We start from the raw sequence: 57201 nt of genomic DNA on the forward strand, positions 1-57201 counted from the left end.
CATCGCCCAACGCCTACTCGCCATGACCGCCGCGATCTGGCACAACCACAAAACCGGCCAACCGGTCACCCGCAGCCTGATCGCCTACGACCACTGACCCAGCTCAACCCAGTCATCACTCGTCTAGGCTCCGATCCATGGGCGACGTGGGAGTGTTGCTGCGGTCCTGGCGGACGCAGCGGCGGATGAGCCAGCTCGAGCTGTCGTCGCGGGCCGGGGTGTCGGCGCGGCACCTGTCGTTCGTGGAGACCGGTCGCGCGCGGCCGACCCGCGACATGATCCTGCGCCTCGCCTCGCGGCTGGACGTGCCGCTGCGAAAGCAGAACGAGCTGCTGCTGGCCGGCGGATTCGCGCCGGCCTGGGCGGAGTCCGCACTGGGCGGCGCGGCCCTCGCCGACGTGCTGTCCTCGCTGCGCGACGTCCTGCGGGGTCACTCGCCCTATCCGGCGGTGCTGATCGACCGGCACTGGACGATGATCGACGCCAACGACGCGGTGGCGGCGCTGGTCGAGGGGTGCGCCCCCGAGCTGCTCGAGCCGCCGGTCAACGTGCTGCGGCTCTCGCTGCACCCGGACGGGATGGCGCCACGCATCCGCAACCTCGCCGAGTGGCGCACGCACGTGCTGCACCGGCTCGACGAGCAGGCCGCGCACACGGCCGATCCGGTGCTGCGCGAGCTGCACGCGGAGCTGGCGGCGTATCCCGGCGGGCTCGCGGCCGAGCGGCCGGACGGGCTGGTGGTGCCGCTGCGCTTCGACGACCTCGCGTTCTTCAGCATCACGTCGATGCTGGGCACGCCGCTCGACGTCACCCTGGCCGAGCTCGCCATCGAGTCGTTCCTGCCCGCCGATGCCGCCACCGCGGCGGCCCTGCGCCGCCGCTGAGCGAGCCGTCGCGGCGGGCCCTCCGCCGCCGCTGAGCGAGCCGTCGCCGAATGGCAGGATCGAGCGCATGGATCTCGGACTCGACGGTCGCGTCTACATCATCACCGGGGGCTCGCGCGGGCTGGGCTACGCCACCGCGCGCTCGCTCGTCGCGGACGGGGCGCGCGTGGTGCTCTCCTCCCGCGACCCGGGCCAGGTCGGGGCCGCCGCCGAATCGCTCGGTCGCGCGGCGGCCGGGGTGGCCGCCGACCTGACCGACGCCGATACGCCGGCGTTGCTGGTGGACGCGGCCAGGGCGCGGTTCGGGCGGCTCGACGGCGCGCTGGTCTCGGTCGGCGGCCCGGCGCACGGAACCGCTGCCGCGATGACCGACGAGCAGTGGCGGTCGGCGTTCGAGACCGTCTTCCTCGGTTCGGTGCGGGCGATGCGGGTCTTCGCCGGAGCGCTCCCCGCGGGCGGTGCGATCGGCGTCGTGCTGTCCACGACGGTGAAGACCCCCAGCCCCGGTCTGGGCCTGTCGAACGGCCTGCGGCCGGGCCTGGCGATGGCCGCGAAGGACATGGCCGACGAGTACGGCCCGCGCGGCGTCCGGATCGTCGGCCTGCTGCCGGGCCGGGTCATGACCGACCGCAACAAGGAGTTGATGGCGGCCACCGGCGACCCCGAGGCGGCCTCGGCCAGGGCGGCCGAGTCGATCCCGCTGCGCCGCCTCGCCGAGCCGGACGAGTTCGGCAAGGTCGCGGCGTTCGTGCTCTCCCCCGCCGCGAGCTACCTGACCGGGCTCGTGCTCCCCGTGGACGGCGGGGCGCTGCGTGCCCTCTGACGACTCCCCGCGGCCGGCCGGCACCTCCCCGCCGCCCACCAGCGCCTCCCCGCGACCCGCTGGCGGCTTCGCGCGGGCCGCCGGCGGCTTCGCGCGGCCCACCGCGGCCGAGGTGGCCGCCGCGGGCGGCAAGACGATTCCCGACCTGGTCGGGCCCGGCCTGCGGGTGCTCTTCTCCGGGATCAACCCGAGCCTGTACTCGGCCGCGACCGGCCACCACTTCGCGCGGCCCGGCAACCGCTTCTGGCCGGCGCTGCACCGCTCCGGCTTCACGCCGCGGCTGCTGCACCCGTCCGAGCAGTTCGAGCTGCCCGCGATGGGCCTGGGCATCACCAATGTCGTCGCCCGGGCGACCGCGCGGGCCGACGAGCTCGCCCCGGCCGAGCTGGTGGCGGGCGGCGCGATCCTGGCCGCGCTGGCGGCCCGGTGGCGCCCGCGATACCTGGCCGTCCTCGGCGTGACCGCGTACCGCACCGCCTTCGCCCGCCGCACCGCCGCGATCGGCCCACAGGGCGAGAGGATCGGCGGCGTGCCGGTGTGGGTGCTGCCCAACCCGAGCGGCCTCAACGCGCACTTCCAGCTGGACGACCTGGCCGCCGAGTTCGCCCGCCTGCTGGCCGCCGTCGATGGCGCCGACCCGGCTCCGCTACCGTGACGGGTCATGACGACCAGGATCAGCGAGCTGTTGGCAGCCGCCGCCGAGCGGACCGTCCCGGTGGTTCAGGGCATCGACGACAAGCAACTCGGCAACCCCACCCCCTGCACCGAGTACCAGGTGCGTGACCTGCTCAACCACCTCTTCCAGGGCGTGGTGAACTTCCAGGCGCTGGCCGCCAAGCAGCCCGTCGACTGGGCCGCCACCCCCGACTTCCTCGACGGCGACTGGCGCTCCCGGTTCGCCGAGGAGACCGGCAAGATGGTCGAGGCGTGGTCCGACCCGGCCGCGATCGAGGGGGACAACCCCGCCATGGGCATGCCGCAGGAGCTCGTGGCCAATCTGGCCCTGGTCGACCTGACCGTGCACGGCTGGGACCTTTCCGAGGGCACCGGCCGGCCCTACACGCCGTCCCCCGAGGTGGTGGCCGCCATCGGCCCGTTCACCGAGCAGATGGCGCCGATGGGCCGCGAGATGGGCGCCTTCGCCGAGATGACCGACTTCCCGCCGGACGCCGACGACTTCGTCCGCCTGCTCGCCCACACCGGCCGCAAGGCCGCCTGACGCCGCCCGCACCCGTCTCTGCGCCGCCCGCATCCGCTCCCGCGCCGCGGGCGCTCGGCGGGCCCGACGCGTCGCTCAGCGCGCGACACCGGTCAGGGTTCGACCGAGCCGGCCGGGACGGTGACGATCTCGACGTCGCCCTCCTCGAACGGCGGGACCTCGGGTGAGGCCGCGACCGCGAACTGCGTGCGATACAGCTCGGCGTACAGCCCGCCCGCGGCGACCAGCTCCTCATGCCGGCCGCGCTCGACGATCCGGCCCTGGTCGAGCACCAGGATCTGGTCGGCGTCGCGCACCGTGGAGAGACGGTGGGCGATCACCAGCGCGGTCCGGCCCTGCAGGGCCGCCGCGAGCGCCCGCTGCACGGCCGCCTCCGACTCGCTGTCGAGGTGGGCGGTGGCCTCGTCCATGATCACGATCGACGGGTGCTTGAGCAGCAACCGGGCGATCGCTATCCGCTGCTTCTCGCCGCCGGAGAAGCGATACCCCCGCTCCCCCACGATCGTCTCGAGGCCGTCGGGCAGGGCGCGCACCAGGTCGGCGACCTGCGCCCCGGCCAGCGCCGCCCACATCTCGTCCTCGGTGGCGTCGGGCTTGGCGTACCGCAGGTTTTCCGCGATGGTCTCGTGAAACAGGTGCGAGTCCTGGGTTACCACGCCGATCGTGTCGCGCAGCGAGCTCAGCGTCGCGTCGCGCACGTCGACCCCGCCGACGAGCACCGCGCCCTCGGTCACGTCGTACACCCGCGACACCAGCATCGACGTCGTCGACTTGCCGGCGCCGGACGGCCCGACCAGCGCGACCATCTGCCCGGGCTCGACGGTGAAGTCGACGCCCTTGAGCACCGGCTCGCTCTCGGTGCGGTCGAGGGTGGCCACGTCCTCCAGGGTCGCCAGCGACACCTCGCTCGCGCTCGGATAGCGGAAACGCACGTCGCGGAACTCGACCCGGCCCGCGCCCGCCGGGATGTCGACCGCCTCCGGCTTCTCGGCGATGCCGGGCTCGAGGTCGAGCACCTCGAAGACCCGGTCGAACGAGACCAGCGCGCTCATCACGTCGACCCGCACGTTGCTCAGCGCGGTCAGCGGCCCGTACAAGCGGGTCAGCAGCAGCGCGAGCGTGACGACCGTGCCGGCGGTGACGCTGCCGGTGACCGCGAGCCAGCCGCCCAGCCCGTACGTCAGGGCCTGGGCCAGCGACGCGACCAGCAGCATCGCCACGAAGAACGTGCGGGAGAACATCGCCTGCTGCACGCCGATGTCGCGTACTCGCTCGGCCCGCGCGGCGAAGCGCCCGGCCTCCTCGTCGGGGCGGCCGAACAGCTTGACCAGCAGCGCGCCCGAGACGTTGAACCGCTCGGTCATCGTCGCGTTCATCTTGGCGTCGAGGTTGTACGACTCGCGGGTGATCTCGGCGAGCCGCTTGCCGACCCGGCGGGCCGGGATGATGAAGACCGGCAGCAGCGCGAGTGACAGCGCGGTGATCTGCCAGGACAGGCTGAACATGACCGCGGCGGTGAGCAGGAGCTGGATGACGTTGCTGACCACGCCGGAGAGCGTCGAGGTGAACGCGCGCTGGGCCCCGATCACGTCGTTGTTGAGCCGGCTGACCAGGGCGCCCGTCTGGGTGCGGGTGAAGAACTGCAGCGGCATGCGCTGGACGTGGTCGTACACCCGGGTGCGCAGGTCGACGATGATACCCTCGCCGATCCGGGCCGAATACCACCGCTGGGCGAGCGAGAGCAGCGCGTCGACGACCGCGAGCACCGCGATGGCCAGGGCGAGGCGGACGACCACGCCGGCCGCGCCGTCGCCGCCGCCGGTGATCGCGTTGACCACGTGGCCGGCGAGCAGCGGGGTGGCCACCCCGATGAGCGCGTCGAAGACGACGGTGATCAAGAAGACCGTGATGTCGCGGCGATAGGGACGGGCGAAGCGCAGAATCCGGCGGGTCGTGCCGCGGCTCAGGTTGTGCTGGGTGACCCGATCGGAATTCTGGATCGAGCGCAGCATGCTCCAGCTGGACATTGCTGGTGAAGGGCCCATCGGTTCACCTCCCGGGCTGTCGTTACGGCGGGCAGGTGACACTATGCCCGGCGGGTACGACAACCCGGGACTACCTTGATTTACTCCCCGGCGCCGAGGAGGTCGCGAATGCGGCGGGTCTGCGCCTCCCGTTCGGCTCGGTCCTGATCCGCATAAGATCGTTGGCCGATCCCGCTGAACAGGCCCTTTATCTCGGGAACCGCGCCGTCGGGGGCGTTCAGAATGGCCGCCGAGAGATCGGCGACGGCGGCGTCCAGCTCGGCCGCGGGCACCACCGCGGTGGCCAGGCCGATCCGGTCGGCCTCGTCGGCCGGAATGCGACGGCCCGTGACGCAGATCTCCAGCGCCCGGGACGGGCCGACCAGCTCGGCCAGCCGTTTGGTGCCGCCCAGATCGGGCACCAGGCCGAGCGTCACCTCCGCCATCGAGAACCGCGCGTCGTCGGCGAGAACGCGCATGTCACAGTTCAGAGCGAGCTGAAATCCGGCGCCGATGGCATGTCCGTGCACCGCGGCGATCGTCACGATCGACGGGTTACGCAACCAGGTGAACGCGGACTGGAAGCCGGCAATGCGATCCGCGCACTCGGCCGGCGACAACTGTGCGAGAGTGGTCAGAGAAGAATCGCCGGCGCCGCGTGCGACCGACAGATCCAGGCCCGCGGAAAACGCGCGTCCCGCACCGCGCACAATGACGACTCGCACGTCGCCTGGTAATTTCCGGGAAATGTTCGCGAGCTCGGCCCACATCGCGGGAGTCTGCGCATTGAGCACCTCGGGCCGGCACAACGTCACCGTTGCGACCGGCCCGTCCAGGTCGTAGCGAACTCCCGCCTCGTCGGCAGGAACGGCACTACCGGGCTCGACGTTGTCCGGCGTCACGCCTTCTTGCGCCGGCGAGCGCCGCCGCGCTGGCGAAGCTGCACGCCCGACTCGGTGAGCACGCGGTGCACGAATCCGTAGGAACGCCCGGTCGAGGCCGCGAGCGCGCGAATGCTCTCGCCGGAGGTGTAACGCTTGACCAGATCCTTGGCCAGTGACTGACGCTCGCTGCCGACGATTCGGCGACCCTTCTCAGTGCTGGTGGCTGTGCCCGTGGCTGCCATGTTGAATCCTCACGTCCCAGACTGTGCGGTTCGATACGGTCCCACCTATTAGACCGCCTCCAACGATCATGCGCTAGGTATCCTGGCTTAGCCAACGTGCCCATTTAGCACTGTCAGGAACTTGACGCTGACCACCGGCATCAATGTCAGACACTTAACAGACGTTAGGGCTGGCGATTTTCCGACCACTCGGTAGGTAGCCGGGCGCCTCGCCCCAAGACCATCGATCACCTGCGGAAACATGTGATCGAGGACCCACGGTGACGAGACATGACGCACCGTCGATGTGACGAACACGCACCGCCGTGATCACAAGTGTGCCAACTTTGCCCCGCCCCGACCGATGTCCGGGGTGCCCGCAAACGCCCGAACGTCGCACTGTCTGTGTGGGCACCAGTTGACAAGAGACGATCGATCGGGCAGGGCCCGCCGACTCGACCCGGCGACCGGGCTCAGGCCAGCTCGACGAGCTCCAGCAGGTCGTCGCTCCACGCGTCCTCGTCGCCGTCGGGAAGCAGGATCGCACGGTCCGGCTTAAGTGCCTGCACCGCCCCCGCGTCGTGGGTGACCAGCACAATCGCGCCCGGGTAGTTGGCGATCGCGTCCAGCACCTGCTCGCGGCTGACCGGGTCGAGGTTGTTGGTGGGCTCGTCGAGCAGCAACACGTTGGCGCCCGAGCAGACCAGCGTGGCCAGCGCCAAGCGGGTCTTCTCGCCGCCGGAGAGGACGCCGGCCGGCTTGTCGACGTCGTCGCCGGAGAAGAGGAACGCGCCGAGGATCTTGCGCAGATCGGTGTCGGTCTGGTCGGCGGCGGCGCTGCGCATGTGCTCGAGCACGGTGCGGTCCACGTCCAGCGTCTCGTGCTCCTGGGCGTAATAGCCCAGCCGCAGCCCGTGGCCCGGCCGCACCTCGCCGGTGTCCGGGTCGAGCAGCCCGCCGAGGATGCGCAGCAGCGTGGTCTTGCCGGCGCCGTTGAGGCCGAGGATCGCGACGCGGGAGCCACGGTCGACCGCGACGTCGACGTCGGTGAAGATCTCCAGGCTGCCGTACGACTTCGACAGCCCCGACGCGGTGAGCGGCGTCTTGCCGCACGCCGCCGGCTTGGGGAAGCGCACCTTGGCCACCTTGTCGGAGACCCGGACCTCCTCCAGCCCGCCGAGCAGCTTCTCGGCGCGGCGCGCCATGTTCTGCGCCGCGACCGTCTTGGTGGCCTTGGCCCGCATCTTGTCGGCCTGGGCCATCAGGGCACCGGCCTTCTTCTCGGCGTTGGCCCGCTCGCGGCGGCGCCGGCGCTCGTCGGTCTCGCGCTGCTCGAGGTACTTCTTCCAGCCGACGTTGTAGATGTCGACCACCGAGCGGTTGGCGTCGAGGTACCAGACCTTGTTGACCGCGGCCTCGAGCAGTTCGACGTCGTGGCTGATCACCACGAGGCCGCCTTTGTGCTGCGCCATGTAGCCGCGCAGCCAGGCGATCGAGTCCTGGTCGAGGTGGTTGGTGGGCTCGTCGAGCAGCAGGATGCCCTTGCCGTTCTGCCCCGAGTCGGCGAACAGGATGCGGGCGAGCTCGATCCGGCGGCGCTGACCGCCGGAAAGGGTGCCGATGGTCTGGGCCAGGGCCCGGTCGGGCAGGCCCAGGTTGGCGCAGATGCGGGCGGCCTCGGCCTCGGCGGCGTAGCCACCCAGGGCGGCGAACCGGTCCTCCAGGTTGCCGTACCGGCGGACCAGCTTGTCGTCGGCGCTCTCCTCGAGCTCGATCTCGAGCTTCTGCATCTCGGCGAGGATGGTGTCGAGCCCGCGGGCGGAGAGCACCCGGTCGCGGCCGGTGACGTTCAGGTCACCCGTACGCGGATCCTGCGGAAGGTAACCCACCTCGCTGGTGCGATCCACGGCCCCGGCGTAGGGGATGCCCTCCCCGGCCAGCACCTTGAGGGTGGTGGTCTTGCCGGCGCCGTTGCGGCCGACCAGGCCGATCCGGTCGCCGGGCTGCACCCGCAGGGTGACCGGGGACAGCAGGATCCGGGCGCCGGCACGCAGTTCGAGTCCGGTGGCGGTGATCATCTGAACGCTCGCTCTCGAGAGGAAGAAGGCTGACTCCGGGCACACGTAGGCGCCGGCCACTTAATGGTCGGCGCGGGGCAGGTCAGCCTTCGCAGAGCAGCACTCCGCCATACTACCGGGCAGGCGGTCGGACCTCCCACCCGATTACATATCAAGATCAACGGGTATCCGTGGCGCAACCCGCGTCAGTGAGGATGAGATGGAACTCAACGAGAACGCTGACATCGACACCAGTCAGGTCGAGGACCAGCGCGGATCGGGTGGCGGTGGTGGCGGCGGCTTCGGCGGCCTGCCCATCCCGATCGGCGGTGGCGGCATCGTCGGCCTCATCATCACCGTCGTCCTGCTCGTGGCCGGCGGATACTTCGGCGTCAACCAGCTCGGCGGGGGCGGCTCCGCCGACAACTCCAACATCCAGCAGGAGTGCGCCGACAAGAGCGCGGCGAAGACGAAGCTGGACTGCCGGAACGTGCTCTACATCAACTCCATCCAGGCGTTCTGGAAACAGGCCGAGCCCCAATACTTCGGCAAGCAGTACCAGCCGGCCAAGACGGTGCTCTTCGCCAACCGGGTGAGCACCGGCTGCGGCGCGGCCGACTCGGGCACCGGCCCGTTCTACTGCCCGGCCGACGACCGGGTGTACATCGACCTCACCTTCTACCAGCTGCTCGCCCAGCAGCTCGGCGCGCCCGGCGAGTTCGCCCAGCCGTACGTGCTGGCCCACGAGTACGGCCACCACATCCAGGACCTGGTCGGCACCGAGGCCAAGATGCGCCGGGCGCAGCAGAGCGCGTCCTCGGAGGCGGAGCAGAACCTGCTGTCGGTGAAGCTGGAGCTGCAGGCCGACTGCTACGCCGGCGTCTGGGCCAACCACGCGACCGAGACCAAGACGTCAAGCGGCCAGCCGATCTTCAAGAGCATCACCGACCAGGACATCCAGGAGGGCCTGGACACCGCCAAGCAGATCGGCGACGACACCCTGCAGCAGCGGTCCGGCCAGCAGATCAACCCGGCCGAGTTCACCCACGGCACCTCGGCCGACCGGCAGAAGTGGTTCAAGCGCGGCTTCGACTCGGGCAATCCGGTCGAGGCGTGCGACACGTTCGCCGCGGGCGCGGTGAAGCCCGGCGACTAAGACTCTTTTATCAGCACGGACACCGCCCGGCCCCCGGCGATCGCGGACACCAGCACCGCGTGCCGGGGCTCGGGCACGTCCAGGAAGCGCTCGGCGCGCAAGCTCACCAGCGGGGCCAGGGTGGGTGCCGCGAGAATCGCGTCGACCGCGGACCGGTCGCCGCCCGTGACGAGCACGGCCATTTCCCGTACGCGTGGGAGAAGGATGCGTCCCACGATGCCGGCGCCGTCGGCAGCCGCCGCTTTCGCCTGGTTGTCCCGCCGGCGCGCGAAACGCTGCTGCGACCAGCCACCCGCCGCCGTCCGCCCCTGGACGTAGTGGGTCTCCACCTTGGACGCGACCAGCTCGGCGCCCTCGGCGATGCCCACCGCGACCGCTCCCTTGCGCGCGAGCAGCAGCCCGATCCGCCGGGGAGCCTGGGCCGCCCGGATCAGCTCGGCCATGGTCCCGACCGGCGGCGCCCCCGGAGGCGTGCGCCATTCCGCCGAGGCGCCGTCCGCGGCGATCAACATCAAACCCTTTTCCGTGTACGGCCCGTGCCGGCTCGCGAAGTTCTCCAGCCACCGGGGCACCCGCTCCGGCGCGACATCGACCCATTTCCCGCCGCCCGCGGCCTCGCGCTCGCCCATTCTTGTCACCCTACGGTGGCATGCTGTCGGTCGTGACGGACCTGGCAGGCACCCTCCTCACCCGCCTCGACGCCGACTTCGCCGTGCGCCGCGATCCCGAGCGCGCGGCGGCGATGGCGGCCTACATGCGCGACCAGTTCGAGTTCTTCGGCCTGCCCGCACCCGCGGTTCGCGCGGTCGAGCGCTCGGCGTTCGCCGGACTCCCCCGGCCCACGCCCGCCGACTTGCGCGCCGTCGCGCTCGCGTGCTGGGAGCGGGAGGAGCGCGAGTTCCAGTACGCAGCCTGCGACTACCTGCGCAAGTTCGTCTCCGTGGCCGGCCCGGAGTTCGTCCCGGTGCTGCGCACCCTGATCACGACGAAATCCTGGTGGGACACGGTGGATCCGCTGGCCACCCGGGTCACCGGCGATCTCGTGCGGGCCTGCCCGTCGCTGGTCGAGACCGTGGACGCCTGGTCGGCCGACGAAAACATGTGGCTGGTCCGCACCGCCCTGCTGTTCCAGCTTCACTACGGTGTCGAGACCGACACCGAGCGGCTCTTCGAGTACTGCACCCGCCAGGCCGGGCATCCCGACTTCTTCGTGCGCAAGGCGATCGGCTGGGCACTGCGCCACTACGCCCGCACCGACCCGTCGGCGGTGCGGGCGTTCGTGGAGACGACACCGGCCTTGTCCGGGCTCTCGAGACGAGAGGCGCTGAAGCACCTGTAGGCACCTCCGGACCCAGGGTCGCCGCCGCGCCACGCACGCCGGTCGCGTCGCCCGACTTCCCGCCGACCCGCTGGCCCGCTAATGCCCGCTGGCCGGCCGACCCGCCGACCCGCTGGCCCGCTAATGGCCGCTGGCCGACTGGCCGGCTGGCCGACTGGCCGGCTGGCCGACTGGCCGACTGGCCGGCTGGCCGACTGGCCGGCTGGCCGACTGGCGGCTGGCCGCTGGCCGGCTGGCCCGAAGGCTTGGTGAGTATCCGTTCGCGGCGCGCGCCAACTCTTCACGCTTCGCCGCGCGCCGGAACCTGGCGCCGGAAATAGGGTGATAAGCCCGGCACCAGGCGCGGGGAGTCTCGCGATGCGGCCCCCACGCTCCGGTAGTCGGGACGGTCCGGCATCATGCGGGACGCTTTCGGGCGGCCGCCGCCACACTGTGGGAACTGAGGAAACGCTGTGCCGGCGCGAGGGCCAGACCCCCATCGCGACCACGCTCTCGAGCATGGCGCGCCCATCCAGCCATCCACTACGCCGCGACCGACCGGCCGACCGCGCGACGAAATGTCAATGGAGGAGGTGGATGGCGAGGATGGCGATCACCGCCGCGGAGACCAGGGCGGTGATCATGCGGCCGCGCTCGCCGGTGAGGAGGCGGCCGATCAAGGAGCCGCCGCCCGCGATCAGCAGTTGCCAGCTGGCCGAGGCCAGGAAGGCGCCGATCACGAACCAGGCCCCGCCGCCCTCGCCGGAGCGGCCGAGCACCAGCGCGGCGAAATAGATGACGGTGGCCGGGTTGAGCAGGGTCAGCGCCAGCACGCCGGTGAAGGCGCGCAGCGGCGTCGCCGGTCGTTCCGGCCGGGCCGTCCCGGGCTTGCGGAAGGCGCTGCGCGCGGTCAGCACGGCCAGCCCGAGCAGCACCGCGGCGGCGGCCCAGCGCAGCGGCGTCGCGATCGGCGCGACCAGGCCCGCCACGGCGGCGCCGCCCACGACCGCGATCAGCGCGTAGATGCCGTCGGCGGTGGCCGCGCCCATGCCCGCGGCCGCACCGACCCGCAACGAGGTGCGGGCGCTGAGGCCGGCGATCAGGACGCCGATGGCGCCCACGGGCACGGCGACGCCGTAGCCGGCGATGACGCCGGCCAAAAACGGCGCGCTCACGACAGCTGCTGGCGGACCGACCCTCCCATGACCGGCGTCGCCTGCTGTCGGGCGGCCCGATCGGCCGCGGCGACAGAGACGAGCGGATGCTTCAGCAGCGTGGTCATGCGGACCAGAATGGCGGCGCGCGGGCGCGCGCCGCCACCGATTTACGGGTCGCCGACCAGCCACGGATGCACGGGTTGGCGACCAGCCACGGATTTACGGGTTGCCGACCAGCCAGTTGCCGATGCGCTGGTCGACGTAGGCCAGCACGGTCTCGATGTCGCCCACCATGTCGGGCATCCGGGCCAGCGCCACCAGCGAGGCGTGCAGCTGCGCGGACCCGGCGGCCAGCCAGCTGTACTCATCGAAGAGCGCGTTCAGCTCGGCGAGCCACCGCTCGTTCGTCGTGCGCAGGCTGGCCAGCCGCACCCGGAACGCCTCCAGCTCGCCGCGCATCTCGTCGGCGCCGGCCACGACCCGGGTGCGGCCCAGCTTGCCGAGCACGTCGGGTGGGCGCCGGCGGCGTTCGAGCAGCGCGACCGCGCGGGCGGACGCGACGATCGCGCCGGGCCGGTCGGTCAGCGCGGCCCAGCCGTCCGTGACCACCTTGAGGACGCTCCCGGCCAGCCACGCGGCGTTCGGGTCGTCGCGCTCGGCCCGGTCGAGCACCGCCGTCGCCGTGCGCAACCACTCGTCGGGCGAGGCCGCGGTCAGCCCGCCGAGCAGGTCGACCGCGACCTCGGTGGGGCAGTCGTGGTGGCCGGCGAGGGTGCGCAGCAGCGTGTCCGCGTACGCGATCTGCATCTGCGGATCCCAGCCGGGGAACTCCGCCGCGATCCGCACGCACCGCCGATAGGTCTCGGCGACGTCCGGTCCCGGCGCTGCCGTCGGCAGCAGCCACACCGCCATCAGCGCCTGCGCCGCCGACGGCGTGCTCTCCGGCCACCAGGACGCGAACATCGTGGTGGTCGGGGCGAGCGCGGAGCCGAGCAGCGGCTCGACCGTGTGCCACATCAGCTCGTTGCTCATGCAGCCCTGGAAGAAGACCCGCCGGCGCCGGACCTCCTCGATCTCGTGCTGGTCGACGAACGCGTCCCGGCCTCGCTCCGACTCCGGCCGCCGGTACAGCCAGTGCGGATCGACCGGCGGGACGGCGAAGGTGCCGTCGTCGAGGGTCAGGCGCCCGTCGCGGCCGCCCGGCCCGATGCACCGCTCGACCGCGAGGGTCTGCACGAGCGTGCCCCACCCGTCGTTGTTGAGCTGCCCGTGCCAGAGCATCGCGTGGTCGTGCCACTGCCGGAACGGCTCGTAGTGGGCGGGCTCGGCGAGCTCCCCGAACCGCAATCCGCCCGACGTCACGACCGCGAGAAGCATCAAATTCGCCGTGTACGCGGCGAAGCGCGCGGCCACCGTCTTGCCCGGCGCCGGCCGGTAGGCGGAGGCGGGCCAGTCCCCGCTGCGCTCGCACTGCCGGAACATCCGGATCAGCACGTCGGTCCAGAGCTCGCGCTCCTCCGGGGCCATCCGGGCCGCCATCTCGGCGAGGAACTGCACGATCGGCGCCCGGCTGGTGAGCGTCTGCACCGACAGCAGGTCGGCGAGCAGGTTGTCGCCGGTGATCGGCCGGGCCGCCACGGTGACCGCGTCCCGGGCGACCGCCTCGGCCAGCAGCTGCCAGGTGAAGCGGGCGACCAGGTACTCGCCGAAGGTGCTGTGCAAGAACTCGTACGCCCGCCTGGTCGCGCCGTGCCGGACGGCCTGAGCGCGATGCACGAAGAAGAAGCGACCGAAGATCAGCTCTTGCTCGGTGAGCGCGTCGGCGCTCACCGGCGGTGTCCGGCCCGGCGCCGGATCACCCAGCGTGGCCCGCAGATCGTCACCCACCGCTTCCTCGGTGACCCATTGGGCCGAGCGGTTCAGCATCGCGAAAGCGACCACGGCCAGCCGGGTCAGGTCCTGCTCGGCCAGCGCGTCCAGGCCCCGCGGCGACAGGTTGGTGAAGGCCTTGCCGACCTCGCGGCGGGCGAACCCGGTCACCAGTTGCTCGTAGAGCTCGCCGGTGGTCAGCGGGCCACCCGGGTCGCGGCGCAGCGCGTTCCCGTCGCTGTCGTAGAGGGCGAGCATCAGCAGCAGCAGCGGCTGGGCGGCCAGGTCGCGGTGCGCGAGGACGTCCTCGGCGGCCAGGTGGACCGTGTTCGCCTCGTTCCACGCGTCCACCCAGCCACGGATCCGCGGCTCGTCGAACGGCTGCAGGCGCAGCAGCATGGTCTCGGCGGGCAGGGCGGCGCGGTCGGCGACGCTGGTGCGGCTCGTCACGATCACCGCGGCCGCCCGGCCCTGCTCCCGTTCGCGCTGCTGGAACTCGGCCGCCTTCTGCAGGAAGTCGCTCTGGCTCACCCCGGTGGCCTGCAACAGCTCGTCGAAACCATCGAAGATGACCACGGGTACGGCGTCGATCGAGCGCGCCAGCGCGGGCCACGTCGTCTCCTCACTGGTGGCCGCCAGCACCGCCTGCTCGATCTGCCGCTGCAGGGGCAGCGAGCTGTCCACGTCGCGCAGCGGCACCCGGATCGGCAGAAACCTGGTCGTGGCGAGCCGGGCCGCCAGGATGCGGGTGAGCACCGACTTGCCGGCGCCGGGCTGGCCGAGCACCAGCATCGGCGCGCGCAGTGCCCGCGGGCTGCCCAGATAACCGGCCAGGAAGCGGTCGATGTCGTGGCGGACGCCGGCGGTACGCCAGAAGGCCTCGTCCACCGGTGAGGCGTCGGTGCGCTCAGCGACCTGGAACGCGGGCGGGATGTAGCCGCGCTCCAGAGTGGGCACGTCGAGGCCGTCCGGCAGGTCGATCGACTCGACGATGCGGTGCTCGAGCATCGCCGCGTGGGCGCGCTGGAGGGCCTTGGCCACGCCCTCGGCCTCGTTCTCGGCGGCGGCCGCGCGCAGCAGCCGCTCCAGCTCGCGCAGCGACGGCTCGAGGGCGTCGAGGCGGCCCTCGATCACATGGCGGTGGCGGTGGTCGATCCACAGGGCCATGTCGGGGCAGTCGGCCATGAGGTTGAGCAGCATCTCGTCGTACCGCCGCCGGGCGCGCCGGCCGCCGGCGTGGATGTCGCGGAGCAGGATGGTGCGCTCGCCCTCGCTCAGCTCGTCGAACGGGGCCAGACCGGCGAGGAAGCGGCCCAGGTCGGCGGTGAGCCGGTCGTAGAAGCGGTCGAGGCCGGCGAGATATTGCTCGTTGGGGACGTGCGGCTCGGGCAGCGGCACCCCGGCCCGCAGCGCCGCCGAGGTGAGGTCGCGCGCGCCGTCGGCGCCCTGGCCGGCCAGGCGCAGCTGATCCTGCCGGGTAAGGGCTCCGCCGACTGATAGTCCAGGCTTGGGTAGAGGCACCGTCCAGGACAGGTCAACCTCGGCGATCGCGTCGAAGTACGCGGCGATCACGATCACAGTGTGCGCGGCGGCGAGCCGGTCGGTGCGGTCGCGGCGGCCCGAGCCGACCATCGCCCGAGCGGCGGTGGTGACCAGCTCGCCGGAGACGCGGGCCAGCTCGGTGCGCAGGTCGAGCAGCGCGAGCAATTGCGGCGCGGCCACCGCGGCGCCCGCGAGCAGTCCACCGGTCATCGTGTTGACGCGCTGGTAGACAGCCGATTCCGGGCCACCGCCGAGGATGCGTACCGCGTCCGCGTAACTGATCGTCCTAGCCACGCCACCGATTGTCGCATCCCGCATTCATACGGCCCGATGTCCGGCATAGCAGCATATTTACCTACGCAGCAGCCGCTCGCGCGCCCGGTCCGCCCGCCGGATACGGTGGGTGCGTGTCGGTTGTAGCTGAACTCATCCTGGTGCGGCATGGACAGAGCCTGGCCAACGTCGCGTTCCCGGCGGCGGACGCGCAGGGCCTGCTGGAGGCGGAGGTGAGCGGCCGCGACGCCGAGGTCCCGCTCACCGAGATCGGCGAGGCGCAGGCCGCGGCGGTCGGCGGCTGGCTGGCGGCGCTGCCGTCCGAGCAGGTGCCCCAGGTCGTCATCACGTCGCCCTACCTGCGGGCCCGCGAGACGTGGCGGATCGCCGCCGAGTCCTCCGGCCTCGACCTGCCGCCGGCCAAGACCGACGACCGCCTGGTCGACCGCCTGCTGGGCGACCTGGAGATGCTCACCCGGGCGGCCGTGGCCGAGCGCTTCCCGCAGGAGGCCGCCCGCCGCGCCGAGGCCGGCGAGTACCGCTACGCCCCGCCCGGCGGCGAGTCCTTCGCGGACGTGGAGGCGCGCCTGGCCTCCTTTCTCACCGACCTGAACAGCGACCACGCCGGCGAGCGCGCCGTGGTCGTCGCCCACGACGCCGTGGTCCTGATGATGCGCGCCGTCATCCAGCGGCTCACCTGGGACGAGGTGATCGCGCTGGAACGCGCCGAGGGCACCGTCTGCAACGCCTCGATCTCCCAGTTCCTGACCCGCGACGGCCGGCTGGAGCTCGTCCGCTACAACGCCGTGGACCACCTCCCCAGCGTCTGACCGGCCACCGCGAACCGGCGGGCACGGCGGGTGAAACCGCCGACTCAGCGCCTGGCCGGCCACCGGGTCGGTCCGGCGCGGCGGGTGAAACCGCCGACTCAGCGCCTGGCCGGCCACCGGGTCGGTCCGGCGCGGCGGGTGAAACCGCCGACTCGGCGGCTGACCGCTCACTCCGTGGCGGACCAGGCCAGGAGCTCGGTCCAGACCGTGCGGTCGCCATCGACGCGGAGGGCGTCGGCGGGGATGCGTTTGTACAGCGCCAGGACGAGATCGCTGGCCGTGCCGTGGACGGTCGTCACCGGGTCTCCGCTCGCGGCGGGCTCGAGCTCGACGCCGGCGGGAGACAGGTCGACCAGCCAGGCCGGGCCCTCGGTCGCGGTGAAAGCGACCCGGGCCGGGCGGTGGGGCCAGGGGCCCAGGCTGGACATGCCGACGCTGAGGAACTCGGCGACGCCGTCGACCGCGACGGCGGCGGGGAGCGGATCGGGCTTGCCCGCGGTCTCCTGCGCGTCGTAGGCGTGGACGGCCGCCTCCTGCACCTGGTGCCGGGCGACCGCGGCGGCGGTCATCGGCGCGCCGGAGGCCGCCCACCACGTCCAGGCGGGGCTTTCGGGGCCGGCGGCGCGCAGCGCGTCGAGCAGCAGCGCCGTCGACTCGGCCGACCACCCGAGCAGGTCGCCGCCGGGATCGGGAAAGGCCCGCTGGTCGGCACCGGGCGGGCCGGACGTGTCGGCCAGGCGCGTGGTGACGGCCCAGAAACGCTGAACCGTGCCGAGGTGATAGACCAGGTCGTCAAGGCTCCAGTCGGGGCAGCCGGGCACGCGAGCCTGGAGCGACGACGCGGCCGCGGCGGCGGAGCGCAACGCCGCAGACCGGTCGTCGATCAGGGTCAGAAGGTCATCGAAGCGAGGCGTCCGAGTCATGCCCCGGTTCTACCAGCGGGGTACGACAGAAACGGCTCAGACGTTGAAGCCCAGCGCCCGAAGCTGCTCGCGCCCATCGTCGGTGATCTTGTCGGGGCCCCACGGCGGCAGCCACACCCAGTTGATCCGGAAGTCGCTGACCAGTCCGCCGCCCGGCCCGGTGGTGAGCGCCGACCGGGTCTGGTCCTCGATCACGTCGGTGAGCGGGCAGGCCGCCGAGGTCAGCGTCATGTCGAGGGTGACCACGTTGTCGTCGTCCACGTACGTGCCGTAGACCAGGCCGAGGTCGACCACGTTGATCCCGAGCTCGGGGTCGACGACGTCCTTCATCGCCTCCTCGATGTCCGCGATCGAGGCCTTCGCGACCGGGGCCGATGCGGCCGCCGCATCCGAGCCGGCCGCATCCGAGCCGGCCGAACCCGAGCCGGCCGAACCCGAGCCGGCCGAACCCGAGCCGGCCGAACCCGAGCCGGCCGAACCCGAGCCGCCTGACTCCGGAGCGTCCGGCGACGCGGCGGCGTTGAGGTCGACGTCCGGCGCCTCGGAGGCCGACCCGGCGGCGGCCGCGGCGGCCCGCTCCTCGGCCAGCCAGGCCGGCGTCTGGTCGCTCCCGGCGTCGGCCGGGGCGTCCGTGACGGCGTCGGTAACGGAATGGTCGGTCATGCCTTCACCTCCGGGCTCACGCCCACGTCAACTCCGGCGCGCGCCGCCGCGTCCTTGAAAGCCATCCACGGCAGCAGCGCGCACTTGACCCGGGCCGGGAACTTCGCGACCCCCGCGAACGCCACCGCGTCCCCGAGCACGTCCTCGTCCGGCTCGACCTGCCCGCGCCCCTGCATGAGCTCGACGAACGCCTCGTGGACCGCGGCGATCTCGGCGGCGGAGCGTCCCACGAGCAGCTCGTGCAACACCGACGCGGAGGCCTGCGAGATCGAGCAACCCAGGCCGTCGTATGAGATATCGGAAAAATCCGAGGCGACCCGCACGGTGATCTCGTCGCCGCAGGTCGGGTTCACGTGATGGGCCTCGCCATCGAAGGTATCCCGGAGCCCGCGGCCGTGCGGATGCTTGTAGTGATCGAGGATGATCTCCTGGTACAGCGCGTCGAGCATCATCAGCCGAACACCTTCCGCACCTGGTCGAGACCCCGCGCCAGCGCGTCGATCTCGTCCGTCGTCGTGTAGAGGTAGAACGACGCCCTCGTCATGGCCGGCACGCCGAATCGGGCGCACGTCGGCTTCGCGCAGTGATGTCCCACGCGTACCTCAACGCCGAGCGCGTCCAGGATCTGCCCGACGTCGTGCGGGTGCACACCCTCCACCGCGAAGGACAGCGTGCCGCCTCGCCCTTCGGGCGTCGCCGGCCCGAAGATGCGAACTCCCGGCACATCGCCGAGCGCCTTCAACGCGTACGCGGTGATGTCCTGCTCGTGCTGGTGGACCGCCTCCATGCCCACCCCGGTCAGATAATCCACCGCCGCGCCGAGCCCGATCGCCTCGGCGATCGGCGGCGTCCCCGCCTCGAACCGGGCCGGCGGCGCCGCGTAGGTCGTCCCCGCCATCGTCACCGTCTCGATCATCGAGCCGCCACCCAGGAACGGCGGCATCTTGGCGAGCAGCTCGAACCGCCCCCAGAGCACGCCGATGCCGGTCGGGCCGAGCATCTTGTGCCCGGTGAACGCGATGAAGTCGACCCCGAGCCCGCGCACGTCGACCGGCAGGTGCGGCACCGACTGCGAGCAGTCCAGCGCCACCAGCGCGCCGACCTCGCGGGCCCGCGCGACGATCGGCGCGACGTCGTTGATCGTGCCGAGCGTGTTGGACATGTGCACGACCGACACCAAGCGAGTGCGCTCGTTGATCAGGCCTGAAAGGTCCGAAATGTCGAGACGGCCGTCGTCGGTGATCCCGAACCACCGCAACGTCGCGCCGGTCCGCTCGCAAAGGAGCTGCCACGGAACGATGTTGGAGTGGTGCTCCATCTCCGAGATGACGATCTCGTCGCCCGGCGAAAGAGCCAGCATCTGCCCCGCCGAGTGCGCGATCAGATTCAGCGACTCGGTCGAGTTCTTGGTGAAGACGATCTCGTCGGGGGTGCCGGCGTTGAGGAAGGCCGCGATCTTGGCGCGGGCCTCCTCGTACGCCGTGGTGGCCTCGGTGCCGAGCGTGTGCACCGAGCGGGACACGTTGCCGTTGTGCCGCTCGTGGTGCTCGCGCATGACCTCGAGCACCTGGCGAGGCTTCTGCGAGGTGTTCGCGCTGTCCAGGTAGACCAGCGGGTGCCCGTTGATCTCTCGGGAAAAGATCGGGAAGTCCGCCCGGATCCGGGCCACGTCGAAAGCCATGATCAGGCCCGCGCCGCCACGTAGCGCTCGTAACCCTCGGCTTCCAGCTGCTCGGCCAGCTCGGGGCCACCCTCCTGCACGATCTTGCCGGCCACGAAGACGTGCACGTAGTCCGGCTTGATGTAGCGCAGGATCCGGGTGTAGTGGGTGATCAGCAGCAGGCCGGTCTCGCCGGTCTCGCGCACCCGGTTGACGCCCTCGCTGACGACGCGCAGCGCGTCGATGTCGAGGCCGGAGTCGGTCTCGTCGAGGATCGCGATCTTCGGCTTCAGCAGCTGGAGCTGCATGATCTCGTGCCGCTTCTTCTCGCCGCCGGAGAAGCCCTCGTTGACGTTGCGCTGCGCGAACGCCGGGTCCATCTGCAGCTTCTCCATCGCCGAGCGCAGCTCGCCGGCCCAGGTGCGCAGCTTCGGCGCCTCGCCGTCGATCGCGGTCTTCGCGGTGCGCAGGAAGTTCGCCACCGACACGCCGGGGACCTCGACCGGGTACTGCATGGCCAGGAACAGGCCCGCGCGGGCGCGCTCGTCCACGGTCATCGCCAGCACGTCGTCGCCGTCGAGGGTCACGGTGCCGCCGGTGATCTGGTATTTCGGGTGGCCCGCGATCGAGTAGGCCAGCGTCGACTTGCCCGAGCCGTTCGGACCCATGATCGCGTGGGTCTCGCCCGACTTCACGGTGAGGTCGACCCCGGCGAGGATCGGCTTGAGGTCGCCCTCGGGCAACTTCACCGACACCTGCAGTTCGCGGATCTCCAGGGTACTCACGGCTTTACTCCATTACTCGGCTCGGTCGAAACGTAGAGGTCGCCGTCGCGGATCTCGACGGCGAAAACGGCCACCGGCTCGGTGGCGGGCAGTCCGGTGGGCTCGCCGGTGCGCAGGTCGAAGCGGGAACCGTGCAGCCAGCACTCCAGCGTGCAACCGTCCACCTCCCCTTCGGAGAGGGGGACCGCGGCGTGCGAGCACTCGTCGCGTACGGCATAGAAATTGTCGTCATCGGCATGCACCACCGCGACATCGACGCCGGCGACCTCCACCGAGATCGCCGAGCCCTTGGCGACGTCGGCGGCCGCGCCGACCAGCTCGAAGCTCACGAGGAGAACTCCGCCAGCCGCGCCTCGATGGCGTCGCCCAGGCGCTCGCGCAGCTCCTCGACCGGGATCTTGTTGATCAGCTCGACGAAGAAGCCCCGCACCACCAGCTTGCGCGCCTCACGCTCGGGGATGCCCCGCGCCATCAGGTAGAACAGCTGCTCGTCGTCGAAGCGGCCGGTCGCGCTCGCGTGCCCGGCCCCGACGATCTCGCCGGTCTCGATCTCGAGGTTGGGCACCGAGTGGGCGATCGCCCCGTCGGTCAGAATCAAGTTCCGGTTGATCTCGTACGTGTCGGTGCCGGTCGCCGCGGCGCGGATCAGCACGTCGCCGACCCACACCGTCTTCGTCGACGCGCCCTGCAGCGCCCCGCGGTAGCCGACGTAGCTGCGGCAATCCGGCACCGCGTGGTCGACCAGCTGACGGTGCTCGAAGTGCTGACCGGTGTCGGCGAAGTAGAGGCCCCACAGCTCGGCGTCGCCGCCCCGGCCGGCGTACTCGACGCTCGTGTACTGGCGGACCAGATCGCCGCCCAGCGCCACCTGCACGTGCTGCACCCGGGCGTCCTGGCCGACCCGGAACCGCACGTGCTGGGCCTGCACGGCGCCGGCGTCCCACTCGGCCAGGGTCACGAACGTCAGCTGGGCGCTGTCGGCGATGACCACCTCGACGTTGTCGGCCAGGGTGGCCGTACCCGTCTGCTCCAGAACGACGGTGACCTTGGCGAACGCGCCCACCTTGACCACAGTCCGGGCCGCGGCGGCATCGCCGCCCTTGCCCACCACCCGCAGCACGACGGCCTCGTCCGGCGAGGTCTCCGGCGCCACCTCGATCAGCGTGACGCCGTCGGCCGAGCCGTAGGCCAGCGCGGAGATGCGGTCGAACGGGGTCAGCACCGCCTCGGCGCTGTCCACGTGCCGCACCGCCACCCCGGCCGGCAGCTCACCATGCTCGACGGCCGGCGCGACGCCGGTCAGCCTCGACGCGGTGACCAGCTCACCGAGCCGCTTGAGCGGGGTGAAACGCCACTCCTCCTCCAGCCCGTTGAGGGCCGGGAAGTCGGCGACGTCGAACGAGCGCAGCAGCTGCGACTTGGTGGTGGGCGGGGCAAAAGTTTCCGTGGTCATGGTTTAACCGACAGCGCCTTCCATCTGGAGCTCGATAAGACGGTTCAACTCGAGGGCGTACTCCATCGGCAGTTCCTTGGCGATCGGCTCGATGAAGCCACGCACGATCATGGCCATCGCCTCGTCCTCGGTGAGGCCGCGGCTCATCAGGTAGAAGAGCTGGTCCTCGCTGACCTTGGAGACCGTCGCCTCGTGCCCCATCGCCACGTCGTCCTCGCGGATGTCGACGTACGGGTAGGTGTCCGACCGGGAGATGGTGTCGACCAGGAGCGCGTCGCACTTGACCGTGCTCTTGGAGTGCGAGGAGCCCTCCAGCACCTGCACCAGGCCGCGGTACGACGTGCGGCCGCCGCCCCGGGCGATCGACTTCGAGACGATCGTGGAGGACGTGTGCGGCGCCGCGTGCACCATCTTGGCGCCGGCGTCCTGGTGCTGGCCCTCGCCGGCCATCGCGACGCTGAGCACCTCGCCCTTGGCGTGCGGGCCGGTCATGTAGACCGCCGGGTACTTCATCGTCACCTTGGAGCCGATGTTGCCGTCGATCCACTCCATGGTCGCGCCCTCCTCGCAGGTGGCGCGCTTGGTGACCAGGTTGTAGACGTTGTTCGACCAGTTCTGGATGGTCGTGTACCGGCAGCGGGCGTTCTTCTTCACGATGATCTCGACGACCGCGGAGTGCAGCGAGTCGGAGGAGTAGATCGGCGCGGTGCAGCCCTCGACGTAGTGCACGTACGCGCCCTCGTCGACGATGATCAGCGTCCGCTCGAACTGGCCCATGTTCTCGGTGTTGATCCGGAAGTAGGCCTGCAGCGGGATTTCGACGTGGACGCCCTTGGGCACGTAGATGAACGAGCCGCCGGACCACACGCTCGTGTTCAGCGCGGCGAACTTGTTGTCGCCGACCGGGATCACGGTGCCGAAGTACTCCTTGAAGATGTCCTCGTGCTCCCTCAGAGCCGTGTCGGTGTCGAGGAAGATGACACCCTGCTCCTCGAGGTCGTCACGGATCTTGTGGTAGACCACCTCGGACTCGTACTGCGCGGCGACCCCGGCGACGAGGCGCTGCTTTTCCGCCTCGGGGATGCCCAGCCTGTCGTACGTGTTCTTGATGTCCTCGGGCAGGTCGTCCCAGCTCGCCGCCTGCTTCTCGGTCGAGCGCACGAAGTACTTGATGTTCTGGAAGTCGATCCCGGTGAGGTCGGCGCCCCACGACGGCATCGGCTTGCGGTCGAACAGCCGCAGGCCCTTGAGCCTTCGCTCGAGCATCCATTCCGGCTCGTTCTTCTTGCCGGAGATGTCGCGCACCACGGCCTCGGACAAACCGCGCTGCGCCGAGGCGCCCGCGACGTCGGCGTCGGCCCAGCCGTACTCGTACTTGCCCAGGGCGGCGAGGTGCTCTTCCTGGCTGACGATCTGGTCGGTCATGTATCTGTCCTAACCGTGGTTGCTGGCGTTACTGCTCTTCCGCGCGCCGGTCCTGGGATGTGCGTGGTGCACACCCCGTCGCCGTGCGCGATGGTGGCGAGACGCTGCACGTGGGTGCCGACGAGGCGCGAGATGACCTCGGTCTCGGCGTCGCACAGCTGCGGAAACTCGGCGGCCACGTGGGCCACCGGACAGGAGTGCTGGCACAGCTGCCCACCGGACGCGATCGTGGTCGCGTTGGCAGCGTAGCCCTCGGCGGTGAGCGCCTCGGCGAGTGCCTCCGCCCTCTTGATCGGGTCGTCGCCGGCCTGGCGGATCGCCTGCCGGCAGCGCTCCTCGAGCGCCCGCACCTGGGCGGCGGCGAACTCGCTGACCGCCTCGGGCCCGCTGCGCTGCGCGATCCAGCGCAGGGCGGCGGTGGCGATGCCGTCGTAGTGATGCGGGTTGAGATCCTCGCGGGCGGCCGCGGTGAGCGCGAACGCCTTCGCCGGCCGGCCCCGCCCGCGTCGGCCCTGGTGGCGGACCTCACGGGTCTCGACCAGCCGGTCGGCGAGCATCGCGTCGAGGTGCTTGCGGATCGCCGCCGGCGACAGCCCCAGCTCGGCGCCGAGCTCGGCCGCGGTGGCCGCCCCGCGCTCGAGCAACAATTGCGCGACGCGATCACGGGTGCGCCCGTCGGACGCGCTGGCAGACGCCACCGCACCGCTCCGGATCAGCACCTCGTTTTTCACTACGCCAACGTTACGTATTTCCGCGGAAGGCTGCAAACCGGCACCTCGGTGATCCAGGCCACCGGCTCCCGGGAGGGCCCGTTCCGCGCGCCGCGGCGCTGCGTACGATGCCAAAGGTGAGACTTCCCGCGCTGCGCCCGATGGCCCTCGCGTCCCTCATCGCGAACATCGGCCTGGTCGTCACCGGTGCCGCGGTTCGCCTGACCGATTCGGGTCTCGGCTGCCCCACCTGGCCCAAATGTACCGACGCGTCCTACACGACGACGTCGGCGATGGGCGTGCACGGCGTCATCGAGTTCGGCAACCGCCTGCTCGGCATCGCGCTGTTCGTAATCACCCTGGCCTGCTTCATCTCCGCGTGGCGGCAAACACCGCGCCGGCGCCGGCAGGTGCGCTTGAGCGTGCTGGTGCTGCTGGGGATCCCGGGGCAGGGCGTGGTGGGCGGCATCACGGTTCTCACCAACCTCAACCCGTGGGTGGTCGGCCTCCACTTCCTGCTGTCGATGGCGCTGATCGCCGCGGCGTACGCGTTGTGGCGCTCCACCGAGGAGGGCGACGGCGCTCCGGTCTTCCTGGTCGCCGCCCCCCTCCGCCACCTGACCGCCGTCATGAGCCTCGTCAGCGCCGCCGTCATCGTGATGGGCGTGGTGGTGACCGGCAGCGGCCCCCACTCCGGCGACAACGGCGCCAAGCGCAACGGCCTGGACCCGGCCGCCGTCGCCCAGGCCCACGCCGACCTGGTATTCCTGCTGCTGGGCCTGACCGCGGCTCTGTGGTTCGCCTTCCGCGCCGTCCACGCCCCCCGCGCCGCCCGCGCGGCCCTCGCGCTGTTGGTGATCGAGCTGTCCCAGGGCCTGATCGGCTTCGTGCAGTACTTCACCCACCTCCCGGTAGCCCTGGTCGCCGCACACATGCTCGGCGCCAGCCTGGTCTGGACCGGCACGGTCGCCGTCCTGCTGGCCATCCGCGACCGCCCCGAGCTGGCCGCCCCCGCCCCCGAGCAGCCCTCCCCGGCCACCGAGCCCGTTTCCACGTCGCTCTGACGGCGCCTTCGTTCGTCACCCTGACCGGCGCCTGGATTCAAGGCCTTTCGAGGATCAAAGGCCTTTTCCCGTACGAGGCAGCACCTCCCCGCCGATCTGCCCGTCCCCGCCGCACAACGCGACCCCCTGCAACAACAGGCCGTAACGCGCCCATCGCCCCAGGCGGCCGGCACCCCGCAACGACCGCTCGGCAGCTCGTTGGCCGGGCAGCCGGGCAGCCGGGCAGCAGGGCAGCAGGGCAGCCGGCCAGCCGGCCAGCGGGAGCGGCGACGGGGGCCAACGACGCCAAGCGGCCAGCGCGACGCGGCCAGCGCGACGCGGCCAGCGCGACCCGGCCAGCGCGACGCGGCCAGCGCGACGCGGCCGAACGGGCAGCGGGCCCAACGGCGCAACGGCCGGCCAGCGCCCCGGCGGCGAGGAGGTGCCGCCGGGGCGGCGACGAGGTGCCGACGGGCCTGACCGCGCTGAGCGAGGGCCATTGGCCGGCGATGGCGGCCGGTCACGCCGAGCGTGGCGTCGGCTTGGGCTTGGGTGCTTGGGCGGGGCGGTCGCGGGCGTGTGGGCCACCGGCACCGTCCGGAGGCACGGAGCGACGGTGCCGGTGGCCGGTGGCCGCCCAGGGAGACGAGGGGCGGCCTCCGCGATCGCGTGTTCTCGGGGCTCACCTCCGTTCTGGAACCGCTGAAGCCGGAGAGGGGCACGGGTTCCTGCGGTTGGTCGAAGGGCCGGGCCGGCGGGGCCGATCGCACCTGGCGGGTGCCAAGGCGGGTTGGTGCGAACGGGGGCGTGACATCGGGCATGGGAAGCGCATGCCCGGTCCGCGGCCTCCCGCCGGCCCGGCGCCGGCGGCTCAGCGGCGAGACCGCCGGGCGGTCGGGGAACGACCGCCGGTGACCTGCGGGAGCCTCGGGAAGCTGGGGAACAGGCGGGACTTCGGTCGCTTGGAGAGGTTGCTGTGCTTCATGGGGACAGCGTGCCGGGGCGGAGCGATCAACGAAGAAGAGATTTGCGGGCTGTGGACGACACACCCGGCCGTCCACAGGAGTGAGCGAGAAGACGCAGGTCAGCGTGGTTCGGTCACTTCGAACGGTGCCCGGCGGGGAACGGACCGGAGCGTCAAGGCCGCACCGGGGAAGGGGGCGGGCGAACATCCCGAGAAGGCGGGTGCGCCGATGCGCGGCGCGGGGCCCCGCGCCCCCGTACGTGTGCTGGTCTTAAAGAAGGGTGACCACGACGTCGGCCAAGCGTTCCGCCGCGCCGGGAGCCGTCAGGAAGAACAGGGACGGCTCGGTGAGCTCGAGCTCCAGCAGCACCGGCGCGCCATCGGGGCCGGGGATCAGGTCGACCCGGGCGTAGAGCAGGCTCGCCTGATCCACCGGCAGCGCGGCCAGGACCCGCGCGGCGACCGCCAGCTCGGCCTCGGAAGGCTGCCGGGCGCTGATGTCCTCGCTGCCCGGGTCGATCTTGCCCTCGTCGGGGCCGGTGAGCATCGGGCCCTTGCGGGCGGCGTGACTGAACGTGAGGCGGCCGGTGGGGTCGCGGAAGAACATCAGCGCGGTCTCGCCGGTGGTGTCCACGGCGGTCAGGTACGGCTGGATCATCGCGGTGCGGCCGGCCACCAGGAGCCGCTCGACGTGGGCCTGAGCCAGAGCGGCCTGCCCGGGCAGGGTGTAGCGGCCGGTGTCCTGGCTGCCGGCGCTGATGGTGGGCTTGACGACCCACTCGCCGGATGCCGGTGGGATCCAGGTGTCGCCGGGGGACACATAGGTCGTGGGGGTGACCGGGACGCCGGCCGACGCCAGGTCCCGCAGGTAGCGCTTGTCGGTGTTCCACTCCAGGACGTCGGCCGGGTTGAGCAGCCGCGGGACCCGCCGCGCCCAGGCCAGGAACGCGTCGCGGCGCGGGACGTAGTCCCAGGGCGAGCGCAGGATCGTCAGGTCGTAGGCGTTCCAGTCGGCCTCGGGGTCGTCCCAGCGGACCGCCTCGACCTCGACGTGCCGGGCCCGCAGCGCGTCGCGCAGGGGGAAGTCGTCGTCCCAGAGCTCCGGGAACTGGTCGCAGGTAACGAGGGCGACCCGGGAGGCCGGCTCCCGGGTCGCGTGGGTAGTGGTGGACGTGGGCAAGATCAGCGGGCCATGCTCCGGCGCGACATGGAGCGCCACAAGTCGTTGCTGGGGCGCATCTGCTCGAGCAGCTCGCGCTCCCACTCGTTCTCCACCTCGACGCCCGCGTTCTCGCAGGCCTGACGGGCTATGTCGGTGCCGTCGGCGAACTGGTCGGACCACTCGCCGTCGTGCCCGACGAGGACAATGCGGGCGCCGCGCTTGCCGACGTACTCGATGACCGCTTTGGCGCCACCGTGACCGGCGGCGAAAGACTTGATCCCCGCGGTCAGTGTCGTATCGGAACCTTGAGCCATGACGGGCAGCCTAAGCAGACACGACGCGGGGGCAAGCATCGTAAGTGCCATTTTGTGATGCCAATTACCTGCGGGTTTAGTTTCCGACGGCATTGCTATGAGCCAATTGCGCCCGAATTGCCCGCATCAACGGGGTTCCATCGTTGGGGTGATCACCCGTATCCCGGAATCGGGACATAGCGCTCAGACGAGCGCGTCCACCGCCACCGCGATGAACAGGATGGTGAGGTAGGTGATGCTCCAGTGGAACAGCCGCATCGGCTTGGCCGGTTTGCCCTGGCGCGTCCGCTGGACCAGCAAAAACGCCTCGGCGAGGAACAAAGCGCCGGTGATGATGGCGGTGACGCCGTAGATCGGGCCCAGGCCGAGCGGCCAGGCCGCGAGCGAGGCGACGACGGTGAGCACCGTGTAAAGGGCGATCTCGCCGTTGACCCAGGCGGCCGAGCGCACCACCGGGAGCATCGGGACGCCGGCCCGCGCGTAGTCGGCCTTGTACTTGATGGCGAGCGCGTAGAAGTGCGGCATCTGCCAAAAGAAAACAACCGCGAAAAGCGCCCATCCCAGGGCGGACACGGAACCGGTCACCGCGGCCCAGCCGATGATCACCGGCGCCGCGCCGCAGACGCCGCCCCAGAACGTGTTGGCCGGGGTGCGCCGCTTGAGCCAGAGCGTGTAGACGACGTCGTAGTAGAAGATCGCGCCCGCGGTCAGCGCGGTGGCCAGCCAGTTGGTGAAGATCGCCATCAGCGCGACCGAGATCACCGCGAGGGTCAGGCCGAAGATCAGCACCGCCCGCGGAGTGACGCTGTGTGCCGGCAGCGGGCGTCGCTTGGTGCGCCGCATCAGCTCGTCGATGTCGCGGTCGATGTAGCAGTTGAGCGCGCTGGCGGCGCCGCCCGCCAGACCGCCGCCGACCAGCACGACGGCCAGCGTGCGCAGGTCGGGCCAGCCGCCGGAGGCCAGCATCAGGGTCGGGACCGCGGTCACCAGGAGCAGCTCGACGATCTGCGGCTTGGTCAGCGCGAGGTACGCGCGGAACACGGCGACGAGATCGCGGCGCGCCCCGGCGTCGACCGGCCGGTCGGCTCGCGAAGGGACGCCCGGCGCCCGTCCGGGGACGGGACGCTCGGTGATCATGCTCACGGACAGCCACCTTCCGGCATCGGCACTAGCCACATCACGACCGTTACCGGCGCCAGCCGGCGGCACGCTCGGACAGCCTACGCTCAGCCGAACGCGCTGCTCCGGCGACCCAGCGCGGGTGTACGGCGTCACACGTGGCCTGTCCGCTCTCAGCGTATGGGCCTGAGCCGTTCCGACGGCACGGGTTTACGGCAAGTGGATAGGGTCAACCTCAAAAGGGTTCCTAATCCATGCCCCGAGGAGCACAACCGACGTGGCTGCCACAGATCCTGCTCTCAATTGGTCCGACCTCGACCGCAAAGCGGTGGACACCGTCCGGGTGCTGGCCATGGACGCCGTCGAGAAGGCCGGCAACGGCCACCCCGGAACGGCCATGAGCCTCGCGCCGGCCGCCTACCTGCTGTTCAACCGCGTCATGCGGCACGATCCGACCGACCCGCACTGGCCCGGGCGCGACCGCTTCGTGCTCTCCTGTGGGCACTCCAGTCTCACCCTCTACATTCAGCTCTACCTCTCCGGTTACAGCCTGTCGCTGGACGACCTGAAGGCGCTGCGCCAGTGGGACTCGCTGACCCCCGGCCACCCCGAGTTCGGCCACACCCCCGGCGTCGAGGTCACCACCGGCCCGCTCGGCCAGGGCATCGGCAACGCGGTGGGCATGGCGATGGCCGCCCGGCGCGAGCGCGGCCTGTTCGACCCCGACGCCGCCGCCGGTGACTCCCCGTTCGACCACAACATCTACGCGATGTGCTCCGACGGCGACATCGAAGAGGGCGTCAGCCACGAGTCGAGCGCGATCGCCGCGGTGCAGAAGCTCGGCAACCTCACGCTGATCTACGACGACAACGAGATCTCCATCGAGGACGACACCCGGATCGCCAAGGCCGAGGACGCCGGCAAGCGGTACGAGGCGTACGGCTGGCATGTGCAGACGGTCTCGTGGCGCAAGGGCGACCCGGCCAAGGGCGACTACCACGAGGACGTCGAGGCGCTCTGGAAGGCGATCCAGGAGGCCCAGCGGGTCACCGACAAGCCGTCGTTCATCGTGCTCAAGACGATCATTGGCTGGCCCGCGCCGAACAAGCAGAACACTGGCAAGATCCACGGTTCCGCGCTGGGCGAGGCCGAGGTCAAGGCGACCAAGGAGATCCTCGGCTTCGACCCCAACGAGACGTTCGCCGTCGAGCCGGCGGTGCTCGAGCACGCCCGCAAGGTCGCCGAGCGGGGCCGCGCCGCGCACGCCGAGTGGGACAAGTCGTTCGCCGCCTGGGCCAAGGCCAACGGCGAGCGCAAGGAGCTGTTCGACCGGCTCGACGCGCGCAAGCTGCCCGAGGGCTGGGAGAAGTCGCTGCCCGAGTTCCCGGCCGACGCCAAGGGCATCGCCACCCGCGCCGCGTCGCAGCAGGTGCTCAACGCGCTCGCGCCGGTGCTGCCGGAGCTGTGGGGCGGCTCGGCCGACCTGGCCGAGAGCAACAACACCACGATGAAGGGCGAGCCGTCGTTCATCCCGGCCGAGTACGCCACCAAGGAGTTCCCGGGCAACGAGTACGGCCGCACGCTGCACTTCGGCATCCGTGAGCACGGGATGGGCTCGATCCTCAACGGCATCACCGCCGACGGGTTCACCCGGCCGTACGGCGGCACGTTCCTGGTGTTCAGCGACTACATGCGCGGCGCCGTGCGGCTCTCCGCGCTGATGAAGCTGCCGGTGATCTACGTCTGGACGCACGACTCCATCGGCCTGGGCGAGGACGGCCCGACCCACCAGCCGATCGAGACGCTCTCCGCGCTGCGCGCCATCGTCGGCCTCAACGTGGTCCGCCCGGCCGACGCCAACGAGACCGCGTGGGCCTGGCGGGGCGCCCTGGAGCACACCGACGCCCCCACCGCGCTGGCGCTGACCCGGCAGCCGATCCCGACGATCGACCGCACCAGGTACGCGTCGGCCGAGGGCGTCCTCAAGGGCGGATACGTGCTGTCCGACGCCTCCAACGGCGACCCGCAGGTGATCCTCATCGGCACCGGCTCGGAGGTGCAGTACTGCCTGACCGCCCAGGAGCGGCTCGAGGCCGAAGGCACTCCGACCCGCGTGGTATCGATGCCGTGCCAGGAATGGTTCTACCAACAGAGCACCGCGTACCAGGAGGAAGTGATCCCGCGCGGCGTCAAGGCACGTGTGACGGTCGAGGCTAGCATCCGGATGAGCTGGGATCGCATTCTTGGAGATGCGGGCGAGCCGGTCAGCATCGAGCACTACGGCGCCAGCGCGCCGGCCAAGATCCTCTTTGAGCAGTTCGGGTTCACCGCGGACAACGTGGTGGCCAAGGCCAACGCCGCCCTGGCCAAGGTCGGCGACATCACCGGTCACACGACCGGTAATTGAGGGAGTGTTGTACGTATGACTGATCGGCTTGCCGAGCTCTCCGCCCAAGGTGTGGCGGTCTGGCTCGACGATCTCTCCCGTGTCCGGCTGACCAGCGGCTCGCTGAAGAAGATGCTCGACGAGCAGCACGTCGTCGGTGTGACCACCAACCCCAGCATCTTCCAGAAGGCGCTCTCCGATGCCGACGCGTACGACGCGCAGGTCAAGGATCTGTCCGTCATGCGGGTCACGGTCGAGGAGGCGGTACGCCTGATGACCGCCCAGGACGTCCGCGCCGCCTGCGACGTCGAGCGGCCGGCGTACGACGCGTCCAACGGCGTGGACGGCCGGGTCTCCATCGAGGTCGACCCGCGCAAGGCGCACGAGACCGAGAGCACCGTCGCCGAGGCGAAGACGCTCTGGTGGCTGGTCGGCCGGGAAAACCTGTACATCAAGATCCCGGCCACCCTCGAGGGCCTGCCCGCGATCACCGCGACGCTGGCCGAGGGCATCAGCGTGAACGTGACGCTGATCTTCTCGCTCGAGCGCTACCGCGCGGTCATGGAGGCGTTCCTGGCCGGCATCGAGCAGGCCAAGGCGAACGGCCACGACATCACCAAGATCGGCTCGGTCGCGTCGTTCTTCGTCTCCCGCGTCGACACCGAGGTGGACAAGCGCCTCGACAAGATCGGCACCGACGAGGCCAAGGCGCTGCGCGGCAAGGCCGCGATCGCCAACGCCCAGCTGGCCTACGAGGCGTACGAGGAGGTCTTCGGCACCGACCGGTGGAAGGCCCTGGCCGCGGCCGGCGCGCACCCGCAGCGGCCGCTGTGGGCGTCCACCTCGACGAAGAACCCCGACTACAAGGACACGATCTACGTCGAGGAGCTCATCGCCCCCGGCACGGTCAACACGATGCCCGAGTCCGTGATCCACGCGTTCGCGGACCACGGCGAAGTCCGCGGCGACACGGTGACCGGCTCGTACGCGCAGGCCCACCAGGTGATGGCCGACCTCAAGGCGGTCGGCGTCGACTTCGACGACGTGGTCCAGGTCCTCGAGGACGAGGGCGTCGACAAGTTCGCGGTCAGCTGGAAGGAACTGCTGGAGAGCGTCGACAAGTCGCTCCGGGCCGGCACCGGAGTCTGATCATCGCAGGGGCCCGCCGATCGTGGGCGGGCCCCTGGCCGACCTGGCAGGATGGACCACGTGGGCAATCCGCTGCGTACCGCACAGGACCGCAGGCTCCCGCGCATCCCGGAGCCCTGCGCTCTGGTGATCTTCGGAGTCACCGGTGACCTGTCTCGAAAGAAGCTCATCCCGGCCGTCTACGACCTGGCCAACCGAGGTCTGCTGCCACCCGGTTTCGTGGTTCTGGGCTTCGCCCGCCGCGACTGGGGCGACGGCGACTTCGAGTCGCTGGCCCTGGAGGCGGCGAAGAAGGGCGCCCGGACCCCGTGGCGCGAGGACGTCTGGCAGCGGCTGGCCAGCCAGTTCCAGTTCGTGCCCGGCTCGTTCGACGACGACGCCGCGTTCGACAACCTGGCCGCCACGCTCGACGACCTGCGCGAGCGCAACGGCATCCCGGGCAACGCCGCCTTCTACTTCTCCATCCCGCCGGCGGCCTTCCCGCTCGTGCTCACCCAGCTGGCCCGCACCGGCATGGCCGACAACGCCAAGTCCGGTGGCTGGCGCCGGGTGGTGGTGGAGAAGCCGTTCGGCAACGACCTGCAGACCGCGATCTCGCTGAACCAGCTGGTCGACGAGGTCTTCACGCCGCAGGACGTCTACCGGATCGACCACTACCTGGGCAAGGAGACGGTGCAGAACATCCTGGCCCTGCGCTTCGCCAACAGCCTGTTCGAGCCGGTGTGGAACTCCAAGTACGTCGACAGCGTGCAGATCACGATGGCCGAGGACGTCGGCATCGGCACCCGCGCCGCCTTCTATGACGCCTCCGGCGCCGCCCGCGACGTGCTGCAAAATCACCTGCTGCAGCTGCTCGCGCTGGTGGCCATGGAGGAGCCGACCAGCTTCGACCCCAACGACATCCGCGCCGAGAAGCTCAAGGTGCTCAAGGCCATCTCGCTGCCGAAGGACATCTCCAAGGGCACGGTCCGCGGGCAATACCTCCCGGGCTGGGTGGCCGGCGAGCGCGCGGTGGGGTACCTCGAGGAGAAGGACATCCCGTCCGACTCCACGACGGAGACGTACGCGGCGGTCCGCCTCGGCATCCAGAACAGACGCTGGGCCGAGGTGCCGTTCTACGTGCGCGTCGGCAAGCGCATGCCGCGCCGGGTCACCGAGATCGCGATCCTGTTCAAGCGGGCGCCGCATCTGCCGTTCGACCCGGCCGACGTCGAGATGCTCGGCAACAACCAGCTGGTGATCCGGGTGCAGCCGGACGAGGGCGTGGTGCTGAAGTTCGGCTCCAAGGTGCCCGGCACCGCCATGGAGGTCCGCGACATCGCGATGGACTTCCAGTACGGCGAGGCGTTCACCGAGTCCAGCCCCGAGGCGTACGAGCGGCTCATCCTCGACGTGCTGGTCGGCGACCGGACCCTGTTCCCGGACGCCGCCGAGATCGAGCAGTCCTGGCGGGTCATCGACCCGATGGAGGCGGCGTGGGCGGGCACCAAGCCGGAGCCGTACCGGGCCGGCGAATGGGGACCGCGCGCGTCCGACGAGATGCTGGGCCGCGAGGGCCGCGCTTGGAGGCGAGCATGATCGGCTTGTGGGACACCACCGGCAACGAGGTCGTCAAGGCGCTGGCGGCCGAGCGGCGCAGCGCCGGCGGCGTGGCCTCCGGTCTCGCCCTCACCCTGGTCGCCGTGGTCGAGGAGAAGAAGGTCCGCGAGGCCGAGGCGGCCGCCACGATCGCGGCGGCGGCGCACCCGTGCCGGCTGCTCATCGTCGTCCGCTCCGACCTGGAGGGCCGCAGCCGCCTGGACGCCGAGATCGTCGTGGGTGGGCGGCTGGGCCCGGCCGAGGCGGTGGTGATGCGGATGTACGGGCGGCTCGCCCTGCACGCCGAGTCGGTCGTCATGCCGCTGCTCGCCCCGGACGTCCCGGTGGTCACCTGGTGGCACCAGGAGCCGCCGGACACGATCGCCAACGACTTCCTGGGCGTCGTGGCCGACCGGCGGATCACCGACAGCGCGCAGGCCGCCGACCCGGTGGCCGCGCTGCGCCAGCGCGCCGTCGACTACGCACCGGGCGACACCGACCTGACCTGGACCCGCATCACGCTGTGGCGCACGCTCGTGGCCGGCGCCTTCGACACCACCGAGGAGCGGGTGGTCGGCGCCACCATCGTGGCGCCCGAGAAGGACCCGACCGCGTGGCTGATGAAGGGCTGGCTGCAGTCCCGCCTCGGCATCGTGCCCCAGCTCGAGCCCACCGACCGGGCGCCGCGCATGCGCTCGGTCGAGCTGCAGACCGCCAACGGCGACTGCGTCCGGGTGACCCGCGAAGAGAACACGGCGCTGTTCAGCCGCACCGGCCAGGAGGACCGCTACATGCCGCTGCCGAAGCGGCCGGTCGGCGACGAGCTCGCTGAGGAGCTGCGCCGGCTCGACGCCGACCAGATCTACTCCGAGGCTCTCGGCGCGATGGCCGGCGTGTCCGGCCTCGACCAGCGTCCCCCCATGCGGGTGCACGTCTGGAAGGACCCGGCCCTGGCCGCTCGCGCCGACGAGGCCGGCGCGATGGCCGGCCCCGGCGGTTCCGCCGCCTAGTCACCGACAGTCAGCAGGGCCGCTCACCGACACGGTGGGCGGCCCTTTCCCAGGAGGAGGCACGAGTGAGCAAGACCCTGGTCGTGGTGGTACCCGACGCGGACATCCTCGCCGCCACCGTCGCGTCCCGCCTGGTCGCCAAGATCGTGGACGCGCAGGCCGAACGAGGCACGGCGAGCATCGTGCTGACCGGCGGCCGGATCGCCGCCAAGGTGCTGCGCACGGTCAAGGACCTGCCGGCCGCCAAGGCGATCGACTGGTCGCGCGTGGACCTGTGGTGGGGCGACGAGCGGTTCCTGCCCGCCGGCGACCCCGACCGCAACGAGACCCAGGCGCGCGAGGCCCTGCTGGACGCGCTGCCGCTCGATCCGGCGCGGGTGCACCCCATGCCCGCCTCGGACGGCCTGGACGGCGACGACGCCGAGGCGGCCGCCGCCCGCTACGCCACCGAGGTGCGGATGCCGTTCGACCTGCTCATGCTGGGCGTCGGCGAGGACGGGCACGTGGCCTCACTCTTCCCCGAGCACCCGGTGCTGAGCGAGACGGGCACGACGGCCGCGGTGCACAACAGCCCGAAGCCGCCGCCCACCCGCATCACGCTGACCATGCCGACCATCCAGGAGGCCGACGAGGTGTGGCTGATCGCCGCCGGCCCGGACAAGACGGACGCGGTCGGCGCGGCACTCAACGGCGACAAGTCGAAGCCCGCCGCCCACGCCACCGGCCAGTCGCGGACGTACTGGCTGCTGGACGAGGCGGCCGCCGCGAAACGGTACTGAATCTCACTCGCCGCGGCGCTGGCGCACCTTGGCCAGCGCCTCGGCCAGGATCTTGGCACCGTCCTCGTCGGAGCGGCGCTCCTTCACATAGGCCAGATGCGACTTGTACGGCTCGGCGCGCAACCGTCCGGGCGGGTTCTCGCCGTCCAGCCCGGCGGGCTGGCCGCAGCGCGGGCAGTCCCACGTCTCGGGCGCGGGCGCCTCGGCCGCGAACTTGACCTGGCTCGCGTGCCCGGCCGCACAGAAGTAGATCACCTCTCGGCGCGGGGCGGGTTCGCTGCGCTCATCGGGGCGCATCGGGCTGGACCCGACGCGGCTACCGCGGATCGCACTGCCACTGGACACGGACGTCACTCCTGTCTCTTCGGCGAGGAATAAAGCGGGTCAAAAAGCACCGCGCGCCCGGCCTGAACCGGACGCGCGGCAGATTCTACGACTATTACGGTCGGTCAGGAAGAAGCCGGCAGGGCCAGGCGCAGCCAGAGACCGAGACCCACGATGCAGGCGAACCAGACGATGCCGACCAGCACGGTGTAGCGGTCGAGGTTTTTCTCGGCCACCGACGAGCCGGCGAGGCTCGAGGTGACACCGCCGCCGAACATGCTCGACATGCCGCCGCCCTTGCCGCGGTGCAGCAGGATCAGCAGGGTCAGCAGAATGCTGGTGATGACCAGCAACACGATCAACGTGTACGCGAACCACATCGGCATGATCGGGTTCATTCCTCTCGAAGGACAGACAGCGCCCCAACAATAGCGGGTGGTGTTCGCCGAATCCTCAGCGGGCGACGTGCTCCCGGAACCGGACGATCGAGGCGAACTCGTCGGCCTCCAGGGAGGCGCCGCCGACCAGGGCGCCATCCACATCCGGCTGCGCCATGATCGAGGCGATGTTGGCCGCCTTGACCGAGCCGCCGTACTGGATGCGGACCGCCTCGGCGACCTCGCCGTCGTAGAGCTCGGCGAGCTTGACCCGGATGGCCTTGCAGACCTCCTGGGCGTCCTCCGGCGTCGCGGTCTTGCCGGTGCCGATCGCCCAGACCGGCTCGTACGCGATGACGACCTGCCGGGCGTGCTCCGCCTTGACCCCGGCCAGGCCCGCCTGGACCTGGTTGGTGCAGTGCGCGACGTGGGTGCCCTCCTCGCGGGTCACCAGGCCCTCGCCCACGCACAGGATCGGCGTGAGGCCGACCGCGAAGGCCGCCTTCACCTTCCCGTTGACCAGCACGTCGTCCTCGTCGTGGTACTCCCGGCGCTCGGAGTGCCCGACCAGCACATACGACACGTTGAGCTTGGCGAGCATGCCACCCGAGATCTCGCCGGTGTACGCGCCGGACGGGTGCTTCGACACGTCCTGGGCGCCGAGGCCGAGGGCGAGCTTGTCGCCCTCGATCGCGGTCTGCACGCTGCGCAGCGCGGTGAACGGCGGGATCACGACCGTCTCGACCTCGGTGAGCTGCGGCTCGGTGAGGCTGGCGGCCAGCTTCTGCACCAGGAGGATGGCCTCGAAGTGGTTGAGGTTCATCTTCCAGTTGCCGGCAATGATCGGCTTGCGGGGCTCGGACACCGTCAGTTCTCCAACGCTTCGACGCCGGGCAGCTTCTTGCCCTCGAGGTACTCCAGCGACGCGCCGCCGCCGGTCGAGATGTGGCCGAACGCCGACTCGTCGAGGCCGAGCGTGCGCACGGCCGCGGCCGAGTCACCGCCGCCGACCACCGAGAAGCCGTCGATCTTGGTGATGGCCTCGGCGACGCCCCGGGTGCCGGCCGCGAACGGCGCCAGCTCGAAGACACCCATCGGCCCGTTCCAGAAGACGGTCTTGGCGCCGCCGATCGCCTCGGCGAACAGCGCCACCGACTTCGGCCCGATGTCCAGTCCGAGCCGATCGGCCGGAATGTCCGAAACTTCCACGACATCATGCGCGGCGGAAGCGGAGAACTCACTGGCCGCCACCACATCGGCCGGGAGGACGATTCGTCCACCCGCTTGCTCCAGCAGGGAAGCGCACGTGGAGATCATCTCGGACTCGAGGAGGGACTTACCCACCTCGTACCCCTGGGCCTTGAGGAAGGTGAAGCACATGCCGCCGCCGACGAGCAGCTTGTCGACCTTGGGCAGCAGCGCCTGGATCACCGCGAGCTTGTCGGAGACCTTCGAGCCGCCGAGCACCACCACGTACGGCTGCTCCGGGCTCTCGCTCACCCGCCGCAGCACCTCGACCTCGCGCAGGACCAGCCCGCCCGCATAATGCGGGAGGATCGCCGGCACGTCGTAGACCGAGGCATGCTTCCGATGCACCGCACCAAAGGCATCATCTACGTAAAAGTCGGCAAATTTCGCCAACTGTCCGGCAAAAGCCGCACGCTCGGCGTCGTCCTTCGAGGTCTCCCCCGCGTTGAAGCGCAGGTTCTCCAGCAGCAGCACGTCGCCATCGCCCAGCGCCGCGACCTTCCCCGAGGCGTCAGCCCCGACGGTGTCCGCGGCGAAAATCACCGGCGAGCCGAGCAGCTCACCGAGGCGAGTGGCAACCGGCGCCAGCGTGAACTTGGGATCCGGCGCGCCCTTCGGGCGGCCGAGGTGCGACATCACGATCACACGCGCGCCGGCGTCACGCAGCGCGACGAGCGTCGGCAGCACCGCGCGGGCCCGGCCGTCGTCGGTGATGACACCGGGGCTGTTCTTGTCGAACGGGACGTTCAGGTCGGCGCGCACCAGCACGCGCCGACCCGAGACACCCTCGCCGAGCAGGTCGTCGAGAGTCTTCACGATGCGTCAGCCGACCAGCTTGACCAGGTCGACGAGGCGGTTCGAGTAGCCCCACTCGTTGTCGTACCAGCCGACGACCTTGACCTGGTTGCCGATGACCTTGGTGAGGCCGGCGTCGAAGATGCAGGAGGCCGGGTCGGTCACGATGTCCGCCGAGACGATCTGGTCCTCGGTGTAGGTGAGGATGCCCTTGAGCGCGCCGTCGGCGGCCGCCTTGATCGCGGCGTTGACCTCGTCGACCGAGGTCTCCTTGGCGGCCTGGAAGGTCAGGTCGGTGGCCGAGCCGGTCGGGATCGGCACGCGCATCGCGAAGCCGTCCAGCTTGCCCTTGAGCTCGGGCAGCACCAGGCTGACCGCCTTGGCGGCGCCGGTCGAGGTCGGCACCACGTTGAGCGCGGCGGCGCGGGCGCGGCGCAGGTCCTTGTGCGGGCCGTCCTGCAGGTTCTGGTCCTGGGTGTAGGCGTGGATCGTGGTCATCAGGCCACGCTCGATGCCGATCGTGTCGTTGAGGACCTTGGCCATCGGCGCGAGGCAGTTGGTCGTGCAGGACGCGTTCGAGATGACCGTGTGCTGGGCGGCGTCGTACAGGTTGTCGTTGACGCCCATCACGATCGTGATGTCCTCGTTCTTGGCCGGGGCCGAGATGATGACCTTCTTGGCGCCATTGTCGACGTGCACCTTGGCCTTGGTGGCGTCGGTGAAGAAGCCGGTCGACTCGATGACCACGTCCGCGCCGACGTCGCTCCACTTGAGGTTGGCCGGGTCGCGGTCGGCGAACGCCTTGAAGGTCTTGCCGCCCACCGTGATCTCGTCGGCGGTCGCCTTCACCTCGTGTGGCAGGCGGCCGAGGATCGAGTCGTACTTGAGCAGGTGGGCCAGCGTCGCGTTGTCGGTCAGGTCGTTGACGCCGACGATCTCGATGTCCGCGCCGGAGGCGAGGACCGCCCGGAAGAAGTTACGTCCGATACGGCCGAAGCCGTTGATGCCAACCCGGATGGTCACAGGTGGATCTCCTCGTTTCGGTCCGCCGGGTTTCGTCGACCGGCGGAGGGTTTACGCCGACCTCGTGCGTGAGCCGGCGAAACTGCGTTCGGCTGCCGCGCTCCCCCAAGCAGGGGCTCGGTGAGGTGACGCCGCGCCTGACTGGCGGTGCCACGGCGCGCATCGGCCGAGCTGCCGGCACCGTCGCCGTCAAGGAGACCCTATCCGAGACCATTGCCTTCCCCGGCAGCGGGTGGGTTGCACAAAAACCTCAAAAACTCTTTTATCGTACGCGTGCGGACAAGCCCCCGCCGCACCGCGCGGCCTCGGCGCGGGGCCGGGCCGCAGCGCGGCTTTCGCGTGTGGCGATGGCCGGGGCCGGAAAGCCGGCTCACCAGGCCCGGCAACCTCGGCGGGCGGTCAGCAGGCCATCATCTCGGGGGTGACGGCCGCCTCGGTGTCGGGGATGCCGAGGTCGCGGGCGCGCTTGTCGGCCAGCGCCAGCAGGCGGCGGATCCGGCCCGCGATCGCGTCCTTGGTCAGCGGCGGGTCGGCGAGCGCGCCCAGCTCCTCCAGCGAGGCCTGGCGATGCTCGAGACGCAGCCGGCCGGCCGAGGTCAGGTGGTTGGGCGCCTCGTCGGCGAGGATCTCCAGGGCCCGGGTCACCCGGGCGGCGGCGGCCACCGCGGCGCGGGCCGAGCGGCGCAGGTTGGCGTCGTCGAAGTTGGCCAGGCGGTTGGCGGTCGCCCGCACCTCGCGGCGCACCCGGCGCTCCTCCCAGGCCAGCACCGAGGCGTGCGCGCCGATCCGGGTCAGCAGCGCGGCGATCGCGTCGCCGTCCTTGATCACCACCCGGTCGACGCCGCGGACCTCGCGCTCCTTCGCCGTGATGCCGATCCGGCGGGCGGCGCCGCGCAGCGCGAGCGCGGCCTCCGGCCCGGGGCAGGTGATCTCCAGCGCGCTGGAGCGGCCGGGCTCGGTGAGCGAGCCGTGTGCCATGAACGCGCCGCGCCAGGCGGCCACCGCGCAGCACACGTTGGCCGAGACGACGTGTGGCGGCAGGCCACGCACCGGGCGGCCGCGCACGTCGAGCAGGCCGGTCTGGCGGGCCAGCGCCTCGCCGTCCTTGACGATCCGCACGATGTAGTGGCTGCCCTTGCGCAGGCCGCCACTGGCGAGCACGTGCACCTCGCTGGGGTACCCGTACACGTCGGCGATCTCCCGCCGCAGGCGGCGGGCCACCGCGCCGGTGTCGAGCTCGGCCTCGACCACCACCCGGCCGGACACGATGTGCAGCCCGCCGGCGAACCGCAGCAGCGACGCCATCTCCGCGCGGCGGCAGCACGGCTTGGGCACGTCGACCCGGCTCAGCTCGTCCTTGACCGCTGCCGTCATCGCCATCGTGTTGTCACCTCATGCGCCGGATCCGGAAAGTTCTTTGCCGCTGCGGTACTACGCCACTGCTTAACGAGCGGCGCCCAATACTGGCACCAGTGCAACGCCCAACGACTCAGGATCATGCCTGGGGCTGCCGTCCGCAACGGCCAACGGTGCCAAGATCAGCCGCGCGCCCAGCGATTCGGCCGCCTGATGCACCGGCTCGGGCTCGCCCACCCACTTCGCGTCGGCCAGCACGGTGTCCACCCGCAGGCCGGGCAGATACCAGCCCAGGGCGGCCAGATGGTCGGCCGCCGAGAGCCCCGAGGTCTCGTTGTCGGTGGCGAGGTTGAGCGTGACCAGCCGGCTGGCGGGGCTCGCCACGATCGCCTCGGCCAGGCCGGGCACGAGCAGGTGCGGCAGCACGCTCGTGTACCAACTGCCGGGACCGAACAGCAACCAGTCGGCGGCCCGGATCGCCTCGATCGCCTCGGGACAGGTCGGCGGGTCGGGCGGCGAGATGCGCACCGCCTCGACGTGGCCGAGCGCCACCGCCACCGCGTGCTGACCGCGCACGGTCACCACCTCGCCGGGCCGGGCCGGATCGGCGTCGCGCACGTCCGCCTCGATGCCCACCGCGTGCCGGGCCATCGGCAGCACCCGGCCTTGCGCCCCGACCATGGCCGCCGCGTGCTCCAGCGCGTGGACCGGGTCGCCGAGCATCTCCAGCAGCCCGAGCAGCAGCAGGTTGCCCACCGGATGCCCGGCCAGCGAGTCGTCCCCCGCGAACCGGTGCTGCATCAGCTGGGCGGTGCGCAGCCGGACCGGGTCGTCGCAGGCCAGCGCGCTCAGCGCCTGCCGCAGGTCACCGACGGGCAGCAACGCGTCCCGCTCGGCGAGCAGCCGGCCGCTGGAGCCCCCGTCATCGCCGACCGTGACGATCGCGGTGATGTCCAGGTCGATCTCGTCGGCGGCACGCCGCAGCCCCCGCAGCGCCGCGGCCAGCCCATGCCCGCCGCCGAACGCGACCACGCGGACCGCCGCCCCGCCGGCCCCAGACCGCGCCACCCCGCCGGCCCCCGGCCGCGCCACCCCGCCGGCCCCCGGCCGCGCCACCTGGCCAGCGACCGGCCGCGCCACCCCGCCGGCCCCCGGCCGCGCCGCCCCAGGTCGCGCGGCCGTCACTCCCGCCCCAGGTCGCGGTGCGAGGTGTGTGCGGAGAGGCGCTGGTCGCGCAGCTGGGTGGTCAGCTCCTCGGCGATCGCGACGCTGCGGTGCTTGCCACCGGTGCAGCCGACGGCGACGGTCAGGTAGCGCTTGCCCTCACGCTCGAAGCCCGGCGCCGTGGCCGCGATGAGCTCGGCGTAGGTATTCACGAAGGCGTCGGCGCCCTCCTGGTCGAGCACGTACCTGCTGACCGACTCCTCGAGGCCGGTGTGGTCGCGCAGCGCGGGCACCCAGAACGGGTTGGGCAGGAACCGGGCGTCCAGCACGTAGTCGGCGTCCGGCGGCAGGCCGTACTTGAAGCCGAAGGACAGCACCGTGATCCGCAGCCGGCGCACGTCCTCGCCGCCGAACAGCTCCTCGACCCGGCGGCGCAGCTGGTTCACGTTCAGGTGGCTGGTGTCGATGATGACGTCGGCCTGCTCGCGGGCCTCGGCGAGCAGCTTCCGCTCGGCCGCGATGCCGTCGGCCAGCCGGCCGTCGCCCTGCAGCGGGTGCGAGCGGCGCACCGACTCGAAGCGCCGGATCAGCACCTCGTCGTCGGCGTCGACGAAGACCACCCGCGGCGAGAAACCGCGCTCCCGGAGCGCGAGGATGGCACCGGCCAGGTCGGTCGAGAAGGCCCGGCTGCGCACGTCGAGGACCATCGCCGTACGCCGGGCGGCGCCGCCGGCCTCGAAGGCGAGCTGCGCCATGTCGAGCATCAGCGCCTGCGGCAGGTTGTCGACCACGTAGAAGCCGACGTTCTCCAGGGCGCGGGCCACCGTGCTGCGCCCGCCGCCGGAAACGCCGGTCACCACCACCAGGTCGGTGGTCACCTCGTCCGGATCCACCGCCCCGCCGGCGGCCAGGTCGGGGTACTCCGGCAACGACTCAGTCACGAACGCCTCCCGCGTCGCACAGCCCGCACATCGTCGAGCGGACACAACATCCTAGGCCAGAACGACGCCGCCAAGCCGACGAGGCACGGCGGCCACCGTTCCGGTACCAGTTCCAACAACCGCGGCGCCCCGCCTACTCCGGGCCACCCCCGGCCACGTCGTCCACAGCGTCCTCCGGGCCGGCGTTCGCGATGGAGGCGGCGCTCTCAGTGGAGGCGGCGCTCCCGGCAGCGGCAACACTCGCCGGCGCCGCAACGCTGCCGGCAGTGGCAAGACCTTCGTCCGGCGCGACGTTGCCGGGCGGCGCGCCGTCCCCTGGCGCGACACCGCCGCCGGCCGCAACGCTCCCGCCGGCCGCAACGCTCCCGCCGGCCGCAACGCTCCCGGCCGCCGCAACGCTCTCGGCGGGCGCTGCCTTTTCCATGGCCACAGTGCTCTCCGTTGCCATCGCGGCCTCGACCGCGGACGTCTTCACGGAAGCGGGCGGCGGCAGGCTCGCACCGGCTCGGGCGCGGGTGGCCCCGGCTCGCGTGCGGCCCGCGCCGCCGGGTGGGACGGCACCCGGCTCGGCCGGTGGCTTCTCCTCGGCCGCGGGCGGGTTGAGCGCGGCGAGCAGCGTCTCGGCGGTGCGGCGGCCGATGCCCGGCACCTCGGTGATCTCCTCCGGGGTCGCGGCGGCGAGACGCTTGAGCGAGCCGAAGTGCCGCAGCAACGCCTTGCGGCGGGTCTCCCCCAGCCCGGGGATGCTGTCGAGCGCCGAACCGGTCATCCGCTTGGACCGGCGCTGCCGGTGGAACGTGATGGCGAACCGGTGCGCCTCGTCGCGGGCCCGCTGCAACAAATAGAGCGCCTCGGACGTGCGCGGCAGGATCACCGGGAAGTCCTCGCCGGGCAGCCAAACCTCCTCGAGGCGCTTGGCCAGCCCGCACAGCGCCACGTCGGTGATGCCCAGCTCGGCGAAGACCTCGGCGACCGCGTTGACCTGCGGCTGCCCGCCGTCCACGACGACCAGCTGCGGCGGGTAGGCGAACCGCCGCGGCTTGCCGGTGAGCGGGTCGATGCCCGGCAGATCATTGGTGGCCAGCCCGTCCGGGTCGTCCCCCAAGCCCGCCACGCCGCCGTGCTCGCCCCCCAAGCCCGCCACGCCGCCCTGCTCGCCCCCCAAGCCCGCCACGCCGCCGTGCTCGCCCTCCAAGCCGGCCACCCCGCCGTGCTGGCCACTCAATCCCGGCCCGCCGCCGCGCGAGCCACTCGGGCCCAGCTCGCCGCCGGGCTCGTCCCCCGTGCCCGGCTCCCGGCCGTGGTCGTGGCCGGCGCCGTGCAACAGCTCGTCGGCCTCGTCGTCGGCCGCGTCGGACTCCGGGCGATCGCGCGGGGCGTCCGCGCCCGGACGCGCCCGATAGCGGGCGAACCGGCGTCGCATCACCTCGGTCATCGCCGACAGGTCGTCCATCCCGCTGCCGTCGGGGTTGCCCCGCACCGCGAACCGCCGGTATTCGCTCTTGCGCGCCAGCCCGTCCTCGAAGACCACCATGGACGCCACCACGTCGGTCCCCTGAATCTGCGACACGTCGAAGCACTCGATCCGCAGCGGCGCCGTCTCCATCCCCAGGGCCTCGGCGATCTCGTCGAGCGCCTTGCTGCGGGTGGTCAGGTCGCCGGCCCGGCGCAGCTTGTGCCGCTGCAGCGACTCCCCCGCGTTGCGCGCCACGGTCTCGAGCAGCGCCCGCTTGTCGCCGCGGTGCGGCACCCGCAGGTGCACCCGGCTGCCGCGGTGCTGGGAGAGCCAGTCGGCGAGCGCGTCGGCGTCGTCGGGCAGGGCCGGCACGAGCAGCTCGCGCGGCACGTCGCCCTCGCCGTGCTCGCCACCGTACGTCTGCGAGCAGAAGTGGTGCACGAGGTCGCCGGTGGTCAAATCCTCCACCTTTTCGACGACCCAGCCGCGCTGGCCGCGCACGCGCCCGTCGCGTACGTGAAAAACCTGGACCGCGGCCTCGAGCGGATCCTCGGCGAAGGCCACGACGTCGGCGTCGGTGCCGTCGCCGAGCACCACCGTCTGCTTTTCCATCGCCCGGCGCAGCGCGGCGATGTCGTCGCGCAGCCGGGCCGCCCGCTCGAACTCGAGCTCCTCGGAGGCCTGCATCATCTCGCGCTCGAGCCGCTTGACGAACGTGTCGGTGCGGCCGGCCATGAAGTCGCAGAAGTCGTCGACGATCGCCCGGTGCTCCTCGGCGCTGACCTGCCCGACGCAGGGGGCCGAGCACTTGCCGATGTATCCCAGCAGGCAGGGGCGGCCGATCTGGCCGGCCCGCTTGAACACGCCGGACGAGCAGGTGCGCGCCGGGAACACCCGCAGCAGCAGGTCGAGGGTCTCCCGGATGGCCCAGGCGTGCGAATACGGCCCGAAATAGCGCACGCCCTTGCGCTTGGCGCCCCGCATCACCTGCAGGCGCGGATATTCCTCGTTGAGGGTGACGGCGAGGAACGGATACGACTTGTCGTCGCGGTACTTGACGTTGAAGCGCGGGTCGAACTCCTTGATCCAGGAGAACTCGAGCTGCAGCGCCTCGACCTCGGTGCCGACCGTGACCCAGTCCACACTGCCGGCCGTGGTCACCATCTGCTGCGTGCGAGCGTGCAGCGACCAGGTGTCGGCGAAGTAGGAATTCAAGCGATTCCGCAGGTTCTTGGCCTTGCCGACGTAGATGACGCGGCCGGCCGGGTCGCGGAAGCGATAGACGCCGGGTGACTCCGGAATGGTCCCTGGCGCCGGGCGATAGGTCGACGGGTCTGGCACGGGGTCAACACTAGTGCGGGGGACTGACATGATTGTCCGACCGGAGGTCCGTCGCCGCCGCCACGGCCTCGGACCTCCGGCCCCGCCCGGCGTTACGCCTTGACGATGTTCTCGCCGTCCACCTTGACCTTGGTCTCGGTGAGCGGCTTGGTGGCCGGCCCGGCGGTCGGCGCGCCGGTCTCGATGGAGAACCTGCTGCCGTGGCACGGACAGGTGATCTGGCCGCCGTCGACCTTGCTGACGTCGCAGCCCTGGTGGGTGCAGACCTTGCTGAACGCCCGGTACTGGCCGGCCCTGGGCTGGGTGATCACGAAGTCGGCCGTGATGATGCCGCCGCCCTGGGGAATGTCGGCGGTCGTGGCGAGCGCGCTGCCGCCGGTCGAGCCGCCCCCGTCGGAGCCACCGCTGTCGCCGCCCGCCTTCGCCGCCTCGCTGCCGGCCGGCGCGGGGTCGTTGGTGAAGCCGCTGCCGTTGGGGTTGGTGCTGCTGGTGGTGGTGCCGCAGGCGGCCAGGACGGCCGTGGCGCCGACCGCGCCGGCGCCGAGCAGGACGAGGCGGCGCGGGGAGCCCGGGCCCGGACGCCCCGGCTGAACCGGCTCCTCGGCGGGAAGCTCGGTGTCGGTCGTCGTCTGCACGTCTGTCATCGGTTGCCCTCCAGTACAAGGTCCGCGTGACGGGTCACGCGGCGTCGCAGTTGATTACGCGGCCGCGGCGATGCCGGTTCATCGATCCGGCTGTGACTCTGCTGGGAGATCAGACCGTAGCCTTCGCGCGGGCCCGGGTCGAGCGGGGCTTCGCCGTCCCGTTGGCCTTGGCCGCGGCGGCGCCGTTCGCCCTCGCCGCGCGGGCGACCGCGTCGGGCGCGCCGGCCGGCTTGCCGTCCAGGCCCAGCGAATGCCGCAGGAACGCGCCGGTGTGGCTCTCGGCCACCTCGGCCACCTCCTCGGGCCGGCCGGTGGCCAGCACGAGACCGCCCTTGCTGCCGCCCTCGGGGCCCATGTCGACGATCCAGTCGGCCGTCTTGATCACGTCGAGGTTGTGCTCGATGGTGATCACCGTGTTGCCCTTGTCGACCAGGCCGTTGAGCACCAGCAGCAGCTTGCGGATGTCCTCGAAGTGCAGGCCGGTGGTCGGCTCGTCGAGCACGTAGACGGTGCGGCCGGTCGACCTCTTCTGCAACTCGGACGCCAGCTTGACGCGCTGCGCCTCGCCGCCGGAGAGGGTCGGCGCGGGCTGGCCGAGCCGGACGTAGCCGAGACCGACGTCGACCAGCGTCTTGAGGTGCCGGTGGATCGCCGGGATCGCCTCGAAGAAGCCGGACGCCTCCTCGATCGGCATCTCCAGCACCTCGGAGATCGTCTTGCCCTTGTAGTGCACCTCGAGCGTCTCCCGGTTGTACCGGGCGCCCTTGCAGACCTCGCACGGGACGTACACGTCGGGCAGGAAGTTCATCTCGATCTTGATGGTGCCGTCGCCGGCGCAGTTCTCGCAGCGGCCGCCCTTGACGTTGAACGAGAACCGGCCCGGGCCGTACCCGCGGACCTTGGCCTCGGTGGTCTCGGCGAAGAGCTTGCGGATGTTGTCGAACACGCCCGTGTACGTCGCCGGGTTGGACCGCGGGGTGCGCCCGATCGGCGACTGGTCGACCCCCACCACCTTGTCGACGTGCTCGAGGCCGGTGACCCGGGTGTGCCGGCCGGGCACCATGCGAGCGCCGTTCACCTGGTTGGCCAGCACCGTGTAGAGGATGTCGTTGACCAGCGTGGACTTGCCCGAGCCGCTGACCCCGGTGACCGCGACGAACTGCCCGAGCGGGAACTCGACCGTGAGGCCGCGCAGGTTGTGCTCGCGGGCGCCCTCGACCACCAGCTCGCGGCCCTTGGTCTGCGGGCGGCGGGTGCGCGGGGTCGGGATCGACTTGCGGCCGGACAGGTAGGCGCCGGTCGGCGACTTCTGGTTTTTCAGCAGGCCCTCGACCGAGCCGCTGTGCACGATGTGCCCGCCGTGCTCGCCGGCCCCCGGGCCGATGTCGACGATCCAGTCGGCCGTCCGGATCGTGTCCTCGTCGTGCTCGACCACGATCAGCGTGTTGCCCAGATTTTTCAGCCGCACCAGGGTCTCGATCAGCCGGTGGTTGTCGCGCTGATGCAGGCCGATCGACGGCTCGTCCAGCACGTACAACACGCCGACCAGGCCGGAACCGATCTGGGTGGCCAGCCGGATGCGCTGCGCCTCGCCGCCGGAGAGCGTGCCGGCGCCGCGGTCGAGCGAGAGGTAGTCGAGGCCGACGTCGACCAGGAAGCGCAGCCGGGCGTTGATCTCCTTGAGCACCCGCTCGGCGATCATCTTTTGCCGGTCGTCGAGCTCGATGGTCGACAGCAGCTCGGCGCAGTCGCCCACCGACAGGTTGCAGACCTCGGCGATGCTCTTGCCGGCGATGGTCACCGCCAGCACCTCGGGCTTGAGCCGGGCGCCGCCGCACACCGGGCACGGCACGTCCCGCATGTAGCCCTCGTACTTGTCGCGGGACCAGTCGCTCTCGGTGTCGCTGTGCCGGCGCTCGATCCACTGCACCACGCCCTCGAAGCCGGTGTAGTAGGAGCGCTCGCGGCCGTACTTGTTGCGGTAGCGGACGTGGACCTGGTCCTCCGCCCCGTACAAAATCGTCTTCTGCGCCCGGGCCGGCAGCGCCCGCCACGGGGTGTCGACCGAGAACTTCTCGGCCTCGGCGAGCGCCTCGAGCAGCCGCAGGAAGTACTCCATGGTCTGGCCCCCGGACCACGGCTGGATCGCGCCCTCGCGGATGCTGCGCTCCTCGTCCGGGATGATCAGCTCGGGATCGACCTCCTTCTTGGTGCCGAGGCCGGTGCACTCGGGGCAGGCGCCGTAGGGCGCGTTGAAGGAGAAGACCCGGGGCTCGAGGTCCTCGATCGCCAGCGGGTGGTCGTTGGGGCAGGCCAGGTGCTCGGAGAAGCGGCGCTCGCGGGCCGGGTCGTCCTCGGGCAGATCGACGAAGTCGAGCAGCACGATGCCGCCGGCCAGGCCGAGGGCGGCCTCGACCGAGTCGGTCAGGCGCTGTTTGCTGGACGCCTTGACGCTGAGCCGGTCGATCACCACCTCGATGGTGTGCTTCTCCTGCTTCTTCAGCTTGACCGCGTCGTCGCCGAGAAAATCGGTGAGCGGGTGCACGACGCCGTCGACCCGGGCCCGGGCGTAGCCCTTGGACTGCAGCTCGGCGAAGAGATCGACGTACTCGCCCTTACGGCCGCGGATGACCGGGGCGAGCACCATGAAGCGGGTGCCCTCGTCCATCGCGAGCACGCGGTCGACGATCTGCTGCGGCGTCTGCTTGCTGATCCGCTCGCCGCAGACCGGGCAGTGCGGGATGCCGGTGCGGGCGAAGAGCAGGCGCAGGTAGTCGTAGACCTCGGTGATGGTGCCGACCGTCGAGCGCGGGTTGCGCGAGGTCGACTTCTGGTCGATCGACACCGCGGGCGACAGGCCCTCGATGAAGTCGACGTCGGGCTTGTCCATCTGCCCGAGGAACTGCCGCGCGTACGACGAGAGGGACTCGACGTAGCGCCTCTGACCCTCCGCGAAGATCGTGTCGAACGCGAGGCTGGACTTGCCCGAGCCGGACAGCCCGGTGAAGACGATCATCGCGTCGCGGGGCAGGTCGAGGTTGACGTCGCGCAGGTTGTGCTCGCGCGCGCCTCGAATGATCAAACGGTCGGCCACCAGCCAGCCTCTCCGTACATGTGTATGAAACGAGCCGCGGCCACTCTAGCCATGGGGTACGACAAGTTTTCGCCGGAACCGGCCCGCCCAGGTGCAGCGCCTGACACATCACGCACATTCCCGCACTTCAGGCAGGCGTCCCTCACTCGGCCGGGGGAACCGGAAGATAGCGTACGTCCCACACGTCGACCCCGCCGATGAGCTGCGGCCGGCCCAGCATGTCGACCAGGGTGTCGCGCAGCGCCGGCCCGTTGCGGCTGTTCGGGACGAGCACGACGACCGCCGCCCGCCAGAAGATCAGGTCTCCGGTGATCTTGACCCGGTCGCTGTCGGTCAGCACCGGCCGCAGCCCGTACTCGCGCACCTGCCACAGCAGGTCGGAGGTGAACCGGCGGGGCGCGTTCCACGAGCCGGTGCGGTCGGCCGGCGGGTTCACCGGCCCCATGAAGTAGCCGCGCGGCGACCTGTACTCCAGCCCCGAGAGCGCCGCCCAGCGGATGCCGGCCCGCCCGGTGGTGACCTCGGGCAGCGGCACGGTGACCAGGGTGCGGTCGGCGGGGACGTACTGCCGCCAGGCGCCCTGGGTGAGGAAGGCCGGCAGCGGGTCGGCGGCGACCACCGGCAGCGGTTTGGGGGCGAGCGGGACCAACGCGAGCACCAGGCCCACCTGGAACCATCGCCGCCGCGCCGACGCCGGCCAGGCCAGGGCCCGGTCGGTGGCCAGCGCCACCAGCACGCCGGCGACCGTCGCGGTGACCATGGCGAACCGGGTCACGCTCACGAGATCGATGATCGGCACGTGGCTGACCAGGCCGAACGGCAGCGGGATGCCGGTGTCGTGCCCGGCCGCTCGCAGCCGGGTGCCCATCGAGACGACCAGCAGCACGAGGCCGGCGATCGCCGCGGCGCGGGCCGCGACGTGCCGCCACAGCACCACCGCCGACACCACGATCATCACCAGGCCGGCCGGGCCGAAGAACGTGTTGTCCTCGGTCGCGCTCACGCTCAGGTGCCGGGTCAGCGCCGCGTTGCCGGCCAGCGACTGCCGGGCGAACGCACCCAGCGAGAGCAGGTCGGTGACGTATTTGTCGGGCAGGAACGGCTGGCCTTGATACCAGCCCGGCCCCCGGAACTGGTAGTACAGCGGGTAGGCGAGCACGGCGATCGCGGTCGAGGCCGCGACGCCGAGGCCGGCCAGGAAGTGCCGCGCGTCGCTCCGGGCGCGTGCGGGCGCCATTGCCGCGTACGCGACGACGAAAGCGCCCAGCGTGAGCGCGGTGAACAGCAGCGTCTCCTCGTTGACGAAGACCTGCAGCACGATCAGCAGCCCCAGCGACACCCCGCCGCGCACGGCCCGCCCGGGCTCGCGCAGCCGCAGCACCTGCCAGACGATGAACGGCGTCACGAACTGGCTGACGAAGTTCACGTGCCCGTTCGCGTGCGACACCATGGCCGGCGCGAAGCCGCACCACAGCCCGCCGATCCAGGCCGCGACCCGGCGCTCGACCAGGTGCCGGGAGAGCACCCAGTACCAGGCCGCGGCGGTGCCGAAGAGCCCGCACGTCAGCGCCAGCACCACCGACACGCCCGGGCCGAGGAAGTGGGTGATCGGCGCGAACGGGAGGCTGATCGCCAGGACGGACGTGTTGGCCATCATGTTCACGCCGTCCGGCACGTTCATCCGGCTGTCGAAGAACGGGTTCGCGCCGTGGAACAGCACCCGCTCGCCGTGCGCCAGGAAGTACATGAAGACGCCGTGGTCGTCGTCGTTGCTGGCCAGCACCCGGCCGTCCGGGTCGATCCAGAGCCGGAGCATCACCAGCACGGCCAGCGCCGCGTAGCTCAGCAGCGCCCAGAGGCCGGCTCGCCGCCGTGGCCCGGCCGGGGCCGGAGTCTCCTTGTCGGGGGCGAGCCGGGGCACGACCTCGTCCACCGCACGCATCGGGGCAGTCTATCCGCGCCGCCTCCGATGCCCGGCCGCCGCGGCCTGGCGGGCCCGCCGGCGAGCGGTCTCGATCTCGACCTCGTGGCGCAGTTTGCGCCAGCTGGCCAGCCGCCGCGGCGCCAGCGACCCGTTCGCCAGGGCGGCGGCGACCGCGCAGCCCGGCTCGGCGCCGTGGTGGCAGTCGCCGAAGCGGCAGTGCGCGGCCAGCTCGGCGATGTCGGCGAAGGCGCGGTCGAGGCCCTCGGCGGTGTCCAGCAGGCCGACGCCGCGGATGCCCGGGGTGTCGAGCACCGCTCCGCCGCCCGCCAGCGGCACGAGGTTGCGGTAGGCGGTGGTGTGCCGCCCCTTGCCGTCCGCGTCGCGGATCGCCTGAACCGGCATCACGGCCGCGCCGGCCAGGGCGTTCACCAGCGTCGACTTGCCCGCCCCGGAACGGCCCAGCAGAGCCAGGGTGCGCCCGCCCTCGACGTACGATCGCAATCTCTCGACGCCGGGCGTGCCCCGCACGCTCACCGCGACCACCGGCACACCCGGCGCCAGCTCCGCGACCTGGCGAGCGATCGCGTCGGGATCGGCCGCCGTGTCCGATTTGCTGAGCACCAGCAGGGGTTTCGCACCCGATTCCCAGGCCAGGGCCAGCAACCGCTCGATCCGGGCGTCGTCGGGCTCGGGGTGGATCGGCTCCACCACCGCGATCGTGTCCATGTTGGCGGCCAGCAGCTGGCCGGTGGAGTCCTTGTCGGAGGTGCGGCGGATCAGCGCGGTACGCCGCGGCAGCACCACCTCGAGCGTCACCCGGCGGTCCGGCCAGCGGCGGGTCACCACCCAGTCGCCGGCGCAGGGCAGATTGACCGGGTCGCCCGCGGCGCCCAGCAGCACGCTGCCGGAGAGGCTGGCGCGGAGGACGCCGGCGTCGCCGAGCACGGTGCAGAAGCCGCGGTCGGCGCGCAACACGCGGGCCGGGGCGGCGTCGGGGCGGTCGAATCGACGGTACGCGGATGCGAGGGAGTCGTCCCAGCCGAGCCGGGACAGGTCGTGCGACATGAGAACCCTTTGCGGGACGGGAGGGCGCCTGGCCGGGCGGTCAGGCGTCGCCCTCCGGGTGAAGGGACGCGGAATTCACGAACAGCACGGTCCCCACCTCCTCCGCGGGTCGGATCGGCGCGTCTGGCACAGACGGTACGGTCACGACTACCCGAGCGAAAGCGAATTTGATGTCGATAGGGTGGGCCCGTGACGATGGATCCGCTCGTTCTGCTCACCGACGTCGACCGCGCCACCGAAAACCTGTTACGCACGGCGGCCGATCTCGATCCGGCGGTGGTCGGGGCGCCGTCGCTGCTGCCCGGCTGGACGGTCGGGCACGTGCTGACCCACGTCGCGCGCAACGCCGACGCGTACACGAATCTGCTGACCTGGGCCCGCACCGGCATCGAGACCCCGCCCTACGCGTCGCCGGAGGCGCGCGACGCGGCGATCGCCGAGGGCGCCGGCCGGCCGCTGCGCGACCAGATCGAGGACATCCGGGCCGCCCACGAGCGGTTCGCCGACGCCGGCGCCGCGATGCCCGCCCAGGCGTGGACCTTCTATCTCGAGCACATCAAGCAGCCCGCGGCCGGCGTGCCGTGGTCGCGGCTGCGCGAGGTCGAGGTGCACCACGTCGACCTCGCCCAGGGCTACGGCCCGGCGGACTGGTCGGACGCGTTCGCGCTGCGGTTGCTGCGCGAGATCGTGAGCACCGCCCGCGACGACTTCCCGCCGATGATCCTGCGTCCGTTCGGCATCGATCACCCGTTGACCATCGGCGCCGCCGACGACGCGCCGGTCGTCGGCGGACCGACGAAATCCCTGGCCGCGTGGCTCGCCGGCCGCGGCGACGGCGCCGACCTGACCGTCTCGCCGGACGGCGAGCTCCCGACCCCAGCGAGGTGGAAGTGACCATGGCCTACACCGGAGACGTCACCCGCGGCGGCGCGCCCGCCGTCCGCACGCTCGGCCACCTGACCATCACGAAGGTCTCGGTCGGCCCGATGGACAACAACGCCTACCTGCTGCGCTGCGGCGACGAGCAGCTGCTGATCGACGCCGCCAACGACGACGACACGCTGGTGTCGCTGATCGGCCAGACCGGGCTGGCCACGGTCGTCACCACCCACCGGCACGGCGACCACTGGCAGGCCCTCGAGGACGTGATCGAGGCGACCGGCGCCCGCTCCCTGGCCCACGCCGACGACGCCGGCGAGATCCCGGTGGTCACCGACACGGTCGCCGAGGGCGACACGGTCACGGTCGGCGACTGCTCGCTCGAGGTGATCCACCTGGTCGGGCACACGCCGGGCTCGATCGCATTGCTCTACCAAGACCCCGAGGGCCACGGCCACCTCTGGACCGGCGACAGCCTGTTCCCCGGCGGCCACGGCAAGACCACCACCCTCGAGGACCACACGACGCTGATGGACGACCTCGAGGCAAAGGTGTTCGGCCGGCTCGGCGACGACACGTGGTTCTACCCGGGCCACGGCCGCGACTCGACCTTGGGCGCCGAGCGGCCCCACCTGGCGGAGTGGCGAACCCGCGGCTGGTGACCCGTCCCATTGACCACCCGATGAGCGTCCAGGTGACCACGCAACCTCCGGCCAAATGACCGTTGATCATGCTTCTGGGGCACACTGAAGCCATGCCCGGCCTCTGTACGGGACAGCAGACCCTGCCGTTCGGCGAGAAGATCCGGGCTGTGCCGCTCGACGCGCTGTGGCGCCTGGCGCCGTGAGAAGGAACGCCCCCGCCCGCCGAACCGGCTGGTGAGGGCGTTCCCCGGCGCAATGTCCGTCAGCCGCGCCCCTGCACCGCCCCCGGCAGCACGTGAATGCCGGCCCCGAACTCCACCATCGCGGCGTCCGACCAGCCCCGGGCATCCCAGATCTGCACCAGCATCCAGATGCCGTTCGGCTGCTTGACCCACAGGTTCTTGCCGTGGTCGGTGCCGAGCCCCTGGTTGATCACGCCGGGCTTGCCGCCGACCTGGACCGCGGTGCCGGTCGGGGTGTCGGTGGCGTCCTGGGACTGCAGCATGATGGCGATCTTGTCGACGAAGCTGTCCGGGTTCTTGTCCTTGGCGCCGACCGGCGCGATGGTCAGCGACGCGGCGCTGACCCCCTGGACCTCCCAGCCGGCGGGCACCTTGTCGATCGTGAAGCCCTTGGGCTGCTCGCCGCGGTAGGCGACCAGCTGCGTGCTCACCACCGCCGGCGCCGCGACGACCGGCGCGTTGTCGTGGGACGGGCCGGCGCCGGCGCCGTACGCGATCGCCGCCGCAAGCGCGGCCACCGCGAACACCGAAGCTCCCGCCCCCCGCACGGCGCGGCGGCGCCGCAGGGCGCGGCGGCCACGGGCCACGTCCTGATCAGCCTCGGCGGGCGAGGGCGCCGACACCGGCCCGGCAATCTCGTCGAATCGGTCGTGCAGGTCCATCATCGGGTCACTCCTGTCAGGGGAATCTCGGTCTCGCCCAGAACGCCGCGGAGCCGTTCGAGGGCCCGCGCGGTCTGGCTCTTCACCGTTCCCTCGGTGCACCCGAGGGCGTCGGCGGTGTCGGCGACGTCGAGGTCGTAGAAGTAGCGGAACACCAGCGCGGCCCGCATCTTCGGTGGCAGTTCCCGCAGCGCCGCCCGCAACCGGTCGCTCTGGTCGTCAGCCCCGGAAGCCCCCAAAGTCCCGGCGGCCACGAACGGCCGGTCCGGCAACTCCGCGACGGTGCGCTCGTGGCGGCGCCACCACCGACGGCGTTCGTCGGTCAGCGCGTTCACCAGCGTCCGGCGCAGGTAGCCCTCGGGGTTGCCGGCCTTCCGGAACGACGGCCAGGCAACGTAGAGCTTGGTCAGGGTGGACTGGACCAGATCCTCGGCGAGGTGACCGTCACCCGCCGTCAGCAGCGTGGCCGTGCGCACCAATTGGGCGCGGTGGCCGAGCACGAAGCTGTGGAACTGCTCGTCTCGCTCTGTCTTCACGTGCCCTCCTTCGCTCTCACGGTCCCCTGACGATTCACCGCCCCCACGAGGTTGCATGAGACGCACAGAAAGAAGCGACCGCCGGTGTGATCATCACCAGCGGTCGCAAACCGGCAAAATGGTCAGGCGGGCTCGGGCACCTCACCGGGCACCTCACCGGGCACCTCATCCGGCGCCTCACCGGGCGCCGGCGGTTCGGGTTCCGGCTCGATCGGGGCCGGCGGCAGCGGAGCCGGCGCGTCCGGCTCCAGCTCACCCGGGTCGTCCGGGATCGGCGCGCCCGGGTCCAGCGGCGGATAGCGGTCGGGATCGATCTTCAGACTTGCCATGTCCGCTGGTTACCCCGACCGGGTCGGCACCATTCATCCGGTTCGCGCATGATGTGACCATGACGTATCCGCCACCGCTTTACCACGGCGACTCCGGCGAGGTCAGCGCCGTCTACCGGCCTGCCGCCACCGAGCCCGAGCTCGTCTACCGCAACGGCACCAAGGTCCACTACCTCTCCACCGGCGCCGCGACCGGTGGGCTGTTCGGCATCTACCGCTGGGAGTGCGGCCCCGGCGTGACCGGCCCCGATCCGCACTTCCACCAGACCATCACCGAGTCGTTCTACATCCTGTCCGGCAGCATGCGCATCTACAACGGCGAGCGCTGGATCGACACCGAACCCGGCGACTGGGTGCACGTCCCGGCCGGCGGCATCCACGGCTTCAAGAACGAGTCGGGCGAACCGGCGTCAATGCTGCTGCACTTCTCCCCCGGCGCCCCGCGCGAGGGCTACTTCGAGGGATTGGCGCACCTGTCGGAAATGTCCGACGACGAGCGCACCGCGTTCTACCTCGAGCACGACAACCACTGGCTCTAATTCAAAGGCCATCTTTCGCGTACGCCTTCGTGAGCGCTCCCCAAGCGCGCACGAGTGCGGGCCGCCCCGCCGAGCCAACGCCTCTTCGCGACGGGCAGCTGGGCGGCCCAACCGGGCCGGCGCCTGCTCACTACGGGCGGCTCGGCTGACCGCCGGGCGGCTGAGCCGGCCGGCCGGACCGGCTCCTACTGACCACCGGGCGGCTGCGCGGCCACAAACGGCGTGTCCTTGTCGATTTTGCCAATCTTCGCGGCGCCGCCCGGTGAGCCCAGGTCCTCGAAGAACTCGTAGTTGGCGTTCGTGTAGTCCTTCCACTGCTCCGGGACGTCGTCCTCGTAGAAGATCGCCTCGACCGGGCAGACGGGCTCGCACGCCCCGCAGTCGACGCACTCGTCGGGGTGTATGTAGAGCATCCGATTGCCCTCGTAGATGCAGTCGACCGGGCATTCCTCCACGCATGCCCTGTCGAGCACATCCACGCAGGGCTCGGCGATGATGTAGGTCATGCTTGCAATGTAGAACAGGCCGCTAGAGCGCCTCCACCACGCGTGCGGACTCGACCGGGATCGAGAACATGGGGAAGTCGTAGGCGATGGCGTTGTCGTGTTCCTCGGGCGAGGTCGCCGCCGTGCAGTCGGTCAGCGTGATCACCCGGTAGCCGTTCTCGTATGCGCTGCGCATCGTCGACTCGACGCAGCAGTTGGTCAGGAAGCCGCCGATGATCACGGTCTCGATGCCCTTGCTGCGCAGGATGAAGTCGAGGTTGGTGCTCGCGAAAGTGTCGAGGCCACGCTTACCCTCGATCACGATGTCACCCTCAGCGGGAGTCAGACGATCGACGATGGCCGCGCCCCAGGTGCCCTTCACGAAGGCATTGCCGTCGACGACGCCCTTCAAGATCCCGTACGGATGCCGCGAGAGCTCGCCGTATCCGGGGGCGAACGTGATCGGCGCGTGCATGATGGTCACGCCCGCGGCCCGGGCCGCCTCGACCAGAGCCACCGTCTTGTCCAGCATGCCGGTCTTCTCCATGACCGGCGCCACGGCGTCATGCAGCACGCCGCCGTCGGTGGTGAACTCGTTCTGATACTCGATCAGCACGACCGCGGTCTTCGCCGGGTCGAGTCGCAACGCCTCCGACATGCCTACCTCCTGTGGCCATGGTCACTGCCTCTCAAACAAACACGCTGCGCCGCGCCGGGCAACCCCTTCACGTCGCGCACCCCGTTTCGAGCGGC

51 protein-coding genes and 3 pseudogenes are annotated in these 57201 nt (G+C 71.2%); 17 read left to right on the forward strand and 37 right to left on the reverse strand.

Going from position 1 to position 57201, the window contains the following annotated elements:
• From ACFQS1_RS40640 to ACFQS1_RS03950, 5 genes and pseudogenes are all read left to right on the forward strand, one after another.
• Nucleotides 1-97, forward strand: a pseudogene (locus ACFQS1_RS40640) (IS982 family transposase); the annotation flags it as partial.
• A gap of 40 nt (nucleotides 98-137) precedes the next feature.
• Entirely contained in the window at nucleotides 138-884 is a 747-nt protein-coding gene (locus ACFQS1_RS03935; protein WP_378964645.1) for a helix-turn-helix domain-containing protein, read from the forward strand.
• A gap of 67 nt (nucleotides 885-951) precedes the next feature.
• On the forward strand, nucleotides 952-1707 hold the full coding sequence (locus ACFQS1_RS03940) for an SDR family oxidoreductase (RefSeq protein ID WP_378964646.1): 756 nt from the start codon (nucleotides 952-954) through the stop codon (nucleotides 1705-1707).
• Nucleotides 1697-2362, forward strand: coding sequence for a G/U mismatch-specific DNA glycosylase (gene mug, locus ACFQS1_RS03945; RefSeq protein ID WP_378964647.1), 666 nt, complete (start codon nucleotides 1697-1699; stop codon nucleotides 2360-2362). The genes ACFQS1_RS03940 and mug overlap by 11 nt, the downstream gene beginning before the upstream one ends.
• A 6-nt stretch (nucleotides 2363-2368) precedes the next feature.
• Nucleotides 2369-2926 carry a TIGR03086 family metal-binding protein gene (locus ACFQS1_RS03950; protein WP_378964648.1) on the forward strand — a complete coding sequence of 186 codons (558 nt, stop codon included), beginning with the start codon at nucleotides 2369-2371 and terminating at the stop codon, nucleotides 2924-2926.
• Nucleotides 2927-3018: 92 nt separating this feature from the next.
• Here the strand turns inward: ACFQS1_RS03950 and ACFQS1_RS03955 are convergent, their stop codons facing one another.
• The 4 genes from ACFQS1_RS03955 to ACFQS1_RS03970 all read right to left on the reverse strand — a co-directional run bounded on the left by ACFQS1_RS03955 (nucleotide 3019) and on the right by ACFQS1_RS03970 (nucleotide 8133).
• Nucleotides 3019-4971, reverse strand: coding sequence for an ABC transporter ATP-binding protein (locus ACFQS1_RS03955; RefSeq protein WP_378964649.1), 1953 nt, complete (start codon nucleotides 4969-4971; stop codon nucleotides 3019-3021).
• An 80-nt stretch (nucleotides 4972-5051) separates the two neighbouring features.
• On the reverse strand, nucleotides 5052-5852 hold the full coding sequence (locus ACFQS1_RS03960; protein WP_378964650.1) for an enoyl-CoA hydratase/isomerase family protein: 801 nt from the start codon (nucleotides 5850-5852) through the stop codon (nucleotides 5052-5054).
• Nucleotides 5849-6076 (reverse strand): helix-turn-helix domain-containing protein, encoded by a 228-nt coding sequence (locus tag ACFQS1_RS03965; protein WP_014441759.1) that lies wholly within the window; start codon nucleotides 6074-6076, stop codon nucleotides 5849-5851. The genes ACFQS1_RS03960 and ACFQS1_RS03965 overlap by 4 nt, the downstream gene beginning before the upstream one ends.
• Before the next feature lie 452 nt (nucleotides 6077-6528).
• Nucleotides 6529-8133, reverse strand: a complete 1605-nt coding sequence (locus ACFQS1_RS03970) for an ABC-F family ATP-binding cassette domain-containing protein (protein ID WP_378964652.1) — start codon at nucleotides 8131-8133, stop codon at nucleotides 6529-6531.
• Between the two features lie 199 nt (nucleotides 8134-8332).
• Here ACFQS1_RS03970 and ypfJ point away from each other — a divergent pair, with 199 nt between their 5' ends.
• The gene (ypfJ, locus tag ACFQS1_RS03975; protein ID WP_378964653.1) at nucleotides 8333-9268 is read left to right on the forward strand and encodes a KPN_02809 family neutral zinc metallopeptidase; all 936 of its coding nucleotides are present in this window, start codon (nucleotides 8333-8335) and stop codon (nucleotides 9266-9268) included.
• Here ypfJ and ACFQS1_RS03980 read toward each other — a convergent pair.
• The gene (locus ACFQS1_RS03980; protein ID WP_378964654.1) at nucleotides 9265-9897 is read right to left on the reverse strand and encodes an acVLRF1 family peptidyl-tRNA hydrolase; all 633 of its coding nucleotides are present in this window, start codon (nucleotides 9895-9897) and stop codon (nucleotides 9265-9267) included. The two genes, ypfJ and ACFQS1_RS03980, sit on opposite strands and share 4 nt — an antisense overlap.
• A gap of 32 nt (nucleotides 9898-9929) precedes the next feature.
• Here ACFQS1_RS03980 and ACFQS1_RS03985 point away from each other — a divergent pair, with 32 nt between their 5' ends.
• Nucleotides 9930-10607, forward strand: a complete 678-nt coding sequence (locus tag ACFQS1_RS03985) for a DNA alkylation repair protein (protein ID WP_378964655.1) — start codon at nucleotides 9930-9932, stop codon at nucleotides 10605-10607.
• 560 nt (nucleotides 10608-11167) lie between these two features.
• On the opposite strand, the gene ACFQS1_RS03990 is transcribed toward ACFQS1_RS03985, so the two are convergent.
• Complete coding sequence (locus ACFQS1_RS03990) at nucleotides 11168-11761, reverse strand: LysE family transporter (protein WP_378964656.1); 594 nt, start codon at nucleotides 11759-11761, stop codon at nucleotides 11168-11170.
• A gap of 201 nt (nucleotides 11762-11962) precedes the next feature.
• Nucleotides 11963-15448 carry an NACHT domain-containing protein gene (locus ACFQS1_RS03995; RefSeq protein ID WP_378964658.1) on the reverse strand — a complete coding sequence of 1162 codons (3486 nt, stop codon included), beginning with the start codon at nucleotides 15446-15448 and terminating at the stop codon, nucleotides 11963-11965.
• 113 nt (nucleotides 15449-15561) lie between these two features.
• Here ACFQS1_RS03995 and ACFQS1_RS04000 point away from each other — a divergent pair, with 113 nt between their 5' ends.
• Nucleotides 15562-16257 carry a histidine phosphatase family protein gene (locus ACFQS1_RS04000; protein WP_378964659.1) on the forward strand — a complete coding sequence of 232 codons (696 nt, stop codon included), beginning with the start codon at nucleotides 15562-15564 and terminating at the stop codon, nucleotides 16255-16257.
• A 167-nt stretch (nucleotides 16258-16424) separates the two neighbouring features.
• Here the strand turns inward: ACFQS1_RS04000 and ACFQS1_RS04005 are convergent, their stop codons facing one another.
• From ACFQS1_RS04005 to ACFQS1_RS04045, 9 genes and pseudogenes are all read right to left on the reverse strand, one after another.
• The gene (locus ACFQS1_RS04005; RefSeq protein WP_378964660.1) at nucleotides 16425-17180 is read right to left on the reverse strand and encodes a maleylpyruvate isomerase family mycothiol-dependent enzyme; all 756 of its coding nucleotides are present in this window, start codon (nucleotides 17178-17180) and stop codon (nucleotides 16425-16427) included.
• A 36-nt stretch (nucleotides 17181-17216) separates the two neighbouring features.
• Nucleotides 17217-17585 (reverse strand): annotated as a pseudogene (locus ACFQS1_RS04010) (metal-sulfur cluster assembly factor); the annotation flags it as partial.
• A gap of 254 nt (nucleotides 17586-17839) precedes the next feature.
• Nucleotides 17840-18295 carry a Fe-S cluster assembly sulfur transfer protein SufU gene (gene sufU / locus ACFQS1_RS04015; RefSeq protein ID WP_378964661.1) on the reverse strand — a complete coding sequence of 152 codons (456 nt, stop codon included), beginning with the start codon at nucleotides 18293-18295 and terminating at the stop codon, nucleotides 17840-17842.
• Nucleotides 18295-19524: a cysteine desulfurase gene (locus ACFQS1_RS04020; RefSeq protein WP_378964662.1), complete on the reverse strand. Its 1230-nt coding sequence runs from the start codon at nucleotides 19522-19524 to the stop codon at nucleotides 18295-18297. Before ACFQS1_RS04020 ends, sufU begins: the two co-directional genes overlap by 1 nt.
• A gap of 2 nt (nucleotides 19525-19526) precedes the next feature.
• Entirely contained in the window at nucleotides 19527-20288 is a 762-nt protein-coding gene (gene sufC / locus ACFQS1_RS04025) for a Fe-S cluster assembly ATPase SufC (RefSeq protein WP_378964664.1), read from the reverse strand.
• A complete protein-coding gene (locus ACFQS1_RS04030) occupies nucleotides 20285-20617 on the reverse strand; it encodes a non-heme iron oxygenase ferredoxin subunit (protein WP_378964665.1) in 333 nt (110 codons plus the stop codon). Before ACFQS1_RS04030 ends, sufC begins: the two co-directional genes overlap by 4 nt.
• A complete protein-coding gene (sufD, locus tag ACFQS1_RS04035; RefSeq protein WP_378964666.1) occupies nucleotides 20614-21741 on the reverse strand; it encodes a Fe-S cluster assembly protein SufD in 1128 nt (375 codons plus the stop codon). The genes ACFQS1_RS04030 and sufD overlap by 4 nt, the downstream gene beginning before the upstream one ends.
• Before the next feature lie 3 nt (nucleotides 21742-21744).
• A complete protein-coding gene (gene sufB / locus ACFQS1_RS04040) occupies nucleotides 21745-23166 on the reverse strand; it encodes a Fe-S cluster assembly protein SufB (protein WP_378964668.1) in 1422 nt (473 codons plus the stop codon).
• Nucleotides 23163-23897, reverse strand: a complete 735-nt coding sequence (locus ACFQS1_RS04045; RefSeq protein WP_378964669.1) for a helix-turn-helix transcriptional regulator — start codon at nucleotides 23895-23897, stop codon at nucleotides 23163-23165. Before ACFQS1_RS04045 ends, sufB begins: the two co-directional genes overlap by 4 nt.
• A gap of 107 nt (nucleotides 23898-24004) precedes the next feature.
• On the opposite strand from ACFQS1_RS04045, the gene ACFQS1_RS04050 reads away from it, so the two are divergent.
• Entirely contained in the window at nucleotides 24005-24940 is a 936-nt protein-coding gene (locus tag ACFQS1_RS04050; protein ID WP_378964670.1) for a COX15/CtaA family protein, read from the forward strand.
• A gap of 1214 nt (nucleotides 24941-26154) precedes the next feature.
• Here ACFQS1_RS04050 and ACFQS1_RS04055 read toward each other — a convergent pair.
• From ACFQS1_RS04055 to ACFQS1_RS04065, 3 genes are all read right to left on the reverse strand, one after another.
• Complete coding sequence (locus ACFQS1_RS04055) at nucleotides 26155-27066, reverse strand: ATP-grasp domain-containing protein (RefSeq protein ID WP_378965016.1); 912 nt, start codon at nucleotides 27064-27066, stop codon at nucleotides 26155-26157.
• On the reverse strand, nucleotides 27066-27359 hold the full coding sequence (locus ACFQS1_RS04060) for a hypothetical protein (protein WP_378964671.1): 294 nt from the start codon (nucleotides 27357-27359) through the stop codon (nucleotides 27066-27068). The genes ACFQS1_RS04055 and ACFQS1_RS04060 overlap by 1 nt, the downstream gene beginning before the upstream one ends.
• A 183-nt stretch (nucleotides 27360-27542) precedes the next feature.
• Nucleotides 27543-28502 (reverse strand): heme o synthase, encoded by a 960-nt coding sequence (locus ACFQS1_RS04065; RefSeq protein WP_378964672.1) that lies wholly within the window; start codon nucleotides 28500-28502, stop codon nucleotides 27543-27545.
• A gap of 253 nt (nucleotides 28503-28755) precedes the next feature.
• Here ACFQS1_RS04065 and tkt point away from each other — a divergent pair, with 253 nt between their 5' ends.
• The 5 genes from tkt to pgl all read left to right on the forward strand — a co-directional run bounded on the left by tkt (nucleotide 28756) and on the right by pgl (nucleotide 35380).
• On the forward strand, nucleotides 28756-30885 hold the full coding sequence (tkt, locus tag ACFQS1_RS04070; protein ID WP_378964673.1) for a transketolase: 2130 nt from the start codon (nucleotides 28756-28758) through the stop codon (nucleotides 30883-30885).
• Nucleotides 30886-30900: 15 nt separating this feature from the next.
• Nucleotides 30901-32013: a transaldolase gene (tal, locus tag ACFQS1_RS04075; protein WP_378964674.1), complete on the forward strand. Its 1113-nt coding sequence runs from the start codon at nucleotides 30901-30903 to the stop codon at nucleotides 32011-32013.
• A 60-nt stretch (nucleotides 32014-32073) separates the two neighbouring features.
• Entirely contained in the window at nucleotides 32074-33591 is a 1518-nt protein-coding gene (gene zwf, locus ACFQS1_RS04080; RefSeq protein WP_378964675.1) for a glucose-6-phosphate dehydrogenase, read from the forward strand.
• Nucleotides 33588-34601: a glucose-6-phosphate dehydrogenase assembly protein OpcA gene (locus tag ACFQS1_RS04085; RefSeq protein WP_378964677.1), complete on the forward strand. Its 1014-nt coding sequence runs from the start codon at nucleotides 33588-33590 to the stop codon at nucleotides 34599-34601. Before zwf ends, ACFQS1_RS04085 begins: the two co-directional genes overlap by 4 nt.
• Before the next feature lie 65 nt (nucleotides 34602-34666).
• Nucleotides 34667-35380, forward strand: a complete 714-nt coding sequence (pgl, locus tag ACFQS1_RS04090; RefSeq protein ID WP_378964678.1) for a 6-phosphogluconolactonase — start codon at nucleotides 34667-34669, stop codon at nucleotides 35378-35380.
• A gap of 3 nt (nucleotides 35381-35383) precedes the next feature.
• Here the strand turns inward: pgl and ACFQS1_RS04095 are convergent, their stop codons facing one another.
• The 13 genes and pseudogenes from ACFQS1_RS04095 to rsgA all read right to left on the reverse strand — a co-directional run bounded on the left by ACFQS1_RS04095 (nucleotide 35384) and on the right by rsgA (nucleotide 52132).
• Nucleotides 35384-35725, reverse strand: a complete 342-nt coding sequence (locus ACFQS1_RS04095) for an RNA polymerase-binding protein RbpA (protein WP_378964679.1) — start codon at nucleotides 35723-35725, stop codon at nucleotides 35384-35386.
• A 104-nt stretch (nucleotides 35726-35829) separates the two neighbouring features.
• Complete coding sequence (secG, locus tag ACFQS1_RS04100; RefSeq protein WP_378964680.1) at nucleotides 35830-36090, reverse strand: preprotein translocase subunit SecG; 261 nt, start codon at nucleotides 36088-36090, stop codon at nucleotides 35830-35832.
• Between the two features lie 67 nt (nucleotides 36091-36157).
• Nucleotides 36158-36946 (reverse strand): triose-phosphate isomerase, encoded by a 789-nt coding sequence (gene tpiA / locus ACFQS1_RS04105; protein WP_378964681.1) that lies wholly within the window; start codon nucleotides 36944-36946, stop codon nucleotides 36158-36160.
• Nucleotides 36947-36948: 2 nt separating this feature from the next.
• Nucleotides 36949-38145, reverse strand: a complete 1197-nt coding sequence (locus tag ACFQS1_RS04110; protein ID WP_378964682.1) for a phosphoglycerate kinase — start codon at nucleotides 38143-38145, stop codon at nucleotides 36949-36951.
• A gap of 6 nt (nucleotides 38146-38151) precedes the next feature.
• On the reverse strand, nucleotides 38152-39147 hold the full coding sequence (gene gap / locus ACFQS1_RS04115; protein WP_378964683.1) for a type I glyceraldehyde-3-phosphate dehydrogenase: 996 nt from the start codon (nucleotides 39145-39147) through the stop codon (nucleotides 38152-38154).
• A gap of 399 nt (nucleotides 39148-39546) precedes the next feature.
• Entirely contained in the window at nucleotides 39547-40527 is a 981-nt protein-coding gene (gene whiA, locus ACFQS1_RS04120; protein ID WP_378964685.1) for a DNA-binding protein WhiA, read from the reverse strand.
• A 63-nt stretch (nucleotides 40528-40590) separates the two neighbouring features.
• Complete coding sequence (locus ACFQS1_RS04125) at nucleotides 40591-41571, reverse strand: gluconeogenesis factor YvcK family protein (protein WP_378964686.1); 981 nt, start codon at nucleotides 41569-41571, stop codon at nucleotides 40591-40593.
• A gap of 113 nt (nucleotides 41572-41684) precedes the next feature.
• Complete coding sequence (rapZ, locus tag ACFQS1_RS04130; protein WP_378964687.1) at nucleotides 41685-42608, reverse strand: RNase adapter RapZ; 924 nt, start codon at nucleotides 42606-42608, stop codon at nucleotides 41685-41687.
• A 574-nt stretch (nucleotides 42609-43182) separates the two neighbouring features.
• Nucleotides 43183-45405 (reverse strand): annotated as a pseudogene (gene uvrC / locus ACFQS1_RS04135) (excinuclease ABC subunit UvrC); the annotation flags it as partial.
• Nucleotides 45406-45497: 92 nt separating this feature from the next.
• Complete coding sequence (locus ACFQS1_RS04140; protein WP_378964689.1) at nucleotides 45498-46049, reverse strand: Rieske (2Fe-2S) protein; 552 nt, start codon at nucleotides 46047-46049, stop codon at nucleotides 45498-45500.
• Between the two features lie 109 nt (nucleotides 46050-46158).
• On the reverse strand, nucleotides 46159-49143 hold the full coding sequence (uvrA, locus tag ACFQS1_RS04145) for an excinuclease ABC subunit UvrA (protein WP_378964690.1): 2985 nt from the start codon (nucleotides 49141-49143) through the stop codon (nucleotides 46159-46161).
• Nucleotides 49144-49285: 142 nt separating this feature from the next.
• Complete coding sequence (locus ACFQS1_RS04150) at nucleotides 49286-51085, reverse strand: hypothetical protein (RefSeq protein ID WP_378964691.1); 1800 nt, start codon at nucleotides 51083-51085, stop codon at nucleotides 49286-49288.
• Between the two features lie 9 nt (nucleotides 51086-51094).
• On the reverse strand, nucleotides 51095-52132 hold the full coding sequence (rsgA, locus tag ACFQS1_RS04155; protein WP_378964692.1) for a ribosome small subunit-dependent GTPase A: 1038 nt from the start codon (nucleotides 52130-52132) through the stop codon (nucleotides 51095-51097).
• Nucleotides 52133-52321: 189 nt separating this feature from the next.
• Between rsgA and ACFQS1_RS04160 the strand changes: the two genes are divergently transcribed.
• On the forward strand, nucleotides 52322-53026 hold the full coding sequence (locus ACFQS1_RS04160) for a maleylpyruvate isomerase family mycothiol-dependent enzyme (protein ID WP_378964694.1): 705 nt from the start codon (nucleotides 52322-52324) through the stop codon (nucleotides 53024-53026).
• A gap of 2 nt (nucleotides 53027-53028) precedes the next feature.
• Nucleotides 53029-53673: an MBL fold metallo-hydrolase gene (locus ACFQS1_RS04165; protein ID WP_378964695.1), complete on the forward strand. Its 645-nt coding sequence runs from the start codon at nucleotides 53029-53031 to the stop codon at nucleotides 53671-53673.
• Nucleotides 53674-53917: 244 nt separating this feature from the next.
• Here ACFQS1_RS04165 and ACFQS1_RS04170 read toward each other — a convergent pair whose 3' ends face one another.
• The 3 genes from ACFQS1_RS04170 to ACFQS1_RS04180 all read right to left on the reverse strand — a co-directional run bounded on the left by ACFQS1_RS04170 (nucleotide 53918) and on the right by ACFQS1_RS04180 (nucleotide 55424).
• The gene (locus tag ACFQS1_RS04170; RefSeq protein ID WP_378964696.1) at nucleotides 53918-54562 is read right to left on the reverse strand and encodes a hypothetical protein; all 645 of its coding nucleotides are present in this window, start codon (nucleotides 54560-54562) and stop codon (nucleotides 53918-53920) included.
• Nucleotides 54559-55095 carry a SigE family RNA polymerase sigma factor gene (locus ACFQS1_RS04175; protein WP_378964698.1) on the reverse strand — a complete coding sequence of 179 codons (537 nt, stop codon included), beginning with the start codon at nucleotides 55093-55095 and terminating at the stop codon, nucleotides 54559-54561. Before ACFQS1_RS04175 ends, ACFQS1_RS04170 begins: the two co-directional genes overlap by 4 nt.
• A 122-nt stretch (nucleotides 55096-55217) precedes the next feature.
• Nucleotides 55218-55424 carry a hypothetical protein gene (locus tag ACFQS1_RS04180; protein ID WP_378964699.1) on the reverse strand — a complete coding sequence of 69 codons (207 nt, stop codon included), beginning with the start codon at nucleotides 55422-55424 and terminating at the stop codon, nucleotides 55218-55220.
• Nucleotides 55425-55483: 59 nt separating this feature from the next.
• Between ACFQS1_RS04180 and ACFQS1_RS04185 the strand changes: the two genes are divergently transcribed.
• Nucleotides 55484-55963, forward strand: a complete 480-nt coding sequence (locus tag ACFQS1_RS04185; protein ID WP_378964700.1) for a cupin domain-containing protein — start codon at nucleotides 55484-55486, stop codon at nucleotides 55961-55963.
• Between the two features lie 185 nt (nucleotides 55964-56148).
• Here ACFQS1_RS04185 and fdxA read toward each other — a convergent pair whose 3' ends face one another.
• Nucleotides 56149-56469, reverse strand: a complete 321-nt coding sequence (fdxA, locus tag ACFQS1_RS04190) for a ferredoxin (RefSeq protein WP_378964701.1) — start codon at nucleotides 56467-56469, stop codon at nucleotides 56149-56151.
• A gap of 22 nt (nucleotides 56470-56491) precedes the next feature.
• Nucleotides 56492-57106 (reverse strand): cysteine hydrolase family protein, encoded by a 615-nt coding sequence (locus ACFQS1_RS04195; RefSeq protein WP_378964703.1) that lies wholly within the window; start codon nucleotides 57104-57106, stop codon nucleotides 56492-56494.
• Between the last annotated feature and the right edge of the window lie 95 nt (nucleotides 57107-57201).

Source organism: Paractinoplanes rhizophilus (genome assembly GCF_042664765.1).
In the GTDB taxonomy this organism is placed as follows: Bacteria; Actinomycetota; Actinomycetes; order Mycobacteriales; family Micromonosporaceae; genus Actinoplanes; species Actinoplanes rhizophilus.

Coding starts and splice junctions, on each gene's coding strand:
- ACFQS1_RS04085 (WP_378964677.1), top strand. CDS start 33,588: ATGATCGGCTTGTGGGACACCACCGGCAACGAGGTCGTCAAGGCGCTG.
- ACFQS1_RS03950 (WP_378964648.1), top strand. CDS start 2,369: ATGACGACCAGGATCAGCGAGCTGTTGGCAGCCGCCGCCGAGCGGACC.
- ACFQS1_RS03935 (WP_378964645.1), top strand. CDS start 138: ATGGGCGACGTGGGAGTGTTGCTGCGGTCCTGGCGGACGCAGCGGCGG.
- ACFQS1_RS03965 (WP_014441759.1), bottom strand. CDS start 6,076: ATGGCAGCCACGGGCACAGCCACCAGCACTGAGAAGGGTCGCCGAATC.
- whiA (WP_378964685.1), bottom strand. CDS start 40,527: ATGGCGATGACGGCAGCGGTCAAGGACGAGCTGAGCCGGGTCGACGTG.
- ACFQS1_RS03955 (WP_378964649.1), bottom strand. CDS start 4,971: ATGGGCCCTTCACCAGCAATGTCCAGCTGGAGCATGCTGCGCTCGATC.
- sufD (WP_378964666.1), bottom strand. CDS start 21,741: ATGACCACGGAAACTTTTGCCCCGCCCACCACCAAGTCGCAGCTGCTG.
- rsgA (WP_378964692.1), bottom strand. CDS start 52,132: ATGTCGCACGACCTGTCCCGGCTCGGCTGGGACGACTCCCTCGCATCC.
- tal (WP_378964674.1), top strand. CDS start 30,901: ATGACTGATCGGCTTGCCGAGCTCTCCGCCCAAGGTGTGGCGGTCTGG.
- ACFQS1_RS04020 (WP_378964662.1), bottom strand. CDS start 19,524: ATGGCTTTCGACGTGGCCCGGATCCGGGCGGACTTCCCGATCTTTTCC.
- fdxA (WP_378964701.1), bottom strand. CDS start 56,469: ATGACCTACATCATCGCCGAGCCCTGCGTGGATGTGCTCGACAGGGCA.
- ACFQS1_RS03970 (WP_378964652.1), bottom strand. CDS start 8,133: ATGATCACCGCCACCGGACTCGAACTGCGTGCCGGCGCCCGGATCCTG.
- ypfJ (WP_378964653.1), top strand. CDS start 8,333: ATGGAACTCAACGAGAACGCTGACATCGACACCAGTCAGGTCGAGGAC.
- ACFQS1_RS04060 (WP_378964671.1), bottom strand. CDS start 27,359: ATGGCTCAAGGTTCCGATACGACACTGACCGCGGGGATCAAGTCTTTC.
- ACFQS1_RS03980 (WP_378964654.1), bottom strand. CDS start 9,897: ATGGGCGAGCGCGAGGCCGCGGGCGGCGGGAAATGGGTCGATGTCGCG.
- ACFQS1_RS04180 (WP_378964699.1), bottom strand. CDS start 55,424: ATGGCAAGTCTGAAGATCGATCCCGACCGCTATCCGCCGCTGGACCCG.
- ACFQS1_RS04140 (WP_378964689.1), bottom strand. CDS start 46,049: ATGACAGACGTGCAGACGACGACCGACACCGAGCTTCCCGCCGAGGAG.
- ACFQS1_RS04150 (WP_378964691.1), bottom strand. CDS start 51,085: ATGCGTGCGGTGGACGAGGTCGTGCCCCGGCTCGCCCCCGACAAGGAG.
- sufB (WP_378964668.1), bottom strand. CDS start 23,166: ATGACCGACCAGATCGTCAGCCAGGAAGAGCACCTCGCCGCCCTGGGC.
- ACFQS1_RS03940 (WP_378964646.1), top strand. CDS start 952: ATGGATCTCGGACTCGACGGTCGCGTCTACATCATCACCGGGGGCTCG.
- ACFQS1_RS04050 (WP_378964670.1), top strand. CDS start 24,005: ATGCCAAAGGTGAGACTTCCCGCGCTGCGCCCGATGGCCCTCGCGTCC.
- secG (WP_378964680.1), bottom strand. CDS start 36,090: ATGCCGATGTGGTTCGCGTACACGTTGATCGTGTTGCTGGTCATCACC.
- ACFQS1_RS04195 (WP_378964703.1), bottom strand. CDS start 57,106: ATGTCGGAGGCGTTGCGACTCGACCCGGCGAAGACCGCGGTCGTGCTG.
- ACFQS1_RS04185 (WP_378964700.1), top strand. CDS start 55,484: ATGACGTATCCGCCACCGCTTTACCACGGCGACTCCGGCGAGGTCAGC.
- ACFQS1_RS04005 (WP_378964660.1), bottom strand. CDS start 17,180: ATGACTCGGACGCCTCGCTTCGATGACCTTCTGACCCTGATCGACGAC.
- ACFQS1_RS04165 (WP_378964695.1), top strand. CDS start 53,029: ATGGCCTACACCGGAGACGTCACCCGCGGCGGCGCGCCCGCCGTCCGC.
- sufU (WP_378964661.1), bottom strand. CDS start 18,295: ATGATGCTCGACGCGCTGTACCAGGAGATCATCCTCGATCACTACAAG.
- ACFQS1_RS04170 (WP_378964696.1), bottom strand. CDS start 54,562: ATGATGGACCTGCACGACCGATTCGACGAGATTGCCGGGCCGGTGTCG.